This window comes from Streptomyces sp. NPDC028722 (assembly GCF_040637655.1).
Lineage (GTDB): Bacteria > Actinomycetota > Actinomycetes > Streptomycetales > Streptomycetaceae > Streptomyces.
In genome coordinates this window covers 114,338-170,448 of record NZ_JBEZWU010000020.1, presented here as the reverse complement: position 1 = coordinate 170,448, position 56,111 = coordinate 114,338, and the positions used below count along the sequence as shown (strand labels likewise).

At 72.1% G+C, this 56,111-nt stretch carries 50 protein-coding genes and 1 pseudogene (1 of these 51 cut by a window edge); 23 read left to right on the top strand and 28 right to left on the bottom strand.

What is annotated here, in order from left to right:
* The 3 genes from AB0F03_RS27225 to glgB form a co-directional block, all read left to right on the top strand.
* A partial coding sequence (locus AB0F03_RS27225; RefSeq protein WP_361996477.1) for an alpha-glucosidase C-terminal domain-containing protein occupies positions 1–489 on the top strand: 489 nt, incomplete at its 5' end.
* Positions 490–593: 104 nt separating this feature from the next.
* The gene (locus AB0F03_RS27220; RefSeq protein ID WP_361996475.1) at positions 594–1,979 is read left to right on the top strand and encodes a maltokinase; all 1,386 of its coding nucleotides are present in this window, start codon (positions 594–596) and stop codon (positions 1,977–1,979) included.
* 27 nt (positions 1,980–2,006) lie between these two features.
* On the top strand, positions 2,007–4,319 hold the full coding sequence (gene glgB, locus AB0F03_RS27215; protein ID WP_361996473.1) for a 1,4-alpha-glucan branching enzyme: 2,313 nt from the start codon (positions 2,007–2,009) through the stop codon (positions 4,317–4,319).
* A gap of 42 nt (positions 4,320–4,361) precedes the next feature.
* On the opposite strand, the gene AB0F03_RS27210 is transcribed toward glgB, so the two are convergent.
* The 5 genes from AB0F03_RS27210 to AB0F03_RS27190 form a co-directional block, all read right to left on the bottom strand.
* On the bottom strand, positions 4,362–6,656 hold the full coding sequence (locus AB0F03_RS27210) for an ATP-dependent DNA helicase (protein ID WP_361996471.1): 2,295 nt from the start codon (positions 6,654–6,656) through the stop codon (positions 4,362–4,364).
* Between the two features lie 121 nt (positions 6,657–6,777).
* Positions 6,778–7,110, bottom strand: a complete 333-nt coding sequence (gene trxA, locus AB0F03_RS27205) for a thioredoxin (protein WP_356820211.1) — start codon at positions 7,108–7,110, stop codon at positions 6,778–6,780.
* On the bottom strand, positions 7,107–7,535 hold the full coding sequence (locus AB0F03_RS27200) for a MerR family transcriptional regulator (RefSeq protein ID WP_361996469.1): 429 nt from the start codon (positions 7,533–7,535) through the stop codon (positions 7,107–7,109). The genes trxA and AB0F03_RS27200 overlap by 4 nt, the downstream gene beginning before the upstream one ends.
* 29 nt (positions 7,536–7,564) lie before the next feature.
* A complete protein-coding gene (locus AB0F03_RS27195) occupies positions 7,565–8,335 on the bottom strand; it encodes a DUF2127 domain-containing protein (RefSeq protein ID WP_361996467.1) in 771 nt (256 codons plus the stop codon).
* Positions 8,336–8,430: 95 nt separating this feature from the next.
* The gene (locus tag AB0F03_RS27190; protein WP_361996465.1) at positions 8,431–10,104 is read right to left on the bottom strand and encodes an MFS transporter; all 1,674 of its coding nucleotides are present in this window, start codon (positions 10,102–10,104) and stop codon (positions 8,431–8,433) included.
* 141 nt (positions 10,105–10,245) lie between these two features.
* Between AB0F03_RS27190 and AB0F03_RS27185 the strand changes: the two genes are divergently transcribed.
* Positions 10,246–10,860 carry a TetR/AcrR family transcriptional regulator gene (locus tag AB0F03_RS27185; RefSeq protein WP_361996463.1) on the top strand — a complete coding sequence of 205 codons (615 nt, stop codon included), beginning with the start codon at positions 10,246–10,248 and terminating at the stop codon, positions 10,858–10,860.
* Positions 10,861–10,998: 138 nt separating this feature from the next.
* Here AB0F03_RS27185 and AB0F03_RS27180 read toward each other — a convergent pair whose 3' ends face one another.
* Entirely contained in the window at positions 10,999–12,387 is a 1,389-nt protein-coding gene (locus tag AB0F03_RS27180; protein WP_361996461.1) for a cation:dicarboxylase symporter family transporter, read from the bottom strand.
* A gap of 179 nt (positions 12,388–12,566) precedes the next feature.
* Between AB0F03_RS27180 and AB0F03_RS27175 the strand changes: the two genes are divergently transcribed.
* The 3 genes from AB0F03_RS27175 (at position 12,567) to AB0F03_RS27165 (ending at position 15,769) form a co-directional block, all read left to right on the top strand.
* Complete coding sequence (locus AB0F03_RS27175) at positions 12,567–14,201, top strand: sensor histidine kinase (RefSeq protein WP_361996459.1); 1,635 nt, start codon at positions 12,567–12,569, stop codon at positions 14,199–14,201.
* On the top strand, positions 14,198–14,890 hold the full coding sequence (locus AB0F03_RS27170; protein ID WP_361996457.1) for a response regulator: 693 nt from the start codon (positions 14,198–14,200) through the stop codon (positions 14,888–14,890). Before AB0F03_RS27175 ends, AB0F03_RS27170 begins: the two co-directional genes overlap by 4 nt.
* 171 nt (positions 14,891–15,061) lie before the next feature.
* Positions 15,062–15,769, top strand: a complete 708-nt coding sequence (locus tag AB0F03_RS27165) for a helix-turn-helix transcriptional regulator (protein ID WP_361996455.1) — start codon at positions 15,062–15,064, stop codon at positions 15,767–15,769.
* A gap of 15 nt (positions 15,770–15,784) precedes the next feature.
* Here the strand turns inward: AB0F03_RS27165 and AB0F03_RS27160 are convergent, their stop codons facing one another.
* Positions 15,785–16,810, bottom strand: a complete 1,026-nt coding sequence (locus AB0F03_RS27160; RefSeq protein ID WP_361996453.1) for an ATP-dependent 6-phosphofructokinase — start codon at positions 16,808–16,810, stop codon at positions 15,785–15,787.
* 216 nt (positions 16,811–17,026) lie between these two features.
* Between AB0F03_RS27160 and pta the strand changes: the two genes are divergently transcribed.
* The 3 genes from pta (at position 17,027) to pyk (ending at position 21,837) form a co-directional block, all read left to right on the top strand.
* Positions 17,027–19,117, top strand: a complete 2,091-nt coding sequence (pta, locus tag AB0F03_RS27155) for a phosphate acetyltransferase (protein ID WP_361996452.1) — start codon at positions 17,027–17,029, stop codon at positions 19,115–19,117.
* Positions 19,114–20,325: an acetate kinase gene (locus AB0F03_RS27150; protein WP_361996450.1), complete on the top strand. Its 1,212-nt coding sequence runs from the start codon at positions 19,114–19,116 to the stop codon at positions 20,323–20,325. Before pta ends, AB0F03_RS27150 begins: the two co-directional genes overlap by 4 nt.
* An 84-nt stretch (positions 20,326–20,409) precedes the next feature.
* On the top strand, positions 20,410–21,837 hold the full coding sequence (gene pyk / locus AB0F03_RS27145) for a pyruvate kinase (protein WP_361996448.1): 1,428 nt from the start codon (positions 20,410–20,412) through the stop codon (positions 21,835–21,837).
* Between the two features lie 246 nt (positions 21,838–22,083).
* On the opposite strand, the gene AB0F03_RS27140 is transcribed toward pyk, so the two are convergent.
* The 4 genes from AB0F03_RS27140 to AB0F03_RS27125 all read right to left on the bottom strand — a co-directional run bounded on the left by AB0F03_RS27140 (position 22,084) and on the right by AB0F03_RS27125 (position 26,402).
* Complete coding sequence (locus AB0F03_RS27140; protein ID WP_361996446.1) at positions 22,084–23,511, bottom strand: hypothetical protein; 1,428 nt, start codon at positions 23,509–23,511, stop codon at positions 22,084–22,086.
* A complete protein-coding gene (locus tag AB0F03_RS27135) occupies positions 23,501–24,043 on the bottom strand; it encodes a DUF6114 domain-containing protein (protein ID WP_361996444.1) in 543 nt (180 codons plus the stop codon). Before AB0F03_RS27135 ends, AB0F03_RS27140 begins: the two co-directional genes overlap by 11 nt.
* Positions 24,044–24,152: 109 nt before the next feature.
* A complete protein-coding gene (locus AB0F03_RS27130; protein WP_361996442.1) occupies positions 24,153–24,806 on the bottom strand; it encodes a DUF6230 family protein in 654 nt (217 codons plus the stop codon).
* Positions 24,807–25,430: 624 nt separating this feature from the next.
* The gene (locus AB0F03_RS27125; protein WP_361996440.1) at positions 25,431–26,402 is read right to left on the bottom strand and encodes a tetratricopeptide repeat protein; all 972 of its coding nucleotides are present in this window, start codon (positions 26,400–26,402) and stop codon (positions 25,431–25,433) included.
* A gap of 210 nt (positions 26,403–26,612) precedes the next feature.
* On the opposite strand from AB0F03_RS27125, the gene AB0F03_RS27120 reads away from it, so the two are divergent.
* Positions 26,613–27,239 (top strand): TetR/AcrR family transcriptional regulator, encoded by a 627-nt coding sequence (locus AB0F03_RS27120; protein ID WP_361996438.1) that lies wholly within the window; start codon positions 26,613–26,615, stop codon positions 27,237–27,239.
* A 98-nt stretch (positions 27,240–27,337) separates the two neighbouring features.
* Here the strand turns inward: AB0F03_RS27120 and AB0F03_RS27115 are convergent, their stop codons facing one another.
* The 8 genes from AB0F03_RS27115 to AB0F03_RS27080 form a co-directional block, all read right to left on the bottom strand.
* Positions 27,338–29,038, bottom strand: a complete 1,701-nt coding sequence (locus AB0F03_RS27115) for a methylmalonyl-CoA mutase family protein (RefSeq protein WP_361996436.1) — start codon at positions 29,036–29,038, stop codon at positions 27,338–27,340.
* 119 nt (positions 29,039–29,157) lie between these two features.
* Positions 29,158–29,496 carry a DUF3817 domain-containing protein gene (locus AB0F03_RS27110; RefSeq protein WP_356820175.1) on the bottom strand — a complete coding sequence of 113 codons (339 nt, stop codon included), beginning with the start codon at positions 29,494–29,496 and terminating at the stop codon, positions 29,158–29,160.
* Between the two features lie 43 nt (positions 29,497–29,539).
* Entirely contained in the window at positions 29,540–30,049 is a 510-nt protein-coding gene (locus AB0F03_RS27105; protein ID WP_356820173.1) for a MarR family transcriptional regulator, read from the bottom strand.
* Positions 30,050–30,133: 84 nt separating this feature from the next.
* A complete protein-coding gene (locus AB0F03_RS27100) occupies positions 30,134–30,781 on the bottom strand; it encodes a TetR/AcrR family transcriptional regulator (protein WP_361996434.1) in 648 nt (215 codons plus the stop codon).
* Complete coding sequence (locus AB0F03_RS27095; protein ID WP_361996432.1) at positions 30,778–31,458, bottom strand: DUF4166 domain-containing protein; 681 nt, start codon at positions 31,456–31,458, stop codon at positions 30,778–30,780. The genes AB0F03_RS27100 and AB0F03_RS27095 overlap by 4 nt, the downstream gene beginning before the upstream one ends.
* The gene (locus AB0F03_RS27090; RefSeq protein WP_361996492.1) at positions 31,455–32,207 is read right to left on the bottom strand and encodes a hypothetical protein; all 753 of its coding nucleotides are present in this window, start codon (positions 32,205–32,207) and stop codon (positions 31,455–31,457) included. Before AB0F03_RS27090 ends, AB0F03_RS27095 begins: the two co-directional genes overlap by 4 nt.
* Positions 32,208–32,356: 149 nt before the next feature.
* On the bottom strand, positions 32,357–32,650 hold the full coding sequence (locus tag AB0F03_RS27085; protein ID WP_361996430.1) for an MTH1187 family thiamine-binding protein: 294 nt from the start codon (positions 32,648–32,650) through the stop codon (positions 32,357–32,359).
* Positions 32,647–32,991 carry a DUF3817 domain-containing protein gene (locus AB0F03_RS27080; protein ID WP_361996428.1) on the bottom strand — a complete coding sequence of 115 codons (345 nt, stop codon included), beginning with the start codon at positions 32,989–32,991 and terminating at the stop codon, positions 32,647–32,649. Before AB0F03_RS27080 ends, AB0F03_RS27085 begins: the two co-directional genes overlap by 4 nt.
* Before the next feature lie 154 nt (positions 32,992–33,145).
* Here AB0F03_RS27080 and AB0F03_RS27075 point away from each other — a divergent pair, with 154 nt between their 5' ends.
* The 4 genes from AB0F03_RS27075 (at position 33,146) to AB0F03_RS27060 (ending at position 35,805) form a co-directional block, all read left to right on the top strand.
* Positions 33,146–33,778 (top strand): AIM24 family protein, encoded by a 633-nt coding sequence (locus tag AB0F03_RS27075; protein WP_361996490.1) that lies wholly within the window; start codon positions 33,146–33,148, stop codon positions 33,776–33,778.
* A 1-nt stretch (position 33,779) separates the two neighbouring features.
* Entirely contained in the window at positions 33,780–34,430 is a 651-nt protein-coding gene (locus tag AB0F03_RS27070) for an AIM24 family protein (RefSeq protein ID WP_361996427.1), read from the top strand.
* On the top strand, positions 34,427–35,236 hold the full coding sequence (locus tag AB0F03_RS27065) for an AIM24 family protein (protein ID WP_361996425.1): 810 nt from the start codon (positions 34,427–34,429) through the stop codon (positions 35,234–35,236). The genes AB0F03_RS27070 and AB0F03_RS27065 overlap by 4 nt, the downstream gene beginning before the upstream one ends.
* A 92-nt stretch (positions 35,237–35,328) precedes the next feature.
* The gene (locus AB0F03_RS27060; RefSeq protein ID WP_361996424.1) at positions 35,329–35,805 is read left to right on the top strand and encodes a MarR family transcriptional regulator; all 477 of its coding nucleotides are present in this window, start codon (positions 35,329–35,331) and stop codon (positions 35,803–35,805) included.
* A gap of 596 nt (positions 35,806–36,401) precedes the next feature.
* On the opposite strand, the pseudogene AB0F03_RS27055 reads toward AB0F03_RS27060, so the two are convergent.
* The 3 genes and pseudogenes from AB0F03_RS27055 to AB0F03_RS27045 form a co-directional block, all read right to left on the bottom strand.
* A pseudogene (locus AB0F03_RS27055) lies at positions 36,402–37,559 on the bottom strand (MFS transporter); the annotation flags it as partial.
* A gap of 148 nt (positions 37,560–37,707) precedes the next feature.
* Positions 37,708–38,664, bottom strand: coding sequence for a methylmalonyl Co-A mutase-associated GTPase MeaB (gene meaB / locus AB0F03_RS27050; RefSeq protein ID WP_356820159.1), 957 nt, complete (start codon positions 38,662–38,664; stop codon positions 37,708–37,710).
* A gap of 52 nt (positions 38,665–38,716) precedes the next feature.
* Positions 38,717–39,916, bottom strand: coding sequence for an acetyl-CoA C-acetyltransferase (locus tag AB0F03_RS27045; protein ID WP_356820157.1), 1,200 nt, complete (start codon positions 39,914–39,916; stop codon positions 38,717–38,719).
* Between the two features lie 150 nt (positions 39,917–40,066).
* Between AB0F03_RS27045 and mce the strand changes: the two genes are divergently transcribed.
* From mce to AB0F03_RS27015, 6 genes are all read left to right on the top strand, one after another.
* Positions 40,067–40,507 carry a methylmalonyl-CoA epimerase gene (gene mce / locus AB0F03_RS27040; protein ID WP_356820155.1) on the top strand — a complete coding sequence of 147 codons (441 nt, stop codon included), beginning with the start codon at positions 40,067–40,069 and terminating at the stop codon, positions 40,505–40,507.
* A 207-nt stretch (positions 40,508–40,714) separates the two neighbouring features.
* Positions 40,715–44,695, top strand: a complete 3,981-nt coding sequence (gene scy / locus AB0F03_RS27035; RefSeq protein WP_361996421.1) for a polarized growth protein Scy — start codon at positions 40,715–40,717, stop codon at positions 44,693–44,695.
* A gap of 183 nt (positions 44,696–44,878) precedes the next feature.
* Positions 44,879–45,814: a cellulose-binding protein gene (locus AB0F03_RS27030; RefSeq protein WP_361996419.1), complete on the top strand. Its 936-nt coding sequence runs from the start codon at positions 44,879–44,881 to the stop codon at positions 45,812–45,814.
* Positions 45,815–45,948: 134 nt separating this feature from the next.
* Positions 45,949–46,209, top strand: coding sequence for a DUF3253 domain-containing protein (locus tag AB0F03_RS27025; RefSeq protein ID WP_361996417.1), 261 nt, complete (start codon positions 45,949–45,951; stop codon positions 46,207–46,209).
* Positions 46,210–46,414: 205 nt separating this feature from the next.
* Complete coding sequence (locus AB0F03_RS27020) at positions 46,415–47,710, top strand: ABC transporter ATP-binding protein (protein ID WP_361996415.1); 1,296 nt, start codon at positions 46,415–46,417, stop codon at positions 47,708–47,710.
* Positions 47,707–48,591 (top strand): ABC transporter permease subunit, encoded by an 885-nt coding sequence (locus AB0F03_RS27015; RefSeq protein ID WP_361996413.1) that lies wholly within the window; start codon positions 47,707–47,709, stop codon positions 48,589–48,591. The genes AB0F03_RS27020 and AB0F03_RS27015 overlap by 4 nt, the downstream gene beginning before the upstream one ends.
* 52 nt (positions 48,592–48,643) lie before the next feature.
* Here the strand turns inward: AB0F03_RS27015 and AB0F03_RS27010 are convergent, their stop codons facing one another.
* Positions 48,644–48,976, bottom strand: a complete 333-nt coding sequence (locus tag AB0F03_RS27010) for an ATP/GTP-binding protein (RefSeq protein ID WP_361996411.1) — start codon at positions 48,974–48,976, stop codon at positions 48,644–48,646.
* Positions 48,977–49,198: 222 nt separating this feature from the next.
* Here AB0F03_RS27010 and AB0F03_RS27005 point away from each other — a divergent pair, with 222 nt between their 5' ends.
* Positions 49,199–50,227 carry an LLM class flavin-dependent oxidoreductase gene (locus tag AB0F03_RS27005; protein WP_361996409.1) on the top strand — a complete coding sequence of 343 codons (1,029 nt, stop codon included), beginning with the start codon at positions 49,199–49,201 and terminating at the stop codon, positions 50,225–50,227.
* Between the two features lie 117 nt (positions 50,228–50,344).
* Here the strand turns inward: AB0F03_RS27005 and AB0F03_RS27000 are convergent, their stop codons facing one another.
* Positions 50,345–50,737, bottom strand: a complete 393-nt coding sequence (locus AB0F03_RS27000; protein WP_121786857.1) for an SCO5389 family protein — start codon at positions 50,735–50,737, stop codon at positions 50,345–50,347.
* A gap of 276 nt (positions 50,738–51,013) precedes the next feature.
* On the opposite strand from AB0F03_RS27000, the gene nucS reads away from it, so the two are divergent.
* Entirely contained in the window at positions 51,014–51,685 is a 672-nt protein-coding gene (gene nucS / locus AB0F03_RS26995; protein WP_121786858.1) for an endonuclease NucS, read from the top strand.
* A gap of 66 nt (positions 51,686–51,751) precedes the next feature.
* On the opposite strand, the gene AB0F03_RS26990 is transcribed toward nucS, so the two are convergent.
* The 4 genes from AB0F03_RS26990 to AB0F03_RS26975 form a co-directional block, all read right to left on the bottom strand.
* Positions 51,752–54,352: an ATP-binding protein gene (locus AB0F03_RS26990; RefSeq protein WP_361996406.1), complete on the bottom strand. Its 2,601-nt coding sequence runs from the start codon at positions 54,350–54,352 to the stop codon at positions 51,752–51,754.
* 266 nt (positions 54,353–54,618) lie between these two features.
* Positions 54,619–54,942 (bottom strand): STAS domain-containing protein, encoded by a 324-nt coding sequence (locus AB0F03_RS26985; RefSeq protein ID WP_356820139.1) that lies wholly within the window; start codon positions 54,940–54,942, stop codon positions 54,619–54,621.
* 157 nt (positions 54,943–55,099) lie between these two features.
* A complete protein-coding gene (locus AB0F03_RS26980; protein WP_361996404.1) occupies positions 55,100–55,948 on the bottom strand; it encodes a 3-hydroxyacyl-CoA dehydrogenase family protein in 849 nt (282 codons plus the stop codon).
* A gap of 125 nt (positions 55,949–56,073) precedes the next feature.
* A protein-coding gene (locus tag AB0F03_RS26975) for a TetR/AcrR family transcriptional regulator (RefSeq protein ID WP_361996402.1) crosses the window boundary here: on the bottom strand, positions 56,074–56,111 show its 3' portion. The gene runs 604 nt beyond the window's last position; 38 of the gene's 642 nt are visible here — the last part of the coding sequence; the start codon falls outside the window, past its right edge; the stop codon is at positions 56,074–56,076.

Here is a 56,111-nt window from a genome sequence, read left to right as displayed (position 1 = left end):
GCGGTCCGCACCCCCATGCAGTGGACCCCCGACCGCAACGCCGGCTTCTCCTCCTGCGACCCGGGCCGCCTCTTCCTACCCGCGATCATGGACCCGGTCCACGGCTACCAGGTCACCAACGTCGAGGCCTCCATGGCCTCGCCGTCCAGCCTGCTGCACTGGACCCGCCGCATGATCGAGATCCGCAAGCAGAACCCCGCCTTCGGCCTGGGGTCCTACACCGAACTGCCGTCCTCGAACCCGGCCGTGCTGGCCTTCCTGCGCGAGGCGCCCCTGTCGGAGGAGGAGGGGGACGACCTGGTGCTGTGCGTCCACAACTTCTCCCGCTTCGCGCAGCCCACGGAGCTGGACCTGAGCCGGTACGAAGGGCGGCATCCCGTCGAGCTGTTCGGCGGGGTCCGGTTCCCGGCGATCGGTGAACTGCCGTACCTGCTCACCCTCGCGGGCCACGGCTTCTACTGGTTCCGGCTGCGCCGGGACGCCGCGTGACGCGGCCGGCCCGGCCCGGGTGGGGCGACGGGGGCGTTTCCACCGCCCCACCCGGGGCACGCAGTAGTAACACCCCGACGACCCGGGGAAAGGACGTGACGCCCATGGCGGAAACGGTCGCCCTCTCTGGTACCACCGATTCCCTCCTCTCCTCGCTCGACCCCTTGTTGCGTACCTGGCTGCCGCGGCAGCGCTGGTTCGCCGGCAAGGGACGCCCGGTCACGGGCTTCACCGCCGTGGCCGTCACCGAACTCCTGCCGCCCGACGGGCGGCTGGGCCTGTACCACCTGCTGCTGCGCGTCCATCAGCCGTCCGCGCCGGGCGCGCCGCCGCACCCCGGCGACTGCTACCAGCTCCTCATAGGCGTGCGCGAGGCGCTGCCGCCCCGGCTGGCGCCCGCGCTGATCGGACACGTGGAGGAGGGCCCGCTCGCCGGACGCACGGTGTACGAGGCCCTCTACGACGCCCGCCCCGCCGAGGTGCTGCTGGAGGCCCTGCGCACCCAGGCCCGCGTCGGCGGGCTGCGGTTCGAGCGGGATCCGCGGCAGGACATCCGGGCGGGCCTGGTGGCCCGGATGATGACCGCCGAGCAGTCCAACTCGTCGGTCGTCTATGGAGATACGTTCATCCTCAAGCTGCTGCGCCGGGTCGTGCCCGGCGTCAACCCGGATCTGGAGATCCCGCTCGCCCTGGCCGGCGAGGGCTGCCCCCGGGTCCCCGCGCCGACGGCCTGGCTGCACGCCGACGTGGACACGGACGCGTACGTCCTGGCCGTGCTCCAGCCGTATGTGAGCGGCGCCGCCGACGGCTGGGAGCTGGCGCTGCGCGAGCTGGCCAAGGGCGAGGACTTCACCGCCGAGGCGCGGGCGCTGGGCCGGGCCACCGCCGAGGTGCACACCGCCCTCGCCCACGCCCTGCCGACGGTCACTCTCGGCCACACCCAGCTCCAGTCGCTGGTGGACGGCATGAAGGAGCGGCTGACGGCGGCCGTGCAGGCGGTGCCGGCGCTGCGGCCGTACGAGCGCGGCCTGTGCTCGGCCTACGAGGCACTGGCCGCCCTGGCCGCCGAGGGCCGCACCTGGACCGCCCAGCGCGTCCACGGCGATCTGCACCTCGGGCAGTGCCTGCGCTCGCCGGCCGGCGAGTGGTCGCTGATCGACTTCGAGGGCGAACCGGCCCGGCCGCTGGCCGAACGGCGCATGCCGCAGCCGCCGGTGCGGGACATCGCCGGCATGCTGCGCTCCTTCGACTACGCGGCCCACTCGGCGAGCGCGCCCGACCCGGACTGGGCGCACGCCTGCCGGGCCGCCTACTGCTCCGGGTACGCGGAGGTGACCGGCCTCGACCCGCGCACCGACCCGGTGCTGCTGCGGGCCTACGAGACCGACAAGGCGGTGTACGAGGTCGTCTACGAGGCCCGGCACCGGCCCGACTGGCTCCCCGTCCCCCTGTCGGCGATCCGTCGCCTCGCCGCGTCCGACCCGACCTGACCCGAATCTCGCCCGGGAGACCCGCTCGTGACGTCCAAGAAGTCAGCCACGCCGAAGAACGCGAAGAACAAGTCCGGCAGGAGCAGGGCCGCGAAGCAGCCGCAGGAGACGCGGGTGCCGCCGCAGGCGCCGGCGCCCGTGCTGGAGGCCGCCGTTTCCCCGGCCCTGGACGCCGGTGACCGCGAGCGGCTGCTGCACGGCACCCACCACGCCCCGCACTCCGTGCTGGGCGCGCATCCGGTGCCGGGCGGGATCGCCTTCCGCGCGTTCCGTCCGTACGCGCGGGCGGTCACGGTGGTCTCGGACGAGCTGCGGGCCGAGCTGCACGACGACGGCGACGGCTTCTTCTCCGGCCTGGTGCCGCTCGCGGAGGTCCCCGGGTACCGGCTGCTGGTGACGTACGACGGCACGGTCCAGGAGACCGAGGACGCCTACCGTTTCCTGCCCACGCTCGGCGAGCTGGACCTGCACCTGATCGGCGAGGGCCGGCACGAGCAGCTCTGGCAGGCGCTCGGCGCGCACGTCACCACCCACCACGGGGTCACCGGCACCCGGTTCGCGGTGTGGGCGCCCAACGCGCTCGGCGTGCGGGTCACGGGCACCTTCAACTTCTGGGACGGCACGGCCTTCCCGATGCGCTCGCTCGGCGGCACCGGGGTCTGGGAGCTGTTCGTGCCCGGGATCGGCGAGGGCGAGCTGTACAAGTTCGAGATCACCCGCCCGGACGGCTCGCGCACCCAGCGCGCCGACCCGCTGGCCCGGCGTACCGAGGCGCCGCCCGCCACCTCCTCGGTCGTGCACGCCTCGCACCACGAGTGGGGTGACGCCGAGTGGATGGCCCACCGGGCGGACACCCCGGTCCACGAGGCGCCCTTCTCCGTCTACGAGGTGCACCTGCCGTCCTGGCGGCCGGGCCTGACCTACCGGCAGCTCGCCGAACAGCTGCCGGCGTACCTGGCCGAGACGGGGTTCACGCACGTCGAGCTGATGCCGGTCGCCGAGCATCCCTTCGGCGGCTCCTGGGGCTACCAGGTCACCGGTTTCTACGCGCCGACCGCCCGGCTGGGCACCCCCGACGACTTCAAGTACCTGGTGGACCGGCTGCACCAGGCCGGCATCGGCGTCCTGATGGACTGGGTGCCCGCGCACTTCCCGCGGGACGAGTGGGCGCTGGCCGCCTTCGACGGGCGCCCGCTGTACGAGCACCACGACCCGCGGCGGGCCGCCCATCCCGACTGGGGCACGCTGGAGTTCGACTTCGGCCGGCGTGAGGTCCGCAACTTCCTGGTGGCGAACGCGGTCTACTGGTGCGAGGAGTTCCACATCGACGGGCTGCGCGTGGACGCGGTCGCCTCGATGCTCTACCTGGACTACTCGCGCGAGCCGGGCCAGTGGGAGCCGAACGAGCACGGCGGCCGGGAGAACCTGGACGCGGTGGCCTTCCTCCAGGAGATGAACGCCACCGTGTACCGGCGCTGCCCGGGAGTGGTGACCATCGCCGAGGAGTCCACGGCCTGGGACGGCGTCACCCGCCCCACCCACCTGACGGGCCCGAGCGGTTTCGGCGGGCTCGGTTTCGGCCTGAAGTGGAACATGGGCTGGATGCACGACTCGCTGGCGTACATGAGCCACGACCCCGTGCACCGCAAGCACCACCACCACGAGATGACGTTCTCGATGGTGTACGCCTACAGCGAGAACTACGTCCTGCCGATCTCCCACGACGAGGTGGTGCACGGCAAGGGGTCGCTGGTGTCGAAGATGCCGGGCGACTGGTGGCAGCGGCGCGCCAACCACCGCGCCTACCTCGGCTTCATGTGGGCCCACCCGGGCAAGCAGCTGCTGTTCATGGGGCAGGAGTTCGCGCAGGGCGCCGAGTGGTCCGAGGTGCACGGCCCCGACTGGTGGCTGCTCGACCCGTCCTACGGCGCGGAGGCCGAGCACCGGGGCGTACGGGACCTCGTGGCGGACCTCAACACGCAGTACCGGGCGACTCCGGCGCTGTGGCAGCGGGACACCGACCCGGCGGGCTTCGCGTGGGTGACCGGTGACGCGGCGGACGACAACGTCTTCGCGTTCCTGCGGTACGACGCCGACGGCACCCCGCTCCTCGCGATCTCCCACCTGGCCCCGGTGGTCCGTCCCGACTACCGGATCGGGGTCCCGGAGGAGGTGCCGGCCTGGGTGGAGGTGCTGAACACCGACGCGGCCCGCTACGGCGGCGGCGACGTCACCACCCCGGACGCCGTCAAGCCCGAGGCGCACCCCTGGCACGGCCGCCCGGCGAGCATCCGCCTGACGCTGCCCCCGCTCGCGACGGTGTGGCTGCGCCCCGCCTGACCGTGCGGGGCCCGGGGGCCGGCCGCCCCCGGGCCCGCCGCGTCACTCCCCGTCGGTCAGGCCCGGCGGCAGCGAGCCCGTGTGCAGGACGCCGAGCCGCTGGGTGGCCCGGGTCAGGGCCACGTACAGGTCGCTCGTGCCGTAGGCGGCCGGCTCCACCACGAGGACCGAGTCGAACTCCAGCCCCTTGGCCTGGCGCGGGTCGAGCAGGACGGTCCTGTGCGTCAGGTCGGGTTCCGCGCCGGCCGTGACCCCGTCCAGCCGGGCGGCCAGGGAGCGGTGCAGCGCGCGCGGGGCGATCACCGCGAGGCGGCCCTCGGCGGGGGCGAGTTCCGCGGCCGCCGAGGCGACTGCGCCGGGCAGGTCGCCGGCGGCCCGGCGCACCCAGGGCCGTACCCCGGTCGACCGGACCGAGCTGGGCGGCTCGAAACCGGGCTCCCGGGCACGGACCACGGCCGCGGCCAGGTCCATGATCTCGGCCGGGGTGCGGTAGTTGACGCCGAGGCGGGTGTGCTCCCAGCGGTCCTGCACGTAGGGCGCGAGGATGTCCGCCCAGGACCCGACGCCGGCCGCCTCCGCGGTCTGGGCGGGGTCGCCGACCAGGGTCATCGAGCGGGTCGGGCTGCGTCGCATCAGCAGCCGCCAGGCCATCGGCGACAGCTCCTGCGCCTCGTCCACGATGATGTGCCCGAACGCCCAGGTCCGGTCGGCGGCGGCCCGCTCGGCGGCGCTGCGGTGGTCGGCCTCCTCCTGCCGCTCGGCGAACCGCTCGGCGTCGATGATGTCGTGCGCCGACAGCACTTCCGAGGCCTCGGGGTCGCTGTCCTCCTTGTCCTCGAACTCGTAGGTCCGCGAGGCGTACGAGACGTCCAGCACGCCCTGCGCGTAGGCGATCTGCGTCTCGCGCTCGCGGTCCGCCCGGACCCGCGCCAGACGGTCGTCCTCGCCGAGGAGTTCGGCCGCCTCGTCCAGCAGGGGCACGTCGGCGACGGTCCAGGCGCGGGTCACCGGGCGGCGGACCGCGTCCGCGTCCTCCTTCGAGAGGTAGCCGTCCGGTTCCGCGAGGAAGTCGGCGAGCAGCCGCCGCGGGGTGATCCGGGGCCACAGCCGGTCGATGGCGGACCAGACGCCGGGGTTCTCGGCGAGCTCGTCGCGGATCTGGGTGACGTCGGAGGCGTCGAGCAGGCTGCTGCCGTCATAGGGGTCGGTGCCCACGCGTTCGGCGTACAGCTCGGTGAGGGTGTTGAGGATGTGGCCCTCGAAGTACTCGCGGGCGGCGTTGTGCGGCAGTTTCGCGGCGCGGGTGCGTTCCCGGGCGACGCTCACCAGGCCGTCGTCCAGCATCAGCACCTCGCGGTCGTGCTCGATCGCGACGACCGGGTCCGGCAGCGTCTGCCGGTCGCGTACGACGGCGGCGAGCACGTCGGCCATGCCGGCCCGGCCCTTCACCGCGGCCGCCCCGGGTGTGTCGGTGGCGGTGGCCCGCACGCCGGGGAACAGCTCGCCGACCGTGGCCAGCAGCACCCCGGTCTCGCCGAGGGAGGGCAGCACCTCCCCGATGTAGCCGAGGAAGGCCGGGTTCGGGCCGACGATGAGCACGGCCCGGCGGGCCAGCAGTTCCCGGTACTCGTAGAGCAGATAGGCCGCCCGGTGCAGGGCGACCGCGGTCTTGCCGGTGCCGGGTCCGCCCTCCACGACCAGTACGCCGCGGTGGGGCGCCCGGATGATCTCGTCCTGCTCGGCCTGGATGGTCTGCACGATGTCGCTCATGCGGCCGGTGCGGGCGGAGTTCAGCGCGGCGAGCAGGACGGCGTCCCCGGTGGGGTCCTCGTGACCGGTGCGGGTGGCGTCGCCGAGGTCCAGGATCTCGTCGTGCAGGGCGGTGACGGTCCGGCCCTCGGTGGCGATGTGCCGGCGGCGGCGCAGGCCCATCGGGGTGTGGCCGGTGGCCAGGTAGAAGGGGCGGGCGACGTCGGCGCGCCAGTCGACGAGGACGGGGGTGCGTTCGGCATCGTCCTCGCGCAGCCCGATCCGGCCGATGTGGTGCTTGTGCCCGTCGGTGAGGTCGATCCGGCCGAAGCAGAGCGAGCCGTCCACGGCGTTCAGCGCGGCGAGGAGCCCCGAGCGCTCGGCGACCAGGATGTCCCGCTCCAGCCGGGCCTGCATGGGCTTGTCGCCCTGGGCGAGCGCGTCGGCCACGGAGGTCTCGGCCTCGCCGCTCAGCACGTCCACGCGCGCGTACAGTCCGTCGATGAATTCCTGCTCGTCCCGCAATTCATCGTCCGGAAATTCGCTGTTCGACAGATCCGCGTTTGACAATTCCGCTCCCGCCCGCATATACTGTGCTCACTGGACTTCTCCGCGACTTGTTCTGATGAAAGTCGCGAACCATTGAATATACGCAGCGAAATCCCCCGAGCGCAATTCCTCGGGGGATTTTTCGTGCTCCGGGGCGTCTCTACAGCGCGTCCGCCAGGTCCGCCAGCAGCTTGCGCTTGGGCCGCGCACCCACGATCGAGCGCACCGGCTCACCGTCCCGGAAGAGCAGGAGGGTGGGCGTGGCCATCACGCCGTAGGAGATCGTCGTCTGCGGATTGCGGTCCACGTCGATCTGCACGACCTTCAGCCGGTCGCCCTCCTCGAACGCGATGTCCTTCAGCACCGGCGCGAGCTGCCGGCACGGCCCGCACCACTCGGCCGTGAACTGCACCAGCACCGGCAGGTCCGAGCCGATCACCTCCGCCTCGAAATCGGCGTCCGTCACTTCCGTCAGTCCGCTCACCAAGCTCATCGCGTCAGCCCTCCCAGTTCGCACACGGGTTCCGGGCCCCCCGGAACCAGCGCCTCGGCGGCCAGCTCGTCCCGGGCCCGCTCGGCCCGCTCCAGTTGCCCGGCGACCGTCTCGCGCACCTCCGTCAGCTGCCCGATCAGCGCGTCCAGCTCGGCCAGCTTGCGCCGGTACACCATGAGCGAGGCCGGACAGGAGTCGCCGTCCGGGTGCCCGGCCCGCAGGCACTCCACGAACGGCCGCGTCTCCTCCAGGTCGAACCCGAAGTCCTGGAGGGTGCGGATCTGCCGGAGCAGCCTGAGGTCGCCCTCGTCGTACGTGCGGTGTCCCTTGCCGTCGCGCCGGGCCGGCAGCAGTCCCCGCGCCTCGTAGTAGCGCAGGGTGCGTGTCGTGGTCCCGGCCCGCGCGGCCAGCTCGCCGATTCGCATGTCCACGACGGTACGGGTTGACGTCGGCGTCAAGGCAAGGCGGGAACCCCCGCCGATTCCGTCACCTCCATGAGGGAGGCGCTGTGCCGCTCCTCCTCGAACCGGCGGCGTCCGCCGCGCAGGCCGAACAGGCGTTTGGCCAGAGCGATGTAGAGGACCGCGAGGATGTTCAGCACGAGCGTGGCGATCTTCACCCAGCTGATGTGCTCGGTGAGTTCATAGATCTCCAGCGGCAGGAAGGCGGCCGTCGCGACGACCGTCAGGTATTCCGCCCAGCGCTTGGCGTACCACAGGCCGACCGCCTCGATCAGTTCGATCAGCGCGTAGGCCAGCAGCAGGGCGGCCACCAGCAGCAGCGTGGAGTGCCGGTAGCCGAAGGCCTTCTGGACGGAGCCGATGACCGGTGAGTGGTCGAGGTCGTAGTGGAAGTGCCGGAACACCGGGCGGAAGACGTTCAGGTACTCGTCGAAGAGCCGGCGCACCGCGTCCCGGCTGTTGCTGAACTTCCAGACCGCGACCGCTACCAGCACGATGAACACCCCGCGCACGGCCCGCTCGACGGCCAGGAAGCGCAGGATGAACAGGTCCCGCAGCACCTTGCCACGCGGCACGAGCGGCGCCTCGTCGGCCGGCCCGGAGCCGTTCGGCTCGCCGAGCGCGAAGTCTCCGCAGCGCAGACAGCGCCACACGTCCCCGAGCGCGGTCCGGGCGTGCAGCCGCACCCGCAGCCGGGGATCGTCGGGCGCGTAGGTCACATGCCCCTTGCGCGCGCAGGTCCGCCGGTCCCAGTCGATTGTCATCCACGTGCCTCCATACGCGTACAGACGCTACGCGCGGACGTGCCGTTCCGGTGGATCCGGAACGGCCGTCCGCGCGTGACCGGGGCGGGAAGCGGTCAGGCCGCCCGGCTGTCCGCCGGTTCCCGTTCCTCGGTCTCCGCCTCGGGTGCGGCGGACTCGCGCCGGGGCAGCAGGACGGCCACCAGGACCGTGCCCACGCCGAGGATCACCGCGCCGACCAGGCTGGTGCGGGCGACCGCGTCCGAGAAGGCCGAGCCCACCGCGTCCGCCATCTGCCGGGCGCCGGCGGCGAGCTCGGCGGCCTGCTGCTTGAGCTGCGCGGCCTGCTGCGGGTCCTTCGCCGCCGCCGCCCGCTCGGCCAGTCCGTGCGCCTTCTCGCCGATGCCCTGCGCGACGGCGTACCCGGCGCCGACCGAGTCCCGCGCGGTGTCCAGGGCGCTCGCCGGGAGCTTGCTGCCGGCGGTGGCGTCGGAGAGGTGGTCGCCGTACGAGGTGGCGAGCAGCGAGCCGAGGAGGGCGATGCCGAGCGAGCCGCCCAGCTCCAGCGAGGTGTCGTTGACGGCGCCGCCGACGCCCAGCTCGGACTCCGGGAACGCGCCCATGATGGCGTCGGTGCAGGGCGAGAGGGCGAGGCCGATGGCGAGGCCCAGGATGATCAGGGGGGCCACGAGGTCGCCGTAGCCGGAGCCCGCGTCCACGCGGGTCAGCAGGGCGAGGGCGGTCGTGCCGCCGACCATGCCCGCGCTGACGGTCCACTTCATGCCGACCCGCGGGGTGAGCCAGCCGGTCAGGGCGGAGCCGGCGAAGACGGCGCCGGCCAGCGGCAGCATGCGCACACCGGTCTGGAGGGCGTCGTAGCCGAGGACGAACTGGAGGTGCTGGGTGAGGTAGTAGAAGGCGCCGAAGACGGCCAGGAAGAACAGGGCGACGGCGAGGTTGGAGCCCGCGAACCGGCGGTCGGCGAAGCGGCGCACGTTCAGGATGGGGCGCGGGTGCCGCAGCTCCCACAGGACGAAGGCGACCAGGCCGACGCCCGCGAGCACCGCCGCCCCGACGGCCTTGGCGTGCCAGCCGAAGTGCGGCCCCTCGATGATCATGTAGACGAGGGCGCCGGTCCAGAGCACCGAGAGAAGTCCGCCGACGTAGTCGATGCGGTCGTGGTGGCCGGCCTTGGACGGCGGGACGAGGACCAGGGCGCCGACGACGGCCACGGCCGCGATGGGCACGTTGATCAGGAACGTCGAGGACCAGCCGTGGTCGCGCAGCAGGGCGCCGGCGACGACCGGGCCGGCGGCGATGGCGAGCCCGGCGGTGGCGGTCCACAGCGTGATCGCCTTCGCCCGCTCGGCACGCGGGAAGGTGGCGGCGAGCAGCGAGAGCGTGGCCGGCATGATGAGGGCCGCGCCGACACCCATCACGGCCCGGGCCGCGATGACGGTCGTGGAGCTGTCGGCGAGGTAGCCGAAGACGGCGCCGCCGCCGAAGACGACCAGCCCGAGGACGAGCGCCCCGCGCCGGCTGTACTTGTCGCCGATCGCGCCGAGCAGCAGCATCAGCGCCGCGTAGGGGACGGTGTAGCCGTCGATGACCCACTGGAGGTCGGCGCTGGACAGCCCGAGGTCCCGGGTCATGTCGGGCGCGGCGACCGTGAGCGCGGTGTTCGCCATCACGATGATCAGCAGACTGAGGCACAGCACCTGCAGCGCCCACCAGCGCCGGGTGTAGGGGCGCTCCGTCGTGTCGACCGGTTCGGTCATGACGAGTCGCATGGCAGGGGGTCTCCTTTCCGGAGCGGCGGCGGACGCGCACATCGGTGTACCGTCACGACTTGCACAGAGGCGTGCAATTGCACAACCATGTGCAATGTACGTGGTTGCACAGCGCCGTGCAAGTCGAGCCGGGGAGGCAGAATGTCCGCCATGACCACGGGTAACACCAGCCGCGCCGACGCCAACCGGCGCCGCATCCTCGACGTCGCCCTCACCGAACTGCTCCGCGATCCCGACGCCTCCATGGACCAGATCGCGCGCGCCGCGGGGGTCGTACGGCGCACGGTGTACGGCCACTTCCCCAACCGGGAAGCACTGATCAGCACCCTCGTGGACGGAGCCGTGGAAGCCCTCGCGGACGCCGACTCGCACGCCCGCGCCGGAGTGGCCGACCCGGCGGAGGCGGTGGCCCGCTCGGTGCTCGCCCTGTGGCCGGTGGCGGACCGCTACCGGCTGCTGATCGCCCTGGCCCAGCGGACGGTCACCGTGCAGGGCATCCGGGAACGCCTCGCGCCCGTGCGCGACGACAAGATCCGCCTCCTCCAGCGCGGACTGGACGAGGGCGTGTTCGTCTCCCCGCTGCCCGCGCCGGCCCTCGCCTATGTGGTGGAGCAGATGCTGTTCGCGGTGACGGAGGCGGTGAACGACGGCCTCCTGGCAGCACAGGAGGCGGGCCGCGCGGCCACGGTCGCCGTGCTGACCGCGGCGGGCGTACCCGCCTCACGGGCCACCGAGCTGGTGGCCGAGGTGTCGTGAAGAAGCCGTAGAGGCCGTAGGGGAAAGAGATGGACCGCCGGGCGGCCGAGGTACGGGGGAGACTCGGCCGCCCGGCGGCGGTGACCGGACGCCCGGCCCGGGTTCAGGCCGGGCCGGACGTCCGGAACTCTTGGCGGATCAGGCCTTGGCCAGCTCCTTCTCGCCGTCCTCGCGCGGCGCGGGAACGTCGCTGACCGCCGCCCGCTCCTCGTCCAGCAGGGTCGTCTCGTCGAACGGCAGCTCGCCGGCCAGCACCCGCCGCACCCGCTCCTTGTCGATCTCCTTGGTCCACGTGCCCACGAGCACGGTCGCCACCGCGTTGCCCGCGAAGTTCGTCAGCGCACGCGCCTCGCTCATGAACCGGTCGATGCCCACGATCAGCCCGACCCCGTCGACCAGCGCGGGCTTGTGCGACTGGAGGCCGCCGGCCAGGGTCGCCAGGCCGGCCCCGCTGACACCCGCCGCGCCCTTCGACGCCAGCAGCAGGAACAGCAGCAGCGGGATCTGCTCGCCCACCGACATCGGCGTGCCCAGCGCGTCCGCGATGTACAGCGACGCCATGGTCATGTAGATCATCGTGCCGTCGAGGTTGAACGAGTACCCGGTCGGCACGGTGATGCCGACGACCGGCCGGCTGACGCCCAGGTGCTCCATCTTCGCGATCAGCCGCGGCAGCGCCGACTCGGAGGAGGAGGTGGACAGGATCAGCAGGAACTCCCGCGCCAGGTACTTGAACAGGGAGAGGACGTTCACCCCCGCGACGATCCGGAGCACCGCCCCGAGCACGACGAACACGAACAGGAAGCAGGTGACGTAGAAGCCCAGCATCAGCACGGCGAGGCTCTTGAGCGCGTCGACGCCCGCGGAACCGACCACGGCCGCGATCGCCCCGAACGCGCCGACCGGCGCGGCCCACATCACCATGGACAGGATGCGGAAGACCAGCCGCTGGATGTGCTCGACGCCCCGCAGCACCGGCTGCCCGGCCCGGCCCATGGCCTGGAGCGCGAACCCGGCGAGCAGGGCCACCAGCAGCGTCTGGAGGACCTGGCCCTCGGTGAACGCGGACACGAACGTGGTCGGGATGATCGACAGGACGAAGTCCACGGGCGGCAGCGCGTCGCTGGACACCTGGGCGTGCCCGGTCTGCCGGAGCGCCTCGGTCAGGTGCAGCCCCGCCCCCGGGTGCAGCACGTTGCCGACGACGAGGCCGATGGCGAGCGCGACGAGCGACATCACCAGGAAGTAGCCGAGGGCGATACCGCCGACGGCACCGACCTTGGCGGCCTTGCGCACGGATCCGATGCCGAGCACGATCGTGCAGAAGATGATCGGCGAGATCATCATCTTGATCAGGTTCACGAATCCGGTGCCCAGCGGCTTCAGCTGCACCGCAGCGTCGGGCCGGATCAGCCCCACGGCGATGCCGAGCGCGACCGCCGCGATGACGGCGATGTACAGGTAGTGGGTCCGGTCCCGCTGCACGCGGGGTGCGGCAGGTGCCGTATCGGGGGTGCTGGCGGCCACGACTGCCCTCCTTGACGTCTTCGTCGGTGAACAACCGGCGTGCGGCTCACGTCCGGGCGTTGTTGGGGGAACGCCGTGACTATCTCCCGGCCGTGTGAAGGCGGTCACCCTTGTGTTCATTGAGTTCGCGCCCGGCCGCCCGTTCCCGCCCCGCCCGGCCCGCGAGGCACACTGCTGGCATGCGCCTCCCCACCCTTCCGCGACCCCACAGCCTGGCGGCCCAGCTGTTCGCCATGCAGGCCGTGCTGGTCGCGGTGGTCGTGGCCGGGTACGCGCTGTTCACCTACGTCAGCGACCAGCGGCAGGCCGAGGACGCCGCCGCCCGGCAGGCGACGGCGGTGGCCCGCTCGATCGCCGACTCCCCCTCGGTCCGCACGGCGATCCGCACGACGGACCCCAGCAGCCGGCTGGAGCCGTACGCCCTCCAGGTCATGCGGGACGCCGACGTCGACTTCGTCACGATCATGAACCCGTCCGGCATCCGCTGGACCCACCCCGACCGGCGGCAGATCGGCAGACGCTTCCTCGGCACCATCGGTCCCGCCCGGCACGGCCGCACCTTCACGGAGACCTACACCGGCACGCTCGGCCCGTCCGTCCGCGCGGTGACCCCCATCACCGACCACGGCCGGGTCATCGGACTGGTCAGCGCCGGCATCACCGTGCAGACGATCAGCGCCCGGGTCCAGGACCAGCTCACCGCCCTGCTCGGGGTCGCCGGCGGCGTCCTGCTGCTGGGCGCGGTCGGCACCTACGTGATCAACGCGCGGCTGCGCCGCCACACCCACGGCATGAACGCCACCGAGCTGAGCCACATGCACGACTACCACCAGGCGGCGCTGCACGCGGTCCGCGAGGGCCTGCTGATGCTGGACGCCCAGTACCGGGTGGCCCTGATCAACGACGGCGGCCGGGAACTGCTCGGCGTGGGCGGCGCCGGTGACCCGGACCTGATCGGCCGTTCGGTGGCCGGGCTGGGGCTGCCCGCCCCGCTGACCGGCGCCCTGCTGTCCTCCGAGCCCCGGGTGGACGAGGTGCACCTGACGGCGTCCCGGGTGCTGGTGGTGAACACGTCCCCGGTGTCCGGCGGTGAGCGCCGGGGCACGGTCGTCACCCTGCGCGACGTGACCGAACTCCAGTCCCTGATGGGCGAGCTGGACTCGGAGCGCGGGTTCACCCAGGCCCTGCGCTCGCAGGCGCACGAGGCGGCGAACCGCCTGCACACCGTCGTCTCCCTGATCGAGCTGGGCCGGGCCGAGGAGGCGGTGGAGTTCGCGACGGCCGAGCTGGAGCTGGCCCAGGCCCTCACCGACCAGGTGGTCGCGGCGGTGAGCGAACCGGTCCTCGCCGCGCTGCTGCTGGGCAAGACCGCGCAGGCGAACGAGCGGGGCGTGGAGCTGGTGGTGTCCCCCGACAGCCGGCTGGACGACGGGCTGCTCCCGGCCGAACTGTCGGCGCGGGACCTCGTCACCATTCTCGGCAACCTGATCGACAACGCGGTGGACGCGGCGCAGGGGACGGCGCGGGCGCGGGTGACGGTGACGGCGTACGCTTCGGCCGCCGAAGTCGTACTGCGCGTGTCGGACACCGGTCCCGGTGTCGACCCCGCCCACGCCGGCCTGGTGTTCCAGCGCGGGTTCTCCACCAAGCCGGCCGGGCCCGGCGGGCGGGGACTCGGGCTGGCCCTGGTCCGCCAGGCGGTGAACCGCCACGAGGGCACGCTGACGGCGGTGGAGTCCGACGAGGAGGGTGAGGACGGAGCGGTGTTCGAGGTGCGGTTGCCGTTGCGCACGGCCCCGGGCGGTGGCGGATGACGAGCCGACAGCGGCCCATCCGCGTACTCGTCGTCGAGGACGACCCGGTGGCCGCCGATGCCCACGTGCTGTACGTCGGCCGGGTTCCCGGATTCGTCGCGGTCGGGAAGGCGCACACGGGAGCGCAGGCGCGGCGCGTCCTGGACCGTACGCCCGTGGACCTGCTGCTGCTGGATCTCCACCTCCCGGACGTGCACGGTCTCCAGTTCGCCCGGTCCCTGCGGGCGGCCGGGCATCACGCGGACGTGATAGCGGTGACGTCGGCACGGGACCTGGCGGTGGTGCGGGAGGGGGTCTCGCTGGGGGTCGTCCAGTACGTCCTGAAGCCGTTCACGTTCGCGACGCTCCGGGACCGGCTGATCCGGTACGCCGAGTTCCGCGCGGCGGTGGGCGAAGCGAGCGGACAGGACGAGGTGGACCGGGCACTGGCGAGCCTGCGGGCCCCTTCTCCCGCGGCGCTGCCGAAGGGGCTGAGCGGGCCGACGCTGGAGCGGGTGACGGGCGCGCTGCGGGAGGCGCCGCAGGGGCTCACGGCGGCGGGGGTCGCCGAGGCCGTGGGCATCTCCCGGATCACCGCCCGCCGGTACCTGGAACACCTGGTGGAGGCGGGCCGGGCCGGACGGAGTCCGCTGTACGGGCAGGTGGGACGGCCGGAGCTGGTGTACCGATGGGGCACGCCGAGCCGGTGAGCGCGCCGGCGGCCGGGGAGACCCCCAGGGGTTCGCCGGCCCGGCCGGCCGCGGGCGGACGGCACGGGGTGCCGGGCGATTCGGCGTGATCACCCCGTACGTTCGTACGATCCGTGATCTCGGTGGAACCGACCGTGGTCAACCGCGCGGTCCGGGCCTACGTTGTGCCGGGTGCGCCAACCCTCAGCCCGGCCGAACCCCCCGGCTCTCCCGTTCGACGCCCCCGCCGCCCGCAGGCTCCGTGCCGCGCTGGGCATGGGGCCCGAGCACGTCGCCTACGGGATGCGTGCCTCGTACGGGCTGCCGTATGTCACCCCCGACCTCGTGATCGCCTGGGAGCGCGGCACGATCACCCCCAGCAACCCCGAACTCACCGCGCTGGCGGGCGCGTTGTGGTGTTCTCCGGGCGAACTCATCGGCCGGCCGCGGACCCTGCGCGAGCATCGCGTCGCCCGGGGCGTGGCACCCGAGGACGTCGCCCGCGCCGTCGGCATGGACCTGCGCGCGTATCTGCGCACGGAGGAGAGCGGGCAGTGGCGGGGCGACGAGCGCCGGTCGGCCGCGCTGGCCCGGGTCCTCGACCTCGCCCTGCCCGACTTCGTCGCCGTCACCGGCCGCGAGACGAGACTCGCCGAACTGCTGCACAGCGCGGTGACCACCCGCTGGCAGGCCTATGTGACGCCGGTGCTGCGGCTGGCGCCGCTGGAGCGGGACGTCGCGGAGGCGGTGCTGCAAGGGCTGCACCAGGACTACCAGGGGCACATGGCCGCCACACTCAGCTGGGGCGGTGGCGGCACGGGTGCCAGCGAGTCCGGCCGGGACTTCCTCGACCGGATCGTGGAGCACTTCTGGGACCGCATCGAGACCACCGGCGGCTGAACGGGGCGAACGGCTCTAGAAGACCGACTCGGCCTCGTCCATGCGGTCCTTCGGCACCGTCTTCAGCTCGGTGACCGCCTCCGCGAGCGGCACCATCACGATGTCGGTGCCGCGCAGCGCGGTCATCCGCCCGAAGTCACCGCGGTGCGCGGCCTCGACGGCGTGCCAGCCGAACCGGGTGGCGAGGACACGGTCGTACGCGGTGGGGACACCGCCGCGCTGGACGTGGCCGAGGATGACCGGCTTGGACTCCTTGCCCAGGCGCCGCTCCAGCTCGTAGGCGAGGGCGGTGCCGATGCCCTGGAAGCGTTCGTGGCCGTACTGGTCGATGGCGCCCTTGCCGTAGTCCATGGTGCCCTCGGCGGGGTGCGCGCCCTCGGCGACGCAGATGACGGCGAACTTCTTGCCGCGGGCGAACCGCTCCTCGACCATCTTGACCAGGTCGGCCGGGTCGAAGGGCCGCTCGGGCAGGCAGATGCCGTGGGCGCCGGCGGCCATGCCGGACTCCAGGGCGATCCAGCCGGCGTGCCGGCCCATGACCTCGACGACCATCACCCGCTGGTGGGACTCGGCGGTGGTCTTCAGCCGGTCCATCGCCTCCGTGGCCACGCCGACGGCGGTGTCGAAGCCGAAGGTGCGGTCGGTGGAGGAGATGTCGTTGTCGATGGTCTTGGGCACGCCGACGACCGGGAGGCCGGCGTCGGAGAGCATGCGGGCCGCCGTCAGGGTGCCCTCGCCGCCGATCGGGATCAGCGCGTCGATGCCGAACTCCTCGACCATGTCGGTGGCCCGCTCGCAGGCCTCGCGCAGCCGGTCGCGCTCCAGGCGGGAGGAGCCGAGGATGGTGCCGCCGCGGACCAGGATGCCGCTGACCGCGTCCAGGTCGAGGGCGCGGTAGTGGCGGTCCAGCAGACCCCGGTAACCGTCCTCGAAACCGATGACCTCGTCGCCGTACTGCGCCACCGCCCGGTGCACGACCGACCGGATCACGGCGTTCAGGCCGGGGCAGTCGCCACCTGCGGTGAGAACTCCGATGCGCATCGTGCTGTGTCTCCTGCTCGCTGTCGGTACCGGGGAGCCGATGTCGATTCTTTCACGTCCACGGGGCAGGAGAGGTCTTGACGGGCGCCTTATCCGGGAGCGGGGGTATTGTCAAGAGGGTTCTGCTCACCTCGGTGAGCGATTTTTATGCGGCCGACCTTTATGCCGATGACGCGACAGACACGGCAGAAACGACAGAAGGAACGGAGTGGACACGTGACGCGCAGCGTGTACGTGACCGGGATCGACCGAGGTGACGGCCGTCAGGTCGTGGAACTGGGGGTCATGGAGCTGCTGACCCGGCAGGTCGACCGGGTGGGCGTGTTCCGTCCGCTCGTCCACGACGGTCCGGACCGTCTCTTCGAGCTGCTGCGGGCGCGCTACCGCCTTACGCAGGACCCGGCGACCGTCTACGGCATGGACTACCACCAGGCGTCCGCGCTCCAGGCCGAACAGGGCACCGACGAACTGGTCTCCGCCCTCGTCGACCGCTTCCACCTGGTGGCCCGGGACTACGACGTCGTCCTGGTCCTCGGCACCGACTACGCCGACACCCAGCTGCCGGACGAACTGTCCCTGAACGCCCGGCTCGCCAACGAGTTCGGCGCGTCGGTGATCCCGGTGGTGGGCGGCCGCCGGCAGCCGGCCGAGTCCGTGCTGGCCGAGACCCGCAACGCCTTCCGCGCCTACGACGGCCTCGGCTGCGACGTCCTCGCCATGGTCGCCAACCGGGTGGCCCGCGAGGACCGCGACAGGATCGCCGAGCGGCTCGCCGACCGGCTGCCGGTCCCCACGTACGTGCTCCCCGACGAGCCGGCGCTGTCCGCGCCGACGGTCGCGCAGATCGCCCAGGTCCTCGGCGCCCGGGTACTGCTCGGTGACGACTCCGGCCTCGCCCGGGACGCGCTGGGCTTCGTCTTCGGCGGCGCGATGCTGCCCAACTTCCTGGGCGCCCTCACCCCGGGCTGCCTGGTCGTCACCCCCGGGGACCGCGCCGACCTGGTCGTCGGCTCGCTGGCCGCGCACAGCGCCGGCACCCCGCCGATAGCCGGCGTGCTGCTCACCCTGAACGAGGTGCCGAGCGACGAGATCCTCACCCTCGCCGCCCGCCTCGCCCCGGGCACCCCGGTGATCTCCGTCCCCGGCAACAGTTTCCCCACCGCCGAGCAGCTGTTCTCCCTGGAGGGCAAGCTGAACGCGGCCACCCCGCGCAAGGCGGAGACCGCGCTCGGCCTGTTCGAACGCTACGCCGACACCGCCGACCTGGCCCGCCGGGTCTCGGCACCCAGCAGCGACCGGGTCACCCCGATGATGTTCGAGCACAAGCTCCTGGAGCAGGCCCGCTCCGACAAGCGGCGGGTCGTCCTGCCCGAGGGCACCGAGGAGCGGGTGCTGCACGCGGCCGAGGTGCTGCTGCGCCGGGGCGTGTGCGAGCTGACCCTGCTCGGCCCGGTCGACCAGATCCGCAAGAAGGCCGCCGACCTCGGCATCGACCTCGGCGACACCCAGCTGATCGACCCGGCCACCTCCGAGCTGCGCGACGCCTTCGCCGAGAAGTACGCGGCGCTGCGCGCCCACAAGGGCGTCACGGTCGAACTGGCCCACGACGTCGTCTCCGACGTCAACTACTTCGGCACCCTCATGGTCCAGGAGGGGCTGGCCGACGGCATGGTGTCCGGCTCGGTGCACTCCACGGCGGCCACCATCCGGCCGGCCTTCGAGGTCATCAAGACCCGGCCGGACGCGTCCATCGTCTCGTCGGTGTTCTTCATGTGCCTGACCGACAAGGTGCTGGTCTACGGCGACTGCGCGGTCAACCCCGACCCGGACGCCGAGCAGCTCGCGGACATCGCCGTCCAGTCGGCCGCCACGGCCGCCCAGTTCGGCGTGGAACCGCGGATCGCGATGCTGTCGTACTCCACCGGTACGTCCGGTTCGGGCGCCGACGTCGACAAGGTTCGCGCGGCCACCGAGCTGGTCCGCGGCAGGCGGCCCGACCTGAAGACCGAGGGGCCGATCCAGTACGACGCGGCCGTGGAGCCGTCCGTCGCGGCCACCAAGCTGCCGGGCTCCGAGGTCGCCGGGCAGGCCAGCGTGCTGATCTTCCCCGACCTCAACACCGGCAACAACACCTACAAGGCCGTGCAGCGCTCGGCCGGCGCGATCGCCGTCGGCCCGGTGCTCCAGGGCCTGCGCAAGCCGGTCAACGACCTGTCCCGGGGCGCCCTCGTCCAGGACATCGTCACGACCGTCGCCATCACGGCCATCCAGGCCCAGAACCTCGACGAGAAGGCACCCGAGCAGTGAGCAACCCCACCCGCGTCCTCGTCCTGAACTCCGGCTCCTCCTCGCTGAAGTACCAGCTGCTGGACATGCGGGACAGCAGCCGGCTCGCGGCGGGCCTGGTCGAGCGCATCGGCGAGCAGACCTCCCGGCTCCGGCACACCTGCCTGAGCACCGGCGACACCCGCGAGCACAGCGGCCCGATCGCCGACCACGACGCCGCCCTCAAGGCCGTCGCCGAGGAGCTGAGCCGGGACGGCATCGGCCCGGACTCCCCCGAGCTGGCCGCGATCGGGCACCGGGTGGTGCACGGCGGACTGTTCTTCACCGAGCCCACCGTCATCGACGACGAGGTGCTCACCGAGATCGAGCGGCTGATCCCGGTCGCCCCGCTGCACAACCCGGCCAACCTCACCGGCATCCGCACCGCGCGGGCCCTGCGCCCCGATCTGCCCCAGGTCGCCGTGTTCGACACCGCGTTCCACACGACGATGCCGGAGTCGGCGGCGCGCTACGCCATCGACCCGAGGATCGCCGACCGGCACCGCATCCGCCGCTACGGCTTCCACGGCACCTCCCACGCCTACGTCTCCCGGGAGACGGCACGGCTGCTGGGCAAGGACCCGTCCGAGGTCAACGTGATCGTGCTGCACCTGGGCAACGGCGCCTCGGCGTCCGCGGTCGAGAAGGGCCGCTGCGTGGACACCTCCATGGGACTGACGCCCTTGGAGGGGCTCGTGATGGGTACGCGATCCGGTGATCTGGACCCGGCCGTCATCTTCCATTTGGCGCGTGTCGGCGGAATGTCCATGGAGGAGATCGACACTCTTCTCAACAAGAGGAGCGGTCTGTTCGGTCTGTGCGGGGACAACGACATGCGGGAGATCCGCCGCCGGATCGACGAGGGCGACGAAGAGGCCGCTCTCGCCTTCGACATTTACATTCACCGGCTCAAGAAGTACATCGGTGCCTATTACGCCGTCCTCGGCACGGTGGACGCGGTGGCGTTCACCGCCGGCGTCGGCGAGAACGCGGCACCGGTGCGCGCGGCGGCGGTGGCGGGCCTGGAGAGCCTGGGCCTGGCCGTCGATCCGGAGCGCAACGCCGTCCGCGGCGACGGGCCGCGGCTGATCTCGCCGGAGTCCGCCCGGGTGGCGGTGGCCGTGGTCCCGACGGACGAGGAACTGGAGATCGCGTCGCAGACCTACGCACTGGTCGGAAAGCACAACTGAATAGCACCTGAGCGGTGCCCCACTCATTTGTATCTTCCACCAGACGGAATATTCCGTAGCGAAACAAACCGATAGGATCGCTCCATGCGCCGTTCGAAAATCGTCTGTACTCTCGGCCCCGCGGTCGACTCCCACGAGATGCTCGTCGCCATGATCGAGGCGGGCATGAACGTGGCCCGGTTCAACTTCAGCCACGGCTCCCAGGCCGAGCACCAGGCGCGGTACGACCGCGTCCGGGCCGCGTCCAAGGAGACCGGCCGCCCCATCGGCGTCCTCGCCGACCTCCAGGGCCCCAAGATCCGGCTGGAGACCTTCGCCGAGGGCCCGGTCGAGCTGGAGCGCGGTGACGAGTTCGTCATCACGACCGAGGACGTGCCGGGCGACAAGCACCTGTGCGGCACCACGTACAAGGGGCTGCCGGGCGACGTCTCGCGCGGCGACCAGGTCCTGATCAACGACGGCAACGTCGAGCTGAAGGTCCTGGACGTCGAGGGCCCCCGGGTCCGGACGATCGTCATCGAGGGCGGCGTCGTCTCCGACCACAAGGGCATCAACCTGCCCGGCACGGCCGTCAACGTGCCCGCGCTCAGCGAGAAGGACGTCGAGGACCTGCGCTTCGCCCTCCGCATGGGCTGCGACATGGTCGCCCTGTCCTTCGTCCGGGACGCCAAGGACATCCAGGACGTCCACCGTGTCATGGACGAGGAGGGCCGCCGCGTCCCCGTCATCGCCAAGGTGGAGAAGCCGCAGGCGGTCGAGAACATGGCGGACGTCGTCGCGGCGTTCGACGCCGTGATGGTCGCCCGCGGTGACCTCGCCGTCGAGTACCCGCTCGAGAAGGTCCCCATGGTGCAGAAGCGCCTGATCGAGCTGTGCCGGCGCAATGCCAAGCCGGTGATCGTGGCGACCCAGATGATGGAGTCGATGATCACCAACTCCCGTCCGACCCGCGCCGAGGCCTCCGACGTGGCCAACGCGATCCTGGACGGCGCCGACGCGGTCATGCTGTCCGCCGAGTCCAGCGTGGGCGCGTACCCGGTCGAGACGGTCAAGACCATGTCGAAGATCGTCACCGCGGCCGAGCAGGAACTGCTCTCCAAGGGCCTCCAGCCGCTGGTGCCGGGCAAGAAGCCGCGCACGCAGGGCGGTTCGGTGGCCCGCGCGGCCGCCGAGATCGCCGACTTCCTCGGCGCCAAGGGCCTGGTCGCCTTCACCCAGTCCGGTGACACCGCGCGCCGCCTGTCCCGCTACCGCGCGATCCAGCCGATCATCGCCTTCACCACGGACGAGTCGACCCGCAACCAGCTCACCCTCAGCTGGGGCGTCGAGTCGCACGTCGTGCCGTTCGTGCACACCACCGACGAGATGGTCGACCTGGTGGACCAGGAGGTCGCCAGGCTGGGCCGTTTCGACGCGGGCGACACCGTCATCATCACCGCCGGCTCGCCCCCCGGGGTCCCCGGCACCACGAACATGATCCGCGTCCACCACATCGGCGGCCAGGGCAACTGACCGTCCCGCTGGATCTCGTACGACGCCGAGGGCGCTCCCTGTTCCAGGGGGCGCCCTCGGCTCGCCCGGCTGCGCCTTGAGAACCCGGTCCCCGGGAGCGACGTTCTCGATGGCACGGACGCGGCCGTCGCCATCTTCACCGACGTGCCGGCCAATGACCTTCGCACAGGACTGTGCCCCGCCGGTCGTCCCGGCGGGGCACAGTCCCGTGCGGCTCCCGAAAAGGTTCGTCGAGTACGACGACGGTCAGTCGGTCGTGTACTGGCGCATGCCCGGGATGGTCAGGGTGCCGCCGAACTGGGCCGCCTGGACCACCTTGACGTGGGTGAACAGGATCCAGGGGATGTTCAGGGGCGGCGGGTTGTCGGGGGTGAACGTCACGGGGATCAGGCCGAGCAGGTTGCCCGAGATCCTCTCGGTGTACATCGTGGTCTTGCCACCCTCGATGGTGGACTCGCCGCCTTTGGCACTCTGCACGTGGTACGTCTTGCCCGACTGCTTGTCCTTCACGATCTGGTGAAGGTCCACGATCTTGGTGCCACCGGAGATGACGTACTTGAGCACCTTCTTCGTGGTGCCGCTCGCCGTCTTCACCTCCACGACGCCCTGGTAGTCGGCGCCGTTCAGCGTCAGAGAACTGGCCTCCAGGTACCAGGGATCGTCCGCCACCAGAATGCCGTTGTCGACGCCGCCGACCTTGTCGGTGGCCGCCGGGCAGTTCTCCGGGGACGTGCTGGAACCGGCGGACGGGCTGGGCGTGGCCGACGCGGTGGCGTCCCCGGCGTTCTTGGCGGCGTCACCGGCCTTGGAGGTCGTGTCCTTGACGGTGTCGGTGGCCTTCCCGGCCGTGTCCTTCACGGTGTCGGTGGCCTTGTTGACCGTGCCCTTCACCGTGTCGGTGGCCTTCTTGGCCGTGTCCTTGACGGTGTCGGTGGCGCTGCCGCCCGGGGAGGACGAACCGGAGCCCGACGAACCGGTGTCCGGGGCGGACGACGGGGACGACGGGGAGGCGGAGGGCGTCGGGGCCGCGGTCGACGTGCCGGAGTCCGTGTGGCCGCCGGTGAGGATGTCACCGACCGTGTCGCCGATGGTGCCGAGGACGTCTCCGACGCCGGTGTGCGTCTGCGACGGGGTCGGTGTGGGCGTGGCCGTGTCAGCACCGGAACCGGAGCCGGAACCCGTACCGGAACCGGAGGACGCGGTCGGCTCGGGTGTGGCCTTGTCGCCGGAACCTGAATCCGGCGAAGAGGTCTTGCCCGGTGCCGTCGAATCGTCCGGTGCCTTCGTGTCCGTCTTGCCGGCACCGGCACTCGCGGTGGGTGACGGCGTCGCGGACGCGCTCTCCGATGCCGATGCCGATGCCGATGCGGACGGCGACGGCGACGGCGAGGCGGACGGGTCCTCGGAGCCGTCCAGGGCCTTCACACAGTCTTTGTAGTCCTCGGCCTGCTGGCTGGTGGACGGGGACGGGCTGCCGTTGGCCGCGAGGGCGAGCGAGGACGTGTATCCGAAGCCCATGAGCACCGCGGTCGGCATCGCCACCGACGCTATCGCCTTGCCGGCAGGCATGTGGAACCTGGTGAACAGCGTCTTCCTGGGGGCCGCGTGACGGGGCCCGGTTCTCTCGCGGGACCCCTCCACGTCGGTCCCGCGGATCACCTCGTCAGCCGGCACTGTGCCTCCCGTTCGCCCCGTTGGCCGGGCTCGTTCCTGACAGGTCGTTCGCCTCGCCGAACCCGTAGGCCGTCTCGGACGGCCCCTCCACGGGAGCGTCGTCGTCCGCGAGGGCCGGCGCCGTCTGCCGCGACCCGGACTTGGCCGGCGCCCAGGCCACCGCCATGGCCCCGCCGAACAGCGAGAACAGGAAGCCGACGATGAAGCCGCCGAAGTTGGAGACCGGGATCGACACCAGTGCCAGCAGGATCGCGGCGACACCGGCGAAGACCCGTACGTGCTGTTGGAACCACAGGGTCAGACCCAGGACGACGAGGAGCACGCCGATGATCAGGGACCCGGCTCCCGCGGTGGTCGACATCGCCACCGTGAGCGCGCCCAGCTTGAGGTGCGCGTACGGGAAGTACATGATCGGAAAACCGCCGAGCAAGACGTACAGGCCCGCCCAGAACGGGCGGTTGCCCCGCCAGGCGCGGAACTGCGACCTACGGCGGGTGAACTGGCCGGGGGCGGCAGAAGTCTCGGCGCTCATGGAAAACAGCTCCCTGGTGCGGCGTTGCTCTGGTGATGTGGTGCTGGGGGTGGAGCGGTCGGGGGTGCGGGCGGGGAAACCGGTGCCTCCCCCGCCCGCCATCAAGCGCCTAGTAGCACTCGTGCTTCGCGCCGCTGCCCCACTCCAGCCCCATGTGCAGGTTGGACAGGGTGAAGGTGCCGGCGGTGGTCGCCCACGCCGTCTGGTGCACGCCGGTCAGCTCAACGCTGTCGGCCTGCTGGGCGAAACCGAACGGGCTGGTCTTCTTGCCCGCGTACTCCTCAGCCTTGGGCTTGGGGCCCTTGGCGCTGCCGGCCGCGACACCGATGTCCATGCCGTGGAACACGGCCTGGTCGGCGTCGAGGTTGGAGACGTCGATGTAGAGGTCCGACGCCTGGACGGCCTTGCCCTTGTTGCCCGCGGTCAGCTTGAGCGTGATCTGATTGTTCAGGAACGGCACCGGAGTGACCACGGACTGGCACATGTTGGTGATGGCCGCGGACTTGAAGGCCGAGACCGCCACCGGGTGCGCCGCGTCCTTGCCCTCGAGGTCCTTGCCCGTGTCCAGCGCGCCGTACTGGGTGAATTCCTTGCCTTCGAGCGTGTCGGCGCTCACCTTGAATTCCTGGCCCGACACACTGAACGACGCAGCCAGCGCACCCTGCGCGAGGGCGACGCCTATCGCTGCCGTAGCGGCGACGCTGGGCACCATGACCACAGCGAACCGCTTCCATCTGGTCCCGCCACGCACCTGGGACTCCATATTTCCTCCTTCTCGGACGTACATCTCCTGGCCCGGACTAGCCCCCGGGACGGCGGCTCAGCCGGGCAGGGATGGGAGAAGTGCTACGTCCTCGGGAAGGAGAGCGCCCGCACTCGGAGGCGCGAACCGCGCCCGAATCACCGGCGATCACCCCCGAGCGACAACCACTGGTCGCGCCTGACACGCATCACGCACAACCCTGCTGGACAGGCTTCGCCGGCCGGCGAAGACCCCCCTGCCCGAGAGCCGGCGCCACTGCCGCCGGCTCTGCTCGGTGGGGACCCAGAGTCTCCCGCGTCCCGGCCGGATGCCGGGGTGCGGGAATGGACCGAGCGTCGCCGATCGTGGTGCATTCTCGGCCCGGACACAAGGGGGTTCGTTACTGGCTAGTAACGGCTGGATAACCGGAGGACGACCGACCGGTCTCGGACCGCGACACTCGGTGGTGGCCGGGGGACGGGAAAAACCGTTGATCTCTGGACGAACTCAGACAGATCAACGGCTTTGATTTACTCGGAGTAACAGTGACCGCGATTGCCAAGTTTTGGCAAAGTGCGGTCACTGTGGCGCCTCGTCGGCGAACCTTTGACCCCGGCATCACACGCCGTGGCGTTTAGCGACTGGTCAGAACAGCGCACGCGCCAGCGCGCGGCGCGCCCCGATGACCCGCGGGTCCTCCGGGCCCACCACCTCGAACAGTTCGAGCAGCCGGACCCGCACCGCGTCCCGGTCGTCACCCGCCGTGCGCTGCACGGTCTGGATCAGCCGGCCGAAGGCGTCCTCGACGTGTCCGCCGACCAGATCCAGGTCGGCGGCGGCGATCTGCGCCTGTACGTCCGACGGCCTCTCGGCCGCCTCCTGACGGACCTTCTGCGGATCCATACCCTGCACCCGCTGCAACAACTCGGCCTGCGCGAGGCCCAGCAGGGCCTCGGGGTGGGCCGGGTCGTCGGCCAGTACGTTGCGGTAGGCCTGGACGGCCCCGCCCAGGTCGCCGGCGTCCAGCGCCAACGCGGCGGCGTTCAGGGCCGCGTCGTACGGTCCCGCCGCCGGAGCGGTCTGCGGGGCACCGCCCGGCTCGGCCTCCGGGTCGACGGTCAGACCGGTCAGGCCGAAGCGCTCCTCGGCGACCGCCACCAGCTGGTCCAGCGTCTGCCGGATCTGCTGCTCGTCGGCCGCCCCCTGGAACAGCGGCAGCGCCTGCCCGGCGACGACCGCGAAGACGGCCGGGACACCCTGGATGCCGAACTGCTGCATCAGCATCTGGTTGGCGTCGACGTCGATCCGGGCGAGGAGGAAGCGCCCGTCGTACTCGACGGCCAGCCGCTCCAGGACCGGGCTCAGCTGCTTGCAGGGCTGACACCACTCGGCCCAGAAGTCGATGACGACGGGTACTTCGGCGGAGCGCTGGAGGACGTCGCGCTCGAAGCCCGCCTCATCGACGTCGATGACGAGGTCGGCCGGCGAGACGGCCCCCGTCCCGCCCCGTCGGGCGGCTTCGGCGCGCGTCTGCTCGGCCTTGGCCTTGGCCTCTTGGGCCGCCTTCACCGCGGCGAGGTCGACGACTCCGCTCATGGACATGTTCCGTGGCTGCATGCGTCTATCCTCCCCCGATCCCGCGCCGGAACGAAAAATGCGTCGTAGCGGCGCCGGGTCCCCACCCCACGCCCTCGGTCGTCGCCCGTGTACGTCCCGCACGAGCTTTCGCTACGACTCGTAGCGTAATGCCATCGGGGCAACCCGCGACACCCCGCCCCGGTGATCTCCCTCACGGCACCACAGGATCCGCCGGTTATGGTCGATGGCATGCAGAGCCGCACCCCCGCCGGCCGTCCCGGACGCCCGCGCAGCGCCACCGCGGACGCCGCGATCCTGGCCGCGACCCGGGAGGCTCTCGTCGACCTCGGCTGGTCCAAGCTCACGCTGGGGGACGTCGCCACGCGCGCGGGGGTCGCGAAGACCACGCTCTACCGCCGCTGGGCCGGCAAGAACGAACTCGTCGTGGACGCCGTCGCGGAACTCTTCGACGAACTGCGGCTGCCCGACTGCGGCAGCCTCGCCGACGACATCGAGGGCGTCGTCCTCCAGTTCGCGGCCATCCTCGCCCGGCCCGAGGCGAAGAGCGGACTGATGGCGGTGATCGCCGAGTCCACCCGCGACGACGCCCTGCGCGAACGCATCCGCGCCTCCATCGTGGACCGCCAGATGCGCCTGGTCCTGGAGGGCCGTGCCCGGGCACAGCAACGCGGCGAACTCCCCCCGGAACCCGATCCGCGGGAGTCCGCCCGCACCGTCGACCTCATCTTCGACGTGGTGGCCGGCGCGGTCGTCCACCGCACCCTGGTGAGCGGCAAACCGGCGGACGGGGAATGGGTCCACAGCTTCACCCGGGTCCTGCTCCACGGCCTGGCGGAAGCCCCGGGGGACGACTAGGCGTTGCCCCGGGCGGCTCCCGCGGGACGACATCGCGTGCCGACGCCACACTGCCCGCCGGCTGTCGGGCCGGCGGGCAGTGTGGCGGAGGGGGTCCGTCAGAAGCCCGGGGGCTCCGTGTACACGCCCCACTCGTCGCGCAGTACGCCGCAGATCTCGCCCAGCGTCGCCTCCGCGCGTACGGCGTCCAGCATCGGCTCGATCATGTTGGCGCCGGAGCGGGCGGCGGCCAGCATGCCGTCCAGGGCGCCGCGCACCGCCGCCTCGTCGCGTGCGGCCTTGCGTCCGGCGAGCGCCCGCACCTGCTCCCGCTCCACCTCGTGGCTGACGCGCAGGATCTCCAGGTCTCCGGTCACCGAGCCGGTGGCGACGTTGACGCCCACGACCCGCTTGTCGCCCTTCTCCAGGGACTGCTGGTAGCGGAACGCCGACTCGGCGATCTCGCCGGTGAACCAGCCGTCCTCGATCCCGCGCAGGATGCCGGAGGTGATGGGGCCGATCGGGTGCCGCCCGTCCGGGTGGGCCCGCAGGCCCCGCTCCCTGATCTGCTCGAAGATCTTCTCCGCGTCCGCCTCGATCCGGTCGGTCAGCTGCTCGACGTACCAGGAGCCGCCCAGCGGGTCCGCCACGTTGGCGACGCCGGTCTCCTCCATCAGCACCTGCTGCGTGCGCAGGGCGATCTCGGCCGCCTGCTCGCTGGGCAGGGCCAGGGTCTCGTCCAGGGCGTTGGTGTGCAGCGAGTTGGTCCCGCCGAGCACGGCGGCCAGTGCCTCCACGGCCGTGCGCACCACGTTGTTGTAGGGCTGCTGCGCGGTCAGCGAGACGCCGGCGGTCTGGGTGTGGAAGCGCAGCCACTGCGCCTTGTCGGTCTTCGCGCCGTACACGTCCCGCATCCAGCGCGCCCAGATGCGCCGGGCGGCCCGGAACTTGGCGATCTCCTCGAAGAAGTCGACGTGCGCGTCGAAGAAGAAGGACAGGCCGGGTGCGAAGACGTCGACGTCCAGTCCGCGGCTGAGGCCCAGTTCGACGTACCCGAAGCCGTCCGCGAGCGTGTACGCCAGCTCCTGCGCGGCCGTGGCCCCGGCCTCCCGGATGTGGTAGCCGGAGACGGACAGCGGCTTGTACGCCGGGATGCCCGCCGCGCAGTGCTCCATCAGGTCGCCGATCAGCCGCAGATGGGGCTCCGGCTGGAAGAGCCACTCCTTCTGGGCGATGTACTCCTTGAAGATGTCGGTCTGGAGCGTTCCGTTGAGCACGCCCGGGTCGACGCCCTGGCGCTCGGCGGCGACCAGGTACATGCAGAAGACGGGCACGGCGGGCCCGCTGATGGTCATGGAGGTCGTGACGTCCCCGAGCGGGATGTCCTTGAACAGCACCTCCATGTCGGCGGCCGAGTCGATGGCGACCCCGCAGTGCCCGACCTCGCCGAGCGCGCGCGGGTCGTCGGAGTCGCGGCCCATCAGCGTCGGCATGTCGAAGGCGACGGACAGGCCCCCGCCGCCGGCGGCGAGGATCATCTTGTACCGCTCGTTGGTCTGCTCGGCGTTTCCGAACCCGGCGAACTGGCGGATCGTCCAGGTACGGCCGCGGTAGCCGGTCGGGTGGAGCCCGCGCGTGAAGGGGTACTCCCCGGGCCAGCCGATCCGGTCGAATCCCTCGTACGTGTCGCCCGGTCGGGGCCCGTACACCGGCTCCACGGGGTCGCCGGAGAGCGTGGTGAAGTCCGCGTCGCGCTTGCGCGCGGCGTCGTAGCGGGCCTGCCAGCGACGGCGGCCCTCCTCGATGGCGTGAGCGTCCATACCCTTGAATTTACTAGGACGTCCTAGTAAATGTCGATGGCTGGCCGCCGTACGGCATCCGTACGGCGGTGTGCGCCACGCCTTGCCGCGCGGTGCGCCACGCCCTGGTGTGCGGTGCGCTACGCCTTGGCGACGGCGGGGGCGCGGTCGCCGACCTGCGCGTCCAGCTCGCGGCTGATCTTCCGCTCGACGAAGAAGGCGGCCGTCGGAATGGTGCCCGCGAGCAGCACCCACAGCTGCTTGCCGACCGGCCACTTCGCCTTGGAGCCCAGGTCGAAGGCGAAGATCAGGTAGACGACGTACAGCCAGCCGTGGGCGATGGCGACGACCCGGGTGAAGTCGGCGGCACCGTCGACGCCCAGCCCGTACTTCGCGATCATGCTCAGGCACAGCAGCACCAGCAGGACACCGGTGGTGTAGGCCATGACGCGGTAGCGGGTCAGCACGCTCTTTTTCATGGAGTCGAGCGTAACCACCCGTTCCGGGAGATCTTGCCCCGGGTCACTCCTCGTCGAAGTCGCGCGCCGCGATCCGCAGGGGCCGGAGCATCGCGAAGATCTCCTGGCACTCCTCGGCGTCGTACACACCGAGTCCGAAGTCCATGGCCATCAGGTCGCGGGTGGCCGCGTCGACCACCTCGCGGCCCTTGTCGGTGATGACGGCGAGGGTGCCGCGGCCGTCGTTGGGGTTGGGGCGCTTGGCGACCAGCCCCGACCGCACCAGCCGGTCCACGGTGTTCGTCACCGATGTGGGGTGCACCATCAGCCGCTCACCGATCTTGGACATCGGCAGCTCACCGGCCTTGGAGAAGGTGAGCAGCACCAGCGCCTCGTACCGGGCGAACGTCAGCCCGTACGGCTTGACCACCGCGTCCACCTCGGCGAGCAGGATCTGCTGCGCCCGCATGATCGAGGTGATCGCGGCCATGGACGGCACGTTTCCCCAGCGCTGCTTCCAGAGCTGGTCGGCGCGGTCGATGGGGTCGAACGGAAGGCTGAGAGGCTTCGGCACGTCTTCAGACCCTACCGGCCGGTCATATGCCGGTCAGCTCCGTCTCGTCTTTCGGTCACCCGGGCCCGGAAAGCCGCGTGCGCCTCAGCGTCCGTTCCGCCGCAGGCGGTGCCGTACCGCCCGCTGTGCCACCGGCCCGAGGTCCTCCAGCGCGGCCACCAGCGCGCCGAGCTGCTCCAGCGCGCCGAGCGCCGCGTGCGCGCCCTGGTCGTCGACCCCCTCGTACAGCTCGATCCCGACGAAGGACGCCGCGACCGCCCGCGCCAGCCCCGCCGGGTCGACGAACTCGCCTAACGGCGTCGGAGCGAGCAGACGGGTGAGCACCCGCTCGATCTCGGTGATCCACAGCCGCAGCCCGTCGGCGGTGGCCGGCCCCAGCGCGGGGTGCGTCGGTGCCCCGGCCAGCAGCTGGCCGAGCAGGGCCACATGCCCCCCGGCCCGCTCCCGCTCGTGGATCTCCCGCCCGAGGGTGAGCAGCTCGGACAGGGAGGAGACTCCGGCGAGCCGTTCCCGGTAGCCGGCCACGGCCTTCTCCGCCCCGTACCGGCAGGCGGCGGCGAGCAGTTCGTCCACCGATCCGAAGTGGTAGAAGACCAGCGCCTGGTTGACTCCGGCCGCCGCCGCCACCGTCCGCGCCGACGTCCTGGCGATGCCCTGCTCGGTGAGCGTCCGCAGGGCGCCCTCCAGCAGCTTCGTCTTGGTCTCCTGGGCCTTCGCCGTCTCCGGGCTCATGCGCGCGCCTCCTCCCGCACCGGCCGCAGCCCGGGCCGCACCCCGTGGACGCGTACATCCGTGTACGACGCCGTGAAGGAGCCCTCGTAGCCGAAGAGCGGCCCGGCGTACCGGTTCACCACCCGGACCCGGATGCGGAAGCGGCCGGCCCTCTCGTCGTAGGACTCCCGCACCTCGGCCGTGGCGCCGATGACCTCGGGGACGCGGACGTCCACCGGCCCCTCCCGGAACCGGTGCTCGCCGGAGCGGATGAGCAGCGAGCCGTCGGGTTCGGCACGCAGGTGCAGGTCGCTGGCGAGGTGCTGGTGGGTGCCGAGGTAGTCGAGGATCCGGTCGCCCCGGGGGCTCAGCACCATCTGCGCGTCGAAGCGGCGGGTGCGGCCGGGCAGGTCGAAGGTGCGCACGAAACTCACCGTCTCACGGCCGAAGGTGTCGGCGTACGGCACGTTCTCGATGACGAACGGGATGTTCCGGCCGGCCCGGGGGACCAGGATGTTGCGAACGGCGCCCAGGGCCAGGAACGGCCGCACGAACGCCGGGCCGTGCCAGATCCGGTCCATCACGCCCCGGCCCGTGCAGGCCTCACCGCTCGCCAGTCCCACCGAGAAGCGGCGGCGCAGCGCGGGGTGGAGGCGGTCGAAGTCGGCGCCCATCACGCTCTGGAAGATCGACGTCATCCGTGCTTCTCCAGGGTGCGCAGGAGACGGGGTGCCCGGATGCGGGTGGCGGGGGCGCGCAGGCAGCGCCGGGCGGCCGGGGTCCCGGCGAGCGGGGCCTTGAACAGGGCGAGGGAGACGCCGACGACCAGCAGCAGCGGGCACAGGTAGGCCATGGCGTCCGTGAGGGGGCCGAGCGGGCCGGGGAGGGCGCCCTGCCCGAGTCCGGTCAGGCACAGGGCGAGCAGCAGCGTGCGGACCGTCAGCTCGGTGAGCCAGTGGACGAGGGCGCGCTCGGGGGTGATGCCCCGCTCCAGCCAGAGCCGGAGCCGGTCGAAGGACCAGGCGGTCACCCAGCCCATGAGCGGGCGCAGGAGCAGGCGGTCGGCGAGGGTGCCGAGGGCTCCCCAGCGGGGGCGGTAGTCGTAGCCGGTGAGGAAGCGGACGCCGTGGACGTCGGGCACGTAGCGCCAGTAGCCGCTGCCCTCGGCGATCAGTGACAGGGGGTGCGCGGAGGAGAAGCGCAGCGCGGAGGTCCGGGTGCCGTCGGGGCGCTCCCGTTCGCCGGCCGCGACCCCGGTGCCGGAGACGGTGAGGAAGGGCAGCACGCGGGTGGCGTAGCGGAAGCGCTGCGGCTCGCCCTCCGCGCGCGGGAGGTGATGGATCTCGGTGAAGCGCAGGTCCCAGCGCTGGTGACAGGCCGGGTCCTGGGTGCGGGCCCATAGCTCGTCGAGATCGGCGCGGATATGTGTCTCTACGTACAGACCCATGTGTTCCCCCACGTCAGCATGGTGTTTGAGCGAACGCTCAAACCGTCTGCCGCTGAACGTACCGCTCTTTGAGCGATCGCTCAAACCCTTGTGCAGGAAAAAACCCCGGCCGGTGCGGGCCGGGGTGGGGCGTGTGCCGGGCGGCGGGGTTACTGCGCCAGGTGCCGCTCGACGGTCTCGACCTTGGAGGTGAGTCCGTCGGTCACACCGGGCCGGATGTCCGCCTTGAGGACCAGGGAGACGCGCGGCGCGCGCTGCTCGACGGCGGCGACGGCGCGCCTGACGACGTCCATGACCTCGTCCCACTCGCCCTCGACGGAGGTGAACATGGCGTCGGTGCGATGGGGCAGGCCCGAGGCGCGGACCACGCGGACGGCGTCGGCGACGTACTCCCCCACGTCCTCGCCGACACCGAGGGGCGTCACGGAGAAGGCGACGATCACGCGTTCACGGCTCCTTCGCGGCGGGCCCGGGCGGCGATGACGGCGTCCTCGGCCTCGCGGCGCAGCTTGCGCTCGGCGAAGAAGCCGCCGGTGGGCAGCACCGAGAGGACGAAGTAGAAGGCAGCGGTCCCCAGCGGCCACTTGGTGCGGTTCCAGGCGTCCGCCCAGAAGAGGACGTACAGCACGAAGAGGACGCCGTGGATCGCGCCCATGACGGGGACCGCGTTGAAGTCCGTGGTCCGCTTCAGCACCGAGCACAGGAGCAGGACCAGGAAGGACACGGCCTCCGGGGCCGAGACCAGGCGGAGACGGCGGAGGGCGGTGGCGGTCTTGATGTCCACGGGTCACCTTCGGTGGGAGTAATCATTTGTGAACGCACGCACAAGCGTCTCCCCATTGTGGCAAACGGCGCCCCTAGGGGTCCGCCCAGGGTGGGTGTCCACCCGTGGGCCCTGTTCGGTCCACCCGCCCGGCGGCTACTTTCGCAGCGTGGCGATGTTCCGGCTCCAGGGGAGCAAGGTGCTCGCCGTCGACATGACCGATGACGCCGTGAAGGCGAAGAACGGCTCGATGGTCGCGTACGACGGGCGGATGACCTTCAAGAAGCTGAGTGGTGGCGGCGAGGGGCTGCGCGGGATGGTGACCCGGCGGCTCACCGGCGAGCAGATGACGGTGATGGAGGTGAGAGGGCACGGGACCTGCTGGCTGGCGGACCGGGCCGCCGAGATCAACCTGGTCGCCCTGCGGGGCGACAAGCTGTACGTGGAGTCGGGCAACCTGCTGGCGACGGACAGCCGGCTGCGGACGGGCACGACCTTCACGGGCCTGCGCGGCGCCTCGCAGGGCACCGGGCTGTTCACGACGACCGTGGAGGGACACGGCCAGGCGGCGATCCTCTCCGACGGGCCGGCGGTCGTGCTCCGGGTCACCCCGCAGTACCCGCTGACCGTGGACCCGGGCGCCTATGTCGCCCACCAGGGCGAGGTGCGGCAGTCCTTCCAGTCCGGCGTGACGTTCCGCACCCTCCTCGGGGAGGGCGGCGGCGAGGCCTTCCAGATCCGCTTCGAGGGCGACGGCCTGGTGTACGTGCAGCCGAGCGAGCGGAACACGATCGCGGGGGACCTGTGAGATGACGTTCCGGGAGATCAACTCCAAGATGGTGGAGGCGACCGTGCTGCCGGGGCAGCGGCTGTTCAGCCAGCGCGGGGCGATGCTCGCCTACAAGGGGGACGTGGCCTTCACGCCCAGCGTCCAGGGCGGCCAGGGCGGGGTGATGTCCATGATCGGGCGCCGAGTGGCCGGCGAGGCGACCCCGCTGATGACCGTGGAGGGCAGCGGCACGGTGTTCTTCGGGCACGGCGGTCATCACGTGCACGTCATCGGCCTCACCGGCGACACGCTGTACGTGGAGGCCGACCGGCTGCTCGCCTTCGAGGGCACGCTGCGGCAGGGCACGATGTTCATGGGCGCGCAGGGCGGGGTGATGGGGCTGGTGCGTGGCCAGGTCACCGGGCAGGGCCTGTTCACGACGACCCTCCAGGGGCACGGCTCGGTGGCCGTCATGGCGCACGGCGGCGTCTTCGCGCTCCCGGTCACCCCCGAGCGCCCGGTCCATGTGGACCCGCAGGCCTACGTCGCCCACCACGGCGAGGTCCGCAACAGACTGTCCACCGCGCTCGGCTGGCGCGACATGGTGGGCCGCGGTTCCGGTGAGGCCTTCCAGCTGGAACTGAGCGGCAGCGGCACGGTCTACGTACAGGCGTCGGAGGAGAAGCTGTGAGCACCCACGCAACGGCGGGCGCCGGACCGGTCGTGTACGACCCGATGACGCTGCCCGCCGACGACAACGTGAACGCGTACACCTTCTGCGTCGAGCTGAAGAGCGGCCAGTGGTTCCTCCAGAAGGGGAAGATGATCGCCTACTACGGGGCGATCGAGTTCGACGGCATCGGGCACGGGCGACTCGACCGGCTCGTCCGTACGTCGTTTCATTCGCCACTGCACGCGAGCGACTGGGTCGTGGCGGCGGGCTCGGGGAAGATGCTGCTGGCCGACCGGGCCTTCGACGTCAACTCCTTCGACCTGGACGACGGGAACTTGACCATTCGCGCGGGCAATCTGCTTGCTTTTCAGCCAAGTCTCACGCTCAAACAATCGATCGTGCCGGGTTTTCTGACCCTTATCGGAACCGGGAAGTTCGTGGCCGCATCTAACGGGCCGGTGGTGTTCATGGAACCTCCGATCCGGGTCGACCCTCAGGCACTCGTCGGGTGGGCCGACTGCCCGTCTCCGTGCCATCACTACGACCACGGGTACCTGACGGGTGTACTGGGCGGTCTACGTGCGATGACGGGCTTCGGCGGCGTTTCCGGCGAGGAGCACCAGTTCGAGTTCGCCGGTGCGGGGACGGTGTTGCTGCAGTCGACGGAGACCCTCATGGCCGAGGCGGCCACGGGGGCGGTTCCACCCGATCCGGGGGTCCCCGGAGGTGGCGGAGCGACACCGGCCGGACACGGTCCGCAATCGTCGGCCGCACCGCGCCTTCCCGGACAGCTCGGAGACCTCCAGCGTCGCTTCGGGCTGTGAGCGGTAGTCTGCGGAGTGTGACATCGAACGCGTGCGCACAGTCACACCACCCGAATTAGTTCGCCATTCAACTTCTTAGGTAGACTTCATTCATGGAGACCGAGACGGCCACGCGCTGGCTGACCGATGCGGAGCAGTGCGCCTGGCGCACCCACCTGGAGGTCAACAGGCTGTTGACGTACCAGCTCGAGAAGGATCTCCAACCGTTCGGCCTGACAATGAACGACTACGAGATCCTGGTGAACCTGTCCGAGTCGGAAGACGTACGGATGCGGATGAGCGACCTCGCCTCCGCGACCCTCCAGTCCAAGAGCCGGCTCTCGCACCAGATCACGCGGATGGAGAACGCGAATCTGGTGCGCCGGGAGAACTGCGAGTCCGACCGGCGGGGACTGTACGCCGTGCTGACCGAGCACGGCATGGAGACGATGCAGAAGGTCGCCCCGCACCATGTGTCGTCCGTCCGGCGGCACTTCATCGATCTGCTGTCCCAGGATGCCCTGATCGACCTGGACAAGGCGCTCCGGCCGATCGCCGAGCACCTGAGAGGGCAGCGGGGACGCCCCTGAGCCTCCCGGGGGACTCAGGGGGGTGACAGCAGGGCAGAGGGTGGGGCGCGCGGCCCGTTCTTATCGCGGTGCCGCCGCACCCGCTCCCGCGGCTTGCGCAGGCGCACCCCGCTCCCACCGGACGCGTATCCATGCGGCTCGCCACCACCGGCCCCGCTGCCGCCCGTTCCGGCCGGCCGCACCTCCGCTGTCCCCGGCCCCGCCGGTCCCGCTTCGGCCGGACCCGCGCCGGGCGAACCCGCCTCCGCGGACCCCAGCTACGCGCAGCCCGCTTCCACCTCCCCGCGGCTCGCTCTCACCGCACCCACGCCCACGGAACCCACGTCCGCCGGACCCGTGTGAGCCGAACTCGGCCCCGCCGGTCCCGCTTCCACCTCCCCGCGGCTCGCTCTCACCGCACCCACGTCCACGGAACCCGCATCCGCCTGACCCGCCTCCGCCGGACCCGCGTCAGCCGAGGCCGCCTCCACGGAGCCCGGCCCCGCCGGACCCGCCTCAGCCGGACCCGTACCGGCCGAACCCGCCTCCGGCCCTGCCGGGCCCTCCTTCGCGGAGTCCGCGCCCGCTCCAGCCGCCCAGGTGGCGCGGCCGGTCGCGGCCAGGGCGGACAGGAGGGCGATGCCGCCCGCCAGGGCGAAGCACAGCGCCGAGGACAGCCGGCCGGCCAGCAGTCCGGCGACCAGTGCTCCCGCGGAACTGCCGGCGTTCACGCCCATGTTCACCCACGCCCCGGCCTGGGTGCGGGCGCCCTCGGGGGCCGTTTCGTCGGCCAGGAGGTACGCCGTCGTCAGGGCCGGGGCGACGAACGCGCCCGCGACGAGCATGGCCCCGGTGAGCGTCCACAGGCCCGGCGCCAGACCGGCCGGGACGAGCACCAGGCCGAGGCCCGCCGCGAACCGGCACAGGCGGGCGCGGGTGGACGCGCGCCACCGCACCGCCCCGTGGGCCAGTCCGCCCAGCGCGCTTCCCGCGGAGAGCGCGCCCAGCACCCAGGGGACGAGTGCGGTGTCGTACGAGCGTTCCGTGGCGAAGGCCATCACCAGCAGTTCCACGGCGCTCAGGGAGAGACCCGTGCCCAGGGCGACGACGACCGCGGGCAGCACCCGGCGCAGACCGCCGCGCCGGCGCCGGCCGGGAGCGGGACGCGGGCCGGGCAGGGCAGGGGACCTGACGAAGACACAGGTGCCCGCCACGTTCAGGACCGCGCTGAGCAGGATGCCGGCGGCCGGCGGGGCGAAGCCCACGAGGACGCCGACCAGGGCCGGGCCGGAGACGAACAGCAGTTCCTCGGCGACTCCGTCGAGGCTGTAGGCCCGCAGCAGCAGGTCCCGGTCCTCGACCAGCCGGGACCACAGGGCGCGCATGGTCGGACCGAGCGGGGGCGCGCACGCACCCGCCAGGGCCACGGAGACGGCGATGAGGGGCGCCGGCGCGCCGGGCCGCCAGGTGAGGACCGCGACGACGCACAGCAGGGCGCCGTACAGCGCCGACATGGGCAGCAGGGCCCGGCGCGGACCGTGGCGGTCGATCAGCGCGGCCCGCAGCGGCATGAGGAAGACGGTCGTGGCGCCGAACAGGGAGAGCACGACGCCGGAGACCGCGTAGGACCCGGTGGCCCGGGTGACGGACAGCAGGAGCGCCAGGCCGACCGTGCCGTAGGACAGGCGGGCGGCCAGAGCGGCGGTGAAGGTGCGGCGCGCATGAGGGACGCGCAGGACGGCGGCGTACGAGGGCCGCGGAGGGTGCGTGGACACGCGGACGTTCCTCTGGGAGAGGCGGAAGAGGGGACACCGAGGGCGGCGGTGGCCGGGGACCGGTCACCGCGCATCCGGTGCGCTCTACGCCAGGAGGAGGAACGACATGGGGAGCAGGTTAGCGGTACGGGGGTGGGGGCGGCAGGGGTCAGCCCTGCGTCAGGCCCGCGACCAGCTCGTCCGCCGCCCGGTACGGGTCGAGTTCGCCGGTGACGATCCGCTCGGCGAGGGCGCTGAGGCGACGGTCGCCGTGCAGGTCGCCGATGCGCTCCCGCAGTGCCGTGACGGCGATGGTCTCCACCTCGTGGGCCGCGCGGGCCCGGCGGCGCTCGCCGAGGACACCGCGTTCCTCCATCCACGCCCGGTGCTTCTCCAGGGCCTGCACGACCTCGTCGACGCCCTCGGCGCGGGCCGCGACCGTCTTGACGATCGGCGGGCGCCAGTCGCCGGGGCCACGGGACTCGCCCAGGCCCAGCATGTGGTTCAGCTCGCGGGCGGTGGCGTCGGCGCCGTCCCGGTCTGCCTTGTTGACGACGTACACGTCACCGATCTCCAGGATGCCGGCCTTCGCCGCCTGGATGCCGTCGCCCATGCCGGGGGCCAGCAGGACGACGGAGGTGTCCGCCTGGGAGGCGATCTCGACCTCCGACTGGCCGACGCCGACCGTCTCGACCAGGACCACGTCGCAGCCCGCCGCGTCCAGCACCCGGATGGCCTGGGGCGCCGCCCAGGCCAGGCCGCCGAGATGGCCGCGGGTCGCCATCGAGCGGATGTAGACGCCGGGGTCGGAGGCGTGCTCCGACATGCGGACCCGGTCGCCGAGCAGCGCGCCGCCGGAGAACGGCGAGGACGGGTCGACGGCCAGGACGCCGACCCGCCTGCCCTGCTTGCGGTACGCGGTGACGAGCGCGGAGGTGGAGGTCGACTTGCCGACACCGGGTGAGCCCGTCAGGCCCACCACATAGGCGTTGCCGGTCAGCGGCGCCAGGGCCGCCATGACCTCCCTGAGCTGCGGGGACGCCCCCTCCACCAGCGAGATCAGCCGGGCCACGGCGCGCGGCCGGCCCTCTCTCGCCTGGGCGACCAGCGTGGCGACGTCCTGCATCACAGCTCCGTTCACTTCACCGACGTACCGGAACACGGCCCCTACGGGACTCTCAGGCCCTCGGTACCCGCACGATCAGCGCGTCACCCTGGCCGCCGCCGCCGCACAGCGCCGCCGCGCCGACGCCGCCGCCGCGGCGCTTCAGCTCCAGCGCCAAGTGGAGCACGAGACGGGCGCCCGACATGCCGATCGGGTGGCCGAGCGCGATGGCGCCGCCGTTGACGTTCACCTTTTCCGTGGAAACACCGAGGTCCTTCATTGACTGCACGGCGACCGCGGCGAAGGCCTCGTTGATCTCGATGAGGTCGAGGTCGGAGACGTCCAGGCCCTCCTTCTTGAGGGCGTGCCGGATGGCGTTGGACGGCTGGGACTGGAGGGAGTTGTCCGGGCCGGCCACGTTGCCGTGGGCGCCGATCTCGGCGAGCCACGTGAGGCCCAGCTCCTCCGCCTTGGCCTTGCTCATCACGACCACGGCCGCCGCACCGTCCGAGATCTGCGAGGCGGAGCCGGCGGTGATGGTGCCGTCCTTGGCGAAGGCCGGGCGCAGCCGGCCCAGGGACTCCGCGGTGGTGTCGCCGCGGATGCCCTCGTCCTTGCTGAACAGCACCGGGTCGCCCTTGCGCTGCGGGATCTCCACCGGTGTGATCTCGGCCTCGTACAGGCCGTTCTTCTGCGCTGCGGCGGCCCGCTGGTGGGACAGGGCGGCGATCTCGTCCTGCTCGGCGCGGCCGATGCCGAGCCGGGTGTTGTGCTTCTCGGTGGACTCGCCCATGGCGATTCCCTCGAAGGAGTCGGTCAGGCCGTCGTGGGCCATCGCGTCGAGCATCTCGACGGCGCCGTACTTGAAGCCCTCGCGGGAGTTCGGCAGCAGGTGCGGGGCGTTGGTCATGGACTCCTGGCCGCCGGCGACGACGATGTCGAACTCGCCGGCCCGGATCAGCTGGTCGGCCAGCGCGATCGCGTCGAGACCGGACAGGCACACCTTGTTGATGGTGAGCGCCGGGACGTTCATCGGGATGCCGGCCTTGACCGCCGCCTGGCGGGCCGGGATCTGGCCCGCGCCGGCTTGCAGCACCTGGCCCATGATCACGTACTGCACCTGGTCGCCGCCGATCCCCGCACGGTCGAGGGCGGCCTTGATCGCGAAGCCGCCCAGGTCGGCTCCGGAGAAGGACTTCAGCGAGCCCAGCAGCCGCCCCATGGGCGTACGTGCGCCCGCGACGATCACCGAGCTGGTCGTTCCAGAAGACATGAGGTGCGATCCCCTTCCAGCTGACGAGCAGCCGAGGAGTGAACGAGGGTTTACTTCGAATGTACTGAGCCGGTGAGCACGCCGTCACCGGCCTGTCGGTGTGATCGCGCGCACGTTGCGTAACCACCCCGGGAGCGCTGCACTGAATCCATGCTGACGCGAATCGACCACATCGGGATCGCCTGCCACGACCTCGACACGACTGTCGAGTTCTACCGGGCCACGTACGGCTTCGAGGTGTTCCACACCGAGGTCAACGAGGAACAGGGCGTGCGCGAGGCCATGCTCAAGATCAACGAGACGTCGGACGGCGGCGCCTCCTACCTCCAGCTGCTGGAACCGACCCGCGAGGACTCCGCGGTCGGCAAATGGCTCGCGAAGAACGGGGAGGGCGTCCACCACATCGCTTTCGGTACGGCGGATGTGGACGGCGACGCCGCCGACATCCGCGGCAAGGGCGTACGCGTGCTGTACGAGGAGCCACGACGCGGCTCCATGGGGTCCCGGATCACCTTCCTGCACCCCAAGGACTGCCACGGTGTCCTGACAGAACTGGTCACTTCGGCCCCTGTTGAGTCGCCCGAGCACTGACCCCCGTACATAAGGGCCGGTAGGGTTGGGGGCGGTCGTCCCCGCACCCGGGGACGACCGCATGCCGGGGTCCGGGTTTCGGGGGACGAGCGTCGGGGCGGCAGCCCGTGCTCCGCCGTTGATCTGACACCATTCCCCGGGGGTCCCGTCCGGCCGATGGACGGGGCTCGTTGCAGAAGCTGACCAGGGGACGGATGGGACCGCGCAGTGCGGGGCTACGAGAGCCAGGAGCGAGAGCCGGCGGCTGACGTCGACCACCTCTCTCGGTTCGAGGCCGAGATGAAGCGGCTGAGGACCGAGCGGGAAAAGGCGATCCAGCACGCCGAGGACCTCGGCTACCAGGTCGAGGTGCTGCGCGCCAAGCTGCACGAGGCGCGCCGCACCCTCATGACCCGGCCCGCCTACGACACGGGCGATCTCGGCTACCAGGCCGAGCAGTTGCTCCGCAATGCCCAGATGCAGGCCGAGCAGCTGCGCCAGGACGCCGAGCGGGAGCTGAGCCAGGCCCGCGCGCAGACCCAGCGCATCCTCCAGGAGCACGCCGAGCAGGCCGCCCGGCTCCAGGCCGAGCTGCACCAGGAGGCGGTGACCCGGCGCCAGCAGCTCGACCAGGAGCTGGCCGAACGCAGGGCCACCGTCGAGTCGCACGTCAACGAGAACGTGGCCTGGGCCGAGCAGTTGCGGGCCCGGACCGAGGCGCAGGCCCGCCGGCTGCTCGACGAGTCCCGCGCGGAGGCCGAGCAGGCCATGGCGACCGCCCGCGCGGAGGCCGAACGGCTGACCCGGGAGGCCCGGGAGCGGCTCCAGAGCGACGCCGAGAGCGCCCGCGCGGAGGCCGAGCAGATCCTGCGCCGCGCCCGCGCGGACGCCGAGCGGCTGCTGAACGCCGCCTCCAACCAGGCCCAGGAGGCCACCGAGCACGCCGAGCAGCTGCGCACCGCCACGGTCACCGAGTCGGACAGCGCCCGCCGGCAGGCCGCCGAGCTGAGCCGGGCCGCCGAGGAGCGGATGACGGCGGCCGAGGAGGCGCTGCGCAAGGCGCAGACCGAGGCCGGCAAGGTGGTCACGGAGGCGAAGGAGGCCGCCGCCAAGGCCCTCGCGAGCGCCGAGGCCGCCAACGAGACGCGCACGCGCACCGCCAAGGAGCAGGTCGCCCGGCTGGTCGAGGAGGCCACCAAGGAGGCCGAGCACACCCGGTCCGAGGCCGAGCAGCTGGTCGCCGACGCGCGGGCCGAGGCCGAGAAGCTCGTCGCCGAGGCCGCCGAGAAGGCCCGCTCGATCACCGCCGAGGAGACCGCCACCCAGCTGTCCAAGGCGGCCAGGACCGCCGAGGACGTCCTGAACAAGGCCTCTGAGGACGCCCGGAGGACCACCAGGGCCGCCGCCGAGGAGGCCGAGCGGATCCGCAGCGAGGCCGAGGCCGAGGCGGACCGGCTGCGCGCCGAGGCGCACGACATCGCCGAGCAGCTCAAGGGCGCGGCGAAGGACGACACCAAGGAGTACCGCGCCAAGACGGTCGGGCTCCAGGAGGAGGCCCGCCGGCTGCGCGGCGAGGCCGAGCAGCTGCGCGCCGACGCGGTCACCGAGGGCGAGTCGATCCGCGCCGAGGCCCGCCGCGAGGCGGTCACGCAGATCGAGGAGGCGGCCAGGACCGCCGAGGAACTGCTGGCCAAGGCCAAGGCGGACGCCGACGAGCTGCGGCAGTCCGCCACCGCCGACAGCGAGAAGGTCCGCACCGAGGCCATCGAGCGTGCCACGGCTCTGCGCCGGCAGGCCGAGGAGACCCTGGAGCGTGCCCGCAAGGAGGCCGAGCGGCTGCGCGCCGAGGCCGCCGAGCAGGCCGAGACGGTCGGCGCGGACGCCGAGAAGGCCGCCCGCGAGCTGCGCGAGGAGACCGAGAAGGCCCTGGAGGCCCGCCGTACCGAGGCCGCCGAGGAGCTGGGCCGCCTCCAGACGGAGGCGCAGGAGCGGCTGGTGTCGGCCGAGAAGGCGCTGGCCGACGCCCGCGAGGAGGCCGCCCGGATCCGCCGGGAGGCCGCCGAGGAGGCCGAGCGGCTGCGCACGGAGGCCGCCGAGCGGATCCGTACGCTCCAGCAGCAGGCCGAGACGGAGGCGGACCGGCTGCGCGACGAGGCCGCGTCCGACGCGTCCGCCTCCCGCGCCGAGGGTGAGGCCATCGCCGTACGGCTGCGTTCCGAGGCCGCCGCCGAGGCGGAGCGGCTGAAGGTGGAGGCCCAGGACACCGCCGACCGGGTGCGCGCGGAGGCGCAGGCCGCCGCCGAGCGGCTCGGCACCGAGGCGTCCGAGACGCTGGCCGCCGCCCAGGAGGAGGCCGCCCGTCGCCGTCGCGAGGCCGAGGAACTCCTCGGCGCGGCCCGCGAGGAGGCCGGCCAGGAGCGGCAGCGGGCCCGCGAGCAGAGCGAGGAACTGCTCGCGTCGGCGCGCACGCGGGTCGAGGAGGCCCAGGCGGAGGCGACCCGGCTGGTCGAGGAGGCCGACCGGCGCGCCACCGAGATGGTCGCCGCCGCCGAGCAGCACGCCCAGCAGGTACGGGACTCCGTCGCCGGGCTGCACGAGCAGGCACAGGAGGAGATCGCCGGGCTGCGCTCGGCCGCCGAGCACGTGGCGGACCGTACGAAGCGGGAGGCCGAGGAGGAGGCGGACCGGGTCCGCGCCGACGCCTACGCGGAGCGGGAGCGGGCCGGCGAGGACGCCTCCCGGGTGCGGCGCGAGGCGCACGAGGAGACGGAGGCCGCGAAGGCGCTGGCCGAGCGGACGGTCGCGGAGGCGATCGCGGAGGCCGAGCGGCTGCGCTCGGACGCGGGCGAGTACGCCCAGCGGGCGCGCACCGAGGCGTCGGACGCGCTGGCCGAGGCCGACCAGGCGGCGGCCCGTACCCGGGCGGACGCCCGCGAGGACGCCAACCGCATCCGTTCGGACGCGGCCACCCAGGCGGACACGCTCATCACCGAGGTCCGCAGCGAGGCCGAACGGCTCCAGACCGAGACGGCCCAAGAGGCCGACCGGGTGCGCACCGAGGCGCTGACCGAGGCCGAGCGGCTCCGCACGGAGACGGCCGCCGAGGCGGAGCGGGTGCGTACGGAGGCGCTCACGGAGGCGGAGCGGGTGCGCGCCGAGGCCCTCGCCGAGGCCGACCGGGTCCGGTCGGAGGCCGTCGCGGGCGCCGAGCAGCTCATCGGGGACGCCACCGGCGACGCCGAGCGGCTGCGCGCCGAGGCCGCCGAGACGGTCGGTTCCGCGCAGGCGCACGCCGAGCGGCTGCGGGCGGAGGCCGAGCGGCTCAGGACGGACGCGGAGACCGAGGCCGAACGGCTCGCCAACTCCGCGCGCGAGGAGGCCGAACGGACTCTGGACGAGGCCCGCAAGGAGGCCAACAAGCGGCGTTCGGAGGCGGCGGAGCAGGTCGACACGCTCATCACGGAGACCGCGGCCGAGGCCGACAAGCTGCTCAGCGAGGCGCAGCAGCAGGCGCTGAAGGCCACCACGGACGCCGAGTCGCAGGCCGACACGATGGTCGGCGCGGCCCGCAGCGAGGCCGAGCGGATCGTCTCCACGGCGACCGTCGAGGGCAACTCGCTGGTGGAGAAGGCCCGTACGGACGCGGACGAGCTGCTGGTCGGCGCCCGCCGGGACGCCACCGCGATCAGGGAGCGCGCGGAGGAGCTGCGCGACCGCGTCACCACCGAGATCGAGGAGCTGCACGAGCGGGCCCGCCGCGAGGCCGCCGAGACGATGAAGTCGACCGGCGACCGCTGCGACGCGCTCATCAAGGCCGCCGAGGAGCAGCTGGCGAAGGCCGAGGCGAAGGCCAAGCAGCTGGTGTCGGACGCCGATTCCGAGGCGGGCAAGGTGCGCATCGCCGCGGTCAGGAAGGCGGAGGGGCTCCTCAAGGAGGCCGAGCAGAAGAAGGCCAGCCTCATCAAGGAGGCCGAGGAGCTGAGGGCGGAGGCGATCCGCGAGGCCCGGCGCACGGTCGAGGAGGGCAAGCGCGAGCTGGAGGTCCTGGTGCGCCGGCGCGAGGACATCAACACCGAGATCTCCCGCGTCCAGGACGTCCTGGAGGCGCTGGAGTCCTTCGAGGCCCCGGTGGCCGGCAAGGACGGCGGAGTCAAGGCGGGCGCCACCGTGGGTGCCCCCCGATCGGGTGGCAAGTCGTCGGACGGCTAGCGGGAAGGGTGGATTCCGGTGCCTTCTGGGGACTTTGCCCCGGTCCTGGGCGGGCCGTGCGCCGGTCAGCCACCCGAAAGTGGTGCCATTCTCCAGATCAAAACCGTATCCGCTCGATGACACACCGCTTCGGCCCCTAGGATTCCCCTTATCACCTCACCGGTCTCATTCGACAGGAACCCCATGAGCGACACTTCCCCCTACGGCTTCGAGCTTGTGCGGCGTGGGTACGACCGCGCTCAGGTGGACGAACGTATCTCCAAGCTCGTCTCCGACCGTGACAGCGCTCTCTCCCGTATCACCGCCCTGGAGAAGCGCATCGAGGAGCTCCACCTCGAAACGCAGAACGCCCAGGCCCAGGTCAGCGACGCCGAGCCGTCGTACGCGGGTCTCGGCGCGCGGGTCGAGAAGATCCTGCGCCTGGCCGAGGAAGAGGCCAAGGAGCTGCGTGAGGAGGCCCGGCGCGCGGCCGAGCAGCACCGCGACCTCGCCGAGTCGGCGGCCCAGCAGGTCCGCAACGACGCCGAGTCCTACGCCTCCGAGCGCAAGGCCAAGGCCGAGGACGAGGGCGTCCGGATCGTCGAGAAGGCCAAGTCCGAAGCCTCCCAGCTGCGTTCCGACGCGCAGAAGGACGCGCAGTCCAAGCGGGAGGAGGCGGACGCCCTCTTCGAGGAGACCCGCGCGAAGGCCGCGCAGGCCGCCGCCGACTTCGAGACGAACCTGGCCAAGCGCCGCGAGCAGTCCGAGCGCGACCTGGCCTCCCGTCAGCAGAAGGCCGAGAAGCGCCTCGCCGAGATCGAGCACCGCGCCGAGCAGCTCCGCCTGGAGGCGGAGAAGCTGCGCACCGACGCCGAGCGCCGCGCCCGCCAGACGGTGGAGACGGCCCAGCGCCAGGCCGAGGACATCGTGGCCGACGCCAACGCCAAGGCCGACCGCATCCGTTCGGAGTCCGAGCGGGAGCTGGCGGCGCTCACCAACCGCCGCGACAGCATCAACGCCCAGCTGACGAACGTCCGCGAGATGCTCGCCACGCTGACCGGCGCCGCGGTGGCCGCGGCCGGCACGTCCACCGACGACGAGCCGGTCTCCCGGGGGGTGCCGGCACAGCAGTCCCGTTGAGTCCGGGGGGCCGTACGGCACAGTGAGGCCGTGAGGGGCGGTGGCATCCATCCCACCGCCCCTTTCGCCTGCCACGCGCCGTCGCGCGCGTAGCCTGGAGCACGAGGACCGGGCCTCACGGAAGGGGCGGCGGTATGGCGGTCGGTGAACGCGACCTGGAGGACGCCGTCCTCGGCCTGCTCGACCGCAGGGCCCCGGGGGCGTCCGTCTGCCCCTCGGACGTGGCCCGCGCGGTCCACCCGCGCGCGGACGAGGGATGGCGGGAGCTGATGGAGCCCGTCCGCCGGGCCGCGGCCCGGCTCGCCGCCCGGGGAGAGGTGGAGATCACCCAGCACGGCACACCCGTCGACCCCGACCGCGCCCGCGGCCCCGTCCGCATCCGCCGCCCGGCCTGACGGGACTCGTCCCGGTACGGCGTCCGGCGTCACGTCCGTCCCCCGCGCCGCCCCGGCCGCCGGGACCCCCGGTGGACGCACAGACACCGCGCGTGACGTCCCGGCTTTACCCGCTCTTGAGCGGAACCGTCAGCGCCCCGATATCCTCCTAACCCTTACGGGGGCGTGTGCCCCGCTGTCCTGAACCTTTTGATGGGTGCGGAGCATGATCGAGGCTGTCGGCCTGACCAAGCGCTACGGCGACAAGACCGCCGTGTACAACCTTTCCTTCCAGGTGCGGCCCGGCGCCGTCACCGGCTTCCTCGGCCCGAACGGCTCGGGCAAGTCCACGACGATGCGGATGATCCTCGGTCTGGACAACCCCACGTCCGGGTCGGTGACGATCGGCGGCTTCCCCTACCGCAGGCTGCCCAACGCCCCCCGGCAGGTCGGCGCGCTGCTCGACGCCAAGGCCGTGCACGGTGGCCGCAGTGCCCGCAACCATCTGCTGAGCCTCGCCCAGCTGTCGGGCATCCCGGCCCGCCGGGTGGACGAGGTGCTCGGGGTCGTCGGCCTCCAGGACGTGGCCAGGAGGCGCTCCAAGGGCTTCTCGCTCGGCATGGGCCAGCGCCTCGGCATCGCCGCCGCACTGCTCGGCGACCCCCAGGTGCTGCTCTTCGACGAGCCGGTCAACGGCCTCGACCCCGAGGGCATCCTCTGGGTGCGCAACCTGATGAGAGCGCTCGCCGCCGAGGGGCGTACGGTCTTCGTCTCCTCCCATCTGATGAGCGAGATGGCGCTGACCGCCGACCACCTCATCGTCATCGGGCGCGGACAGCTGCTCGCCGACATGAGTGTGCGGGACTTCATCTCGGCCAACTCCGCCGACTTCGCGCGCGTGCGCACCCCCGACACGGACCCGCAGCTGCGCGAGAAGCTGACCTCCGCGCTCACCGAGGCGGGCGGCCACGTCCTGCCCGAGCAGGACGGCGCGCTGCGCGTCACCGGGCTGCCGCTGCCCCGCATCAGCGATCTGGCGCACGAGGCGGACGTACGGCTGTGGGAGCTGTCGCCGCATCAGGCCTCGCTGGAGGAGGCGTACATGCGGATGACGCAGGGCGTCGTGGACTACCGCTCCACGATCGACCAGAAGGCGGGCCTACAGCAGCCGCTGCCGCCCGGCGCCCAGCCGCCCATGCCGGTCCCCGGCCAGGGCCAGCCCGGCTGGTACGCCCCGCCGCCGCCCCAGCAGGGCGGCCGGCCGTTCGCGCCGGCAGCGTACGGCGCCCCGGGCGCCGGCACCGCCAACCCGTACGCCCAGCAGCCCGCCCAGGCCCCGCCGGCCCCGCAGCCCGCGCAGACGCAGCCGTCCGCGCCCGCCCCGGCCCCCGCGACCCCGGCCTCGCAGGCCCCGGTCAGCCCGCCCGCGCCGCAGCAGGCGCCCGCCGACGCGGCCGCCGCCGATGCCGCGCCGGCCGCCTCCGTCACCGCCGACCCGACCCAGCCCGAGGACGCCCGATGAGCACCCCGCAGCCCCCGATGCCACAGGCCCCCGCAGCCGTGCCCCACTGGCAGGCGGCGCCCGGTGGGCCGTACCCCGGCTACACCTCGCCCATCCCGGTCGTGCGCACGCACCTCGGGCACGCGCTGGCCTCCGAGTGGACGAAGATCCGGTCGGTGCGGTCGACCATGTGGACGCTCGGCGTCTTCGTGCTGCTCGTCCTCGGTGTCGGTCTGCTGACCGGCGCCCTGGTCGACGCCCACGCCGACTCCTCGAGCATGTCCGGTGAGAACCCGCTGTCCTTCGGCGTCTTCGGCCTGCTCCTCGGCAGCATCTGCATCATGACGCTCGGCGTGCTGACCACGGCCTCCGAGTACGGCACCGGCATGATCCGTACGACGATGACCGCGTGCCCCAGCCGGGCCCGGGTGCTCGCCGCCAAGTCGATCGTGTTCCTCACGGTCGCGTTCGTCGTCACCCTGGCCTCGTCCGGCTTCGTGGCCATGGTCCAGGCGTCCATGCTGGCGGACGCCGGCGCCCGGTCCCCCTCCGGCGGCGAGTGGTTCAAGGCCACCGTCGGCATTAGCCTCTACATCGCCCTGCTGGGACTGTTCTCGCTGCTCGTCGGCTCGGTCATCCGGCACTCCGCGGGCGCCGTCACCCTCATGATCGGCGTGCTGCTCGCGCCGCTGGTGCTCGCGCTGTTCATGGCGACGGACTCCCTCAGCAAGGTGCGCGAGTGGCTCTTCGAGTACTCGATCCCGAACCAGCTGAGCGTCTTCTACGCCAATTCCCTGACCGACTCCGGCCCCTCGGGCTGGGACCCGCTGTGGATCATGCTGGGTCTGACCGCGGTGATGTACGCGGGCGCGTACGCGCTGCTGCGGAGCCGGGACGTGTGAGCGACCGGCGTCCGGGGTCCAGGGGTCCGAGACCCCCGGCCGGCGACCCGGACTAGAACCTCGGCGCGTTACGGGACCGCTGCACCCGCGTGGTGCGGCGGTCCTTCGCGTTCCAGCACGCCTTGTGCCAGTGCCGGCGTTCGTCGACGCCCGAATGCTCCGGCCAGGCCACCACGTGCGGCACCGCGGAGGGGATCAGCTGGTCACAGCCCGGGCAGCGGTACGTCTTGCCCTGCGCGCTCGCCCCGGCCACATGCCGCACGCTCCACTCCTCGCCCTGCCAGTCCTCGGTGGACTGCCAGCCGCCGTACCGGCCGGCGCGGTCGTCCTGGGCGCTCCGGCCCGGTGATCCGGCTGCGTTCGGTCGGTTACGACGCGGAGACACGGGACACCTCTCGGGGCTATGCAGGAAGCAGGGGGCGCCTCCAGCCTACGCGCCGCCGGGCCGGGTACGCGTAGGGAACCAACCCGTACAAGTCCCCCTCCAGGGCCACCCATTCTAAAGACAATCCGCAAATCTTCCCGCAAGGCCGTGTCCTGCGCACGTGTCAGACGGTTATGCCCGGCGGGGGAGCTCCGGGTCGGAGCCAAGGAAGCAGGAAATGCGATGCGCGTAGGAAGTTTTGTGCTGGCGGCCCAGTTCCCGGGCCAGGGCCCCGGGGAGGCCCTGCACCGGGCGGTCCGCTCCGCGGAGGTCGCCGAGCAGGCCGGGCTGGACGCGGTCTGGCTGGCCGAGCACCACTTCGTGCCCTACGGCACATGCCCGTCCGCCGTCACCCTGGCCGCGCTGCTGCTCGGCCGCACCCACCGCATCCAGATCGGCACTGCGGTCAGCGTACTGCCCACCGCCCACCCCGTCGCCCTCGGCGAACAGGCGGCACTGCTGCATCTGACGACCGGCGGACGGTTCACGCTCGGCGTCGGACGCGGCGGCCCCTGGGTGGACCTGGAGGTGTTCGGCATGGGCCTGGAGGCGTACGAACACGGGTTCCCGGAATCCCTCGATCTGCTGTTGCGCTGGCTGGCCGAGCCGTCGGTCGGGGCCTCGGGCGCACGGTTCTCCTTCCGCGAGGTGCCGGTCGTCCCCCGCCCCTCCGAGGCCCTGACGGACACCCCCGGCCCCGAGGTCGTCCTCGCCTGCACCTCGCCGGCGAGCGTACGGCTGGCCGCCGAGCGCGGGCTGCCGATGCTCCTCGGCATGCACGTCGGCGACGAGGAGAAGGCCGAGATGGTCGCCCTGTGGCAGCGGTGCGCCCGTGCGGCCGGACGGCCGGGCGAGGAGATCACGGGCGCCGCCCATGTGTCGGCCGGCGTCTGCCAGCTCGCCGACCGGCGCACGGACGCGGTGGAGACCCTGACGAAGGCGATGCCGGACTGGCTCAGACAGGGCCTCCAGGCGCATGTGACGGTGGACGGACGGGCGCGCGCGATGCGCGACCCGCACGCCTACACCGAACTGCTCTGCGGACTGCACCCGGTCGGCACCCCCCGGCTCGCCGCCGACCGGCTCGCGGCCACCTCGGAACGCACCGGCATCTCCCGCTTCGCCCTCCTGACGGAGGGCTCCGGCGATCTCGCGGCCACGGAGGAGAACCTACGGCGCCTGGGCGCCGAGGTGCTGCCCCAGGTGCGCTGAGCCGTTTCTCGGGCGCAGGCCACCTGGGGGGCTTGCCGCCCCGGGACGGGAAGGGTGCTCCCGCGGGTGGAGCGGCAAGCGGACGGCTCGCCGACGCGGCCGTACCGGAACCATGCGTCAGCAGTCCCGGAACTCCGGCGACTGGTTCAGCAACTGGCTGCGTACCGACGTGAAGCGGGCCAACGTCTCGTCCACCGAGGCGTCCAGCGGGAACACCGCCACCCGATGGCAGTTCTGGAAGGCCAGCCGCACACCGAAGTGCCGCTGGAGCGCGCCGCGTATGGCGTCACTCGCGAGCGCACGCAGCAGCTGACCGCGTGCCCGCTCGTCCGGCGGAGGCGTCTGGTTGTCGGCGAAGGAGCCACCGTCCACCTTCAGCTGGGCCACCAGGGAGCTGATCATCTCCCATGCGTAGGGCAGGGAGGTCCGGACGCAGTCGACGAATGCTGCTTCGTCGACCTCGCCTCGCTCGGCCTGTTCGAGTAGGGCCGGTGAGACGTCGAGCGACATGGGTTCTCCTCTCGCACCCCCGGGGAACAGGGGTTGCCGGACAGGTAAGGGAGTTCGCGATCTGGAACACGCTCAGTACATGCGTCGCGACCTCCCGTGCTCTACCGTAGGCAACGGTCGGTGACCACACCAGCAGAATGCGTATATGGAACGGTCCCGTTGCGCCCACAATCGGCCAGGGATGAACAAGAGTTTCCAGGGACAAAGGGGACGATCCACAGGGAGCGGGGCAGGTGGATCGCGAGCACCTGCGGGTGTCGAGTAGCGTTGCCGACCATGCGTCTCGTCATTGCCCGATGCTCGGTCGACTACGCCGGCCGGCTCACCGCCCATCTGCCCTCGGCGCCCCGACTCATCCTGGTCAAGGCGGACGGCAGCGTCTCCATCCACGCCGACGACCGGGCCTACAAGCCGCTCAACTGGATGTCGCCGCCCTGCGCCCTGAAGGAGGGCAAGGGCGAGGACGAGGGCGTGTGGACCGTCGTCAACAAGGCGGGCGAGAAACTGATCATCACGATGGAGGAGATCCTCCACGACTCCTCGCACGAACTCGGCGTGGACCCGGGGCTGATCAAGGACGGCGTGGAAGCGCACCTCCAGGAACTGCTCGCCGACCGCATCGAGACGCTCGGCGAGGGCTACTCGCTCATCCGCCGTGAGTACATGACCGCGATCGGCCCCGTGGACATCCTCTGCCGGGACGCCGACGGGCAGACCGTCGCCGTCGAGATCAAGCGGCGGGGCGAGATCGACGGTGTGGAGCAACTCACGCGGTACCTGGAGCTGTTGAACCGCGACCCGCACCTCGCCCCGGTCCGCGGCGTCTTCGCCGCCCAGGAGATCAAGCCCCAGGCCCGCGTCCTCGCCACCGACCGCGGCATCAACTGCCAGATCCTGGACTACAACGCCCTGCGCGGCATCGAGGACGACAAACTCCGCCTCTTCTGACCCGCCCCGGGCGGCCCCCCACCGGCGGGCGGGCCACCCGGGCACGACCCGGGGCGGTGTCCGGCGTCAGATCATCGTGTCGGTCGTTTCCGGTGCGCTTTCCGACGCCGACGCGCTGCTCGACGTTCCTCCGGTGGAGCCGCCCGTCGTGCCGCCGCTGTCGCCGCCCGTCGTGGAGCCGCCCGTCGTGCCGCCCCCGGTGGACCCGTCCGTGGAGCCACCGCCGGCCGAGCCGCCGTCGGTGCCCGTCGTACCGGTGGAGCCTCCGGTCCCGGTGGAACCGGTCGTACCGGTCGTGCCGGTCGAGCCGCCGGTGGGCGTGCCTCCCGTGGACGTACCGCCGGTGTGGCCACCGGACGTGCCCCCCGTCGTACCGCCGGTCGTGCTCCCGGTCGTCCCCCCTGTCGTCCCGCCGGAGGACGGGGCGCTCGAGCCGCCGCCCGGCCTGGGTGACCTGGACGGGGTGCCGGAGGGAGTGCCGGAGCCGGTCGGGTCGGCGCTCTCCGACGGCCGCGGGGTGTCCGCCGGCGGCGCGGGGTCGTCGGCCGTGCCGTACGTGCCGTCGGGACCCGGCGACGTGGGCCGGCCGCCGGCCGAGCCGGTGCGGCCGGTGCCGCCGTTCCCGTCGGTGTCCACCGGGTCCGCGACGACCCCGCCGTCGTCGGCGCCCCGGCTCGCGGACGGATTGACGCCGCCCTTGCCGGCCGGGTCGCGCCCGGTGTCGTCGGGGGACGTCATGCCGAGCGTGACGACCGTGCCGAGGACGGCGGCGAGGAGTGCGCCGGAGCCGGCCGCGACCATGTTGCGGCGGGCCACGCCCTTGAAACGGCCGCCCCGCGGCGCGGGCTGCGGCGCGGGCAGCGCGAGCCGCTGGGTGGCCGGGGCGGCACCGACGGGGCCGTACGGCGGCCAGGCCGGCTCCCCGCGCTCCGTCTCCGGAGGTTCCGGCGCCGGCGGCCCGGGCACGTCGCCCGTGCGGTCGGCGAGCAGCGCCAGCGCCCGGCGTCCGGCGACCGCGCCCCGCTTGTCGGCGAGGGCGCCACGCAGCCCGCCGGAGGTCTCCAGTTCGGCGCGGGCCCGGTCGAACTGTCCGGTGCAGAGCGCGAGAATGCCCAGTTCGTGGTGGAAATAGGCCTGTTCGGACACCTCGCCGGCCATCCGGGAGGCTTCCGCGCCGGACCGCAGGGCCCTTTCCCAGGCGCTCCAGTGGAGTCCGGCGGCGAAGGCGGGCGCGGCGGTGCGGGCGAGCCGTACGGCGGTGCTCTCCTCCTCCTCGGCGGGCGGGGACGTCTGGGGTACGACGGCGGCGAGCGCGGCCAGCACCGCGTCGGCCTCCGCGCACACCCGCTCCGGGGTGACCGAGGGGTGCCCGGCCCACCAGGCGTAGTGCTGGGCGGCGGTGACGGCCCGGTCGGCGGCGTCGTCGGCGTATCCGGCGGCTTCCAGCTGGGTCTGCACGCCGGCCGCGAGGCGGTAGCGGGAGCCGGCCGGGGAGACCAGGCCGCAGGCGGCCAGTTCGGCGAGGGCGGCGTCCGCGTGGGTGTCGCCGACCAGAGCGGGCAGGTGCGCCTGGTGCGGTACCTCGCCGCCGAGGGCGACGGCGAAGCGGAGGGCGGCGCGGGCGGAGGTGCCGAGCCGGGAGGCGAGCAGCGGGGCGGGGGCCGCGGCCTCGCCGAGGGACGGCAGGGGTATGTGCTCCCGCTCCGTGTCCGGTTCCGGGTCGGCGGTGGCCCGTACGTCCTCGAAGACGCCGTACTCGTCGACCGCTCCGGTAGCCGCCCGCAACTGGTCGCGCTGCCGCAGGAGGGCGCCCGCCTGTACGAAGCGCAGGGGCAGTCCCTCGGACTCGAACCAGAGGTCGCCGGCCCAGTTGGCCTCCTCCTCGGTGAGGACCCGGCCGACGGTGCGCTCCAGGATCTCCACGCCGCCGGCGCGGTCGAGGCCGGTGAGGAAGACCTCCTCGACGTCCGACTCGGCGGAGGGCGCGGGCACGTCCGGGGTGGCGCCGAACAGGAACGCGCACTCGGGGGTGGCGCCGAGCAGTTCGTCGAGGGCGGCGCCGCCGAACTCGAGGTCGTCCAGGACGACGACCGCGCCGATCTCGCCGAGACAGGCGAGCAGTTCGTCGTCGTCGGGGCGGTGACGGGGGGCGTGGTGGACGGCGTGGAACAGGTCGTGGAGGAGGTCGCCGGCCGTGCGGTGGTGGCCGTTCAGGCGCACCACGCCGTCGGGGGCGAGGTCCAGGCAGTCCTCGGCGACCAGGTCGAGCAGGGCGGTGCGGCCGGAGCCGGCCGGGCCGGTGAGGCGGACGGAGCGGCCGCGGGCCAGGAGGCGGACCAGGCGCTCGCGTTCGTCCTGGCGCTCCAGCAGGGAGAGGGGCGGTTCGGCGGGGCCGGACGGGGCGGGCGGCCGGGCCGCGCGTTCGGTGCCGGCGCGCTCGTCGGCGGTGCGTTTGCGGGGCCTGCCGGGCCGGTCGGCCGGCGGGCAGGGCTCTATCTCGCTGCCGTCGACGGGGTTGACGGTCAGCTGGAGGTCGCCGGTGACGAGTTGGGCCATCCTGGCGGGTGCCGGTGCGCCCGGGGCGAAGTCGGCAGTGAGGGATTCCCGGGGCGGGCGGCGGCTGTGCGCCGGTCCGTGCTCCTCGGGTCCGGCGTTCGTCGGGTCCATGGGTTCAAGCCCCCCAGTAGCGTCGTGCACGTGTCCGGCCCTCCCGGCCTTGTCGCACACCGCGCTGTCGCTTCTGGTCCGGGCCCGCTCGGCCGAGTGTCGCGAGGCAGCGGGCGACCGAACCCTAAACCGTCACCCGGTGTCTGCGACAGGGCGGGGTGCCGTGCGGTCCGAGACGTCACGGTCTCGTGAGGATTGCCCCCGACGGGTGCCGCGGCGGCTGTGTCCGGGTGTCCCCCGTCGGCCCGTTCAATCCCGTGCGCGTCTCACACGCGGGGAAGCGACTCCACTCCGATGCCGCCCTCGATGGCGAGGATGCGGTGCAGCCGGGTGGCCACCAGCAGGCGCTGCATCTGCGGAGGTACGTCCCGCAGCACCAGGCGGCGCCCGCAGCGGCCGGCCCGCCGGTGGGCGCCCATGATCACCCCGAGTCCGGTGGCGTCCCAGGAGTCCAGTTCGGACAGGTCGAGCACCAGGTCACCGACTCCGTCGTCGACGGCCGAGTGCAGGGCCGTACGGGCGTCCGCCGCGCTGCGGACGTCGAGGCGGCCCCCGACGACCAGCTCGGCGTGGTCGCCCCTGATGAACATATGCGCTCCCCGTTGGCTGCGGTTGGCGTACTTCGTGACGATGCTGTGCAACGTCTGACTGCGTGGGTGGCGGTGCGGTTGCTGCTTGTAAGCGAACCGATACCGAATTCACCCCGGGGAGTGATACTCCCGGAGCGGCTGTGCGTGGGTGGGTGAATCAGTACGTGTAGAAGCCCTGCCCGCTCTTGCGGCCGATGTCACCGGCATCCACCATCCGGCGCATCAGCTCCGGCGGGGCGAACTTCTCGTCCTGGGACTCGGTGTAGATGTTGCTCGTGGCGTGCAGCAGGATGTCCACGCCGGTGAGGTCGGCGGTGGCGAGCGGGCCCATGGCGTGGCCGAAGCCCAGCTTGCAGGCGAGGTCGATGTCCTCGGCGGTGGCGACGCCGGACTCGTAGAGCTTGGTCGCCTCGACGACGAGGGCGGAGATCAGCCGGGTGGTGACGAAGCCGGCGACGTCCCGGTTGACGACGATGCAGGTCTTGCCGACGGACTCGGCGAACTCCCGCGCGGTGGCGAGAGTCGCGTCGCTGGTCTTGTAGCCGCGGACGAGTTCGACGAGCTGCATCATCGGCACCGGCGAGAAGAAGTGGACGCCGACGACCCGCTCGGGGTGCTCGGTGGCCGCCGCGATCTTGGTGATCGGGATGGCGGAGGTGTTGGAGGCGAGCACGGTGTCCTCGCGCACGATCTTGTCGAGCGCGCGGAAGATCTCGTGCTTGACCTCCAGCTTCTCGAAGACGGCCTCGACGACGATGTCGGCGTCGGCGGCGGCGTCCAGATCGGTGGTCGCGGTGATGCGGGCCAGGGCGGACTCGGCGTCCTGCGCCGCCAGCTTGCCCTTGCCGACGAACTTGTCGTACGAGGCCTTGATGCCGTCGGTGCCACGCCTCAGTGCCTCGTCGGTGACGTCCCGCAGGACGACGTCCCAGCCCGCCTGGGCGGCGACCTGAGCGATGCCCGATCCCATGAGACCGGCCCCGATGACGGCGAGCTTCCGTGCCACTCCGACTCCTCTGAACGCGCTGTAGGTCTGCCTCTCTCCGGCGGACCATAGCGCTCCGACGCCGCTGTGTGACCGGTAAGTAACGCGCGTCACGTCTCATTTGACGGACATCACACCGGCAGGGGTCAGGACGGCTCACGGACGGCGTAGTTGAGGACCTTCT

Excerpts from the sequence above, each read along its gene's own strand:
- AB0F03_RS27220 (WP_361996475.1), top strand. The coding sequence starts at position 594 with ATGGCGGAAACGGTCGCCCTCTCTGGTACCACCGATTCCCTCCTCTCC.
- AB0F03_RS27210 (WP_361996471.1), bottom strand. The coding sequence starts at position 6,656 with ATGCGGGCGGGAGCGGAATTGTCAAACGCGGATCTGTCGAACAGCGAA.
- trxA (WP_356820211.1), bottom strand. The coding sequence starts at position 7,110 with ATGAGCTTGGTGAGCGGACTGACGGAAGTGACGGACGCCGATTTCGAG.
- AB0F03_RS27200 (WP_361996469.1), bottom strand. The coding sequence starts at position 7,535 with ATGCGAATCGGCGAGCTGGCCGCGCGGGCCGGGACCACGACACGCACC.
- AB0F03_RS27195 (WP_361996467.1), bottom strand. The coding sequence starts at position 8,335 with ATGACAATCGACTGGGACCGGCGGACCTGCGCGCGCAAGGGGCATGTG.
- AB0F03_RS27190 (WP_361996465.1), bottom strand. The coding sequence starts at position 10,104 with ATGCGACTCGTCATGACCGAACCGGTCGACACGACGGAGCGCCCCTAC.
- AB0F03_RS27185 (WP_361996463.1), top strand. The coding sequence starts at position 10,246 with ATGTCCGCCATGACCACGGGTAACACCAGCCGCGCCGACGCCAACCGG.
- AB0F03_RS27175 (WP_361996459.1), top strand. The coding sequence starts at position 12,567 with ATGCGCCTCCCCACCCTTCCGCGACCCCACAGCCTGGCGGCCCAGCTG.
- AB0F03_RS27170 (WP_361996457.1), top strand. The coding sequence starts at position 14,198 with ATGACGAGCCGACAGCGGCCCATCCGCGTACTCGTCGTCGAGGACGAC.
- AB0F03_RS27160 (WP_361996453.1), bottom strand. The coding sequence starts at position 16,810 with ATGCGCATCGGAGTTCTCACCGCAGGTGGCGACTGCCCCGGCCTGAAC.
- pyk (WP_361996448.1), top strand. The coding sequence starts at position 20,410 with ATGCGCCGTTCGAAAATCGTCTGTACTCTCGGCCCCGCGGTCGACTCC.
- AB0F03_RS27135 (WP_361996444.1), bottom strand. The coding sequence starts at position 24,043 with ATGAGCGCCGAGACTTCTGCCGCCCCCGGCCAGTTCACCCGCCGTAGG.
- AB0F03_RS27130 (WP_361996442.1), bottom strand. The coding sequence starts at position 24,806 with ATGGAGTCCCAGGTGCGTGGCGGGACCAGATGGAAGCGGTTCGCTGTG.
- AB0F03_RS27125 (WP_361996440.1), bottom strand. The coding sequence starts at position 26,402 with ATGCAGCCACGGAACATGTCCATGAGCGGAGTCGTCGACCTCGCCGCG.
- AB0F03_RS27120 (WP_361996438.1), top strand. The coding sequence starts at position 26,613 with ATGCAGAGCCGCACCCCCGCCGGCCGTCCCGGACGCCCGCGCAGCGCC.
- AB0F03_RS27115 (WP_361996436.1), bottom strand. The coding sequence starts at position 29,038 with ATGGACGCTCACGCCATCGAGGAGGGCCGCCGTCGCTGGCAGGCCCGC.
- AB0F03_RS27110 (WP_356820175.1), bottom strand. The coding sequence starts at position 29,496 with ATGAAAAAGAGCGTGCTGACCCGCTACCGCGTCATGGCCTACACCACC.
- AB0F03_RS27100 (WP_361996434.1), bottom strand. The coding sequence starts at position 30,781 with ATGAGCCCGGAGACGGCGAAGGCCCAGGAGACCAAGACGAAGCTGCTG.
- AB0F03_RS27095 (WP_361996432.1), bottom strand. The coding sequence starts at position 31,458 with ATGACGTCGATCTTCCAGAGCGTGATGGGCGCCGACTTCGACCGCCTC.
- AB0F03_RS27090 (WP_361996492.1), bottom strand. The coding sequence starts at position 32,207 with ATGGGTCTGTACGTAGAGACACATATCCGCGCCGATCTCGACGAGCTA.
- AB0F03_RS27075 (WP_361996490.1), top strand. The coding sequence starts at position 33,146 with ATGTTCCGGCTCCAGGGGAGCAAGGTGCTCGCCGTCGACATGACCGAT.
- AB0F03_RS27070 (WP_361996427.1), top strand. The coding sequence starts at position 33,780 with ATGACGTTCCGGGAGATCAACTCCAAGATGGTGGAGGCGACCGTGCTG.
- AB0F03_RS27060 (WP_361996424.1), top strand. The coding sequence starts at position 35,329 with ATGGAGACCGAGACGGCCACGCGCTGGCTGACCGATGCGGAGCAGTGC.
- meaB (WP_356820159.1), bottom strand. The coding sequence starts at position 38,664 with ATGCAGGACGTCGCCACGCTGGTCGCCCAGGCGAGAGAGGGCCGGCCG.
- AB0F03_RS27045 (WP_356820157.1), bottom strand. The coding sequence starts at position 39,916 with ATGTCTTCTGGAACGACCAGCTCGGTGATCGTCGCGGGCGCACGTACG.
- mce (WP_356820155.1), top strand. The coding sequence starts at position 40,067 with ATGCTGACGCGAATCGACCACATCGGGATCGCCTGCCACGACCTCGAC.
- AB0F03_RS27030 (WP_361996419.1), top strand. The coding sequence starts at position 44,879 with ATGAGCGACACTTCCCCCTACGGCTTCGAGCTTGTGCGGCGTGGGTAC.
- AB0F03_RS27025 (WP_361996417.1), top strand. The coding sequence starts at position 45,949 with ATGGCGGTCGGTGAACGCGACCTGGAGGACGCCGTCCTCGGCCTGCTC.
- AB0F03_RS27020 (WP_361996415.1), top strand. The coding sequence starts at position 46,415 with ATGATCGAGGCTGTCGGCCTGACCAAGCGCTACGGCGACAAGACCGCC.
- AB0F03_RS27015 (WP_361996413.1), top strand. The coding sequence starts at position 47,707 with ATGAGCACCCCGCAGCCCCCGATGCCACAGGCCCCCGCAGCCGTGCCC.
- AB0F03_RS27005 (WP_361996409.1), top strand. The coding sequence starts at position 49,199 with ATGCGCGTAGGAAGTTTTGTGCTGGCGGCCCAGTTCCCGGGCCAGGGC.
- AB0F03_RS27000 (WP_121786857.1), bottom strand. The coding sequence starts at position 50,737 with ATGTCGCTCGACGTCTCACCGGCCCTACTCGAACAGGCCGAGCGAGGC.
- nucS (WP_121786858.1), top strand. The coding sequence starts at position 51,014 with ATGCGTCTCGTCATTGCCCGATGCTCGGTCGACTACGCCGGCCGGCTC.
- AB0F03_RS26990 (WP_361996406.1), bottom strand. The coding sequence starts at position 54,352 with ATGGACCCGACGAACGCCGGACCCGAGGAGCACGGACCGGCGCACAGC.
- AB0F03_RS26985 (WP_356820139.1), bottom strand. The coding sequence starts at position 54,942 with ATGTTCATCAGGGGCGACCACGCCGAGCTGGTCGTCGGGGGCCGCCTC.